This is a genomic window from Mycobacterium sp., assembly GCF_035499775.1.
In the GTDB taxonomy this organism is placed as follows: domain Bacteria; phylum Actinomycetota; class Actinomycetes; order Mycobacteriales; family Mycobacteriaceae; genus Mycobacterium.
In genome coordinates, this window is the sequence record NZ_DATJYB010000324.1 from 1 (window position 1) to 57,671 (window position 57,671).

The 57,671-nt window shown below is 66.3% G+C and carries 50 protein-coding genes and 2 pseudogenes (1 of these 52 running past the window's edge); 23 read left to right on the plus strand and 29 right to left on the minus strand.

Annotation, left to right across the window (positions count from 1 at the left end):
• Nucleotides 1-18: 18 nt before the first annotated feature.
• The 3 genes from VML93_RS20400 to VML93_RS20410 all read right to left on the minus strand — a co-directional run bounded on the left by VML93_RS20400 (nt 19) and on the right by VML93_RS20410 (nt 10,971).
• Nucleotides 19-408, minus strand: coding sequence for a holo-ACP synthase (locus VML93_RS20400; RefSeq protein ID WP_325613464.1), 390 nt, complete (start codon nt 406-408; stop codon nt 19-21).
• A 28-nt stretch (nt 409-436) separates the two neighbouring features.
• A complete protein-coding gene (locus VML93_RS20405) occupies nt 437-9,694 on the minus strand; it encodes a polyketide synthase (RefSeq protein ID WP_325613466.1) in 9,258 nt (3,085 codons plus the stop codon).
• 554 nt (nt 9,695-10,248) lie between these two features.
• On the minus strand, nt 10,249-10,971 hold the full coding sequence (locus VML93_RS20410) for a DUF1906 domain-containing protein (RefSeq protein ID WP_325613468.1): 723 nt from the start codon (nt 10,969-10,971) through the stop codon (nt 10,249-10,251).
• A gap of 451 nt (nt 10,972-11,422) precedes the next feature.
• Here VML93_RS20410 and VML93_RS20415 point away from each other — a divergent pair, with 451 nt between their 5' ends.
• A complete protein-coding gene (locus VML93_RS20415) occupies nt 11,423-12,574 on the plus strand; it encodes an aromatic ring-hydroxylating oxygenase subunit alpha (protein ID WP_325613469.1) in 1,152 nt (383 codons plus the stop codon).
• Between the two features lie 11 nt (nt 12,575-12,585).
• Here VML93_RS20415 and VML93_RS20420 read toward each other — a convergent pair whose 3' ends face one another.
• Nucleotides 12,586-13,938, minus strand: a complete 1,353-nt coding sequence (locus VML93_RS20420; protein ID WP_325613471.1) for a lipocalin-like domain-containing protein — start codon at nt 13,936-13,938, stop codon at nt 12,586-12,588.
• A gap of 74 nt (nt 13,939-14,012) precedes the next feature.
• Here VML93_RS20420 and VML93_RS20425 point away from each other — a divergent pair, with 74 nt between their 5' ends.
• A complete protein-coding gene (locus VML93_RS20425) occupies nt 14,013-15,503 on the plus strand; it encodes an aldehyde dehydrogenase (protein ID WP_325613473.1) in 1,491 nt (496 codons plus the stop codon).
• Here VML93_RS20425 and VML93_RS20430 read toward each other — a convergent pair.
• The 8 genes from VML93_RS20430 to VML93_RS20465 all read right to left on the minus strand — a co-directional run bounded on the left by VML93_RS20430 (nt 15,475) and on the right by VML93_RS20465 (nt 23,020).
• Nucleotides 15,475-15,915, minus strand: a complete 441-nt coding sequence (locus VML93_RS20430) for a MaoC family dehydratase (protein ID WP_325613474.1) — start codon at nt 15,913-15,915, stop codon at nt 15,475-15,477. The genes VML93_RS20425 and VML93_RS20430 overlap by 29 nt on opposite strands.
• Nucleotides 15,912-16,385 carry an FAS1-like dehydratase domain-containing protein gene (locus VML93_RS20435; protein ID WP_325613547.1) on the minus strand — a complete coding sequence of 158 codons (474 nt, stop codon included), beginning with the start codon at nt 16,383-16,385 and terminating at the stop codon, nt 15,912-15,914. Before VML93_RS20435 ends, VML93_RS20430 begins: the two co-directional genes overlap by 4 nt.
• An 82-nt stretch (nt 16,386-16,467) precedes the next feature.
• The gene (locus tag VML93_RS20440; protein WP_325613475.1) at nt 16,468-16,896 is read right to left on the minus strand and encodes a nuclear transport factor 2 family protein; all 429 of its coding nucleotides are present in this window, start codon (nt 16,894-16,896) and stop codon (nt 16,468-16,470) included.
• A 60-nt stretch (nt 16,897-16,956) separates the two neighbouring features.
• Nucleotides 16,957-18,552, minus strand: a complete 1,596-nt coding sequence (locus tag VML93_RS20445; protein ID WP_325613477.1) for an AMP-binding protein — start codon at nt 18,550-18,552, stop codon at nt 16,957-16,959.
• Nucleotides 18,553-18,561: 9 nt separating this feature from the next.
• Nucleotides 18,562-19,686 carry a Rieske 2Fe-2S domain-containing protein gene (locus VML93_RS20450; protein ID WP_325613478.1) on the minus strand — a complete coding sequence of 375 codons (1,125 nt, stop codon included), beginning with the start codon at nt 19,684-19,686 and terminating at the stop codon, nt 18,562-18,564.
• A gap of 208 nt (nt 19,687-19,894) precedes the next feature.
• Nucleotides 19,895-20,338 carry a nuclear transport factor 2 family protein gene (locus tag VML93_RS20455; RefSeq protein WP_325613480.1) on the minus strand — a complete coding sequence of 148 codons (444 nt, stop codon included), beginning with the start codon at nt 20,336-20,338 and terminating at the stop codon, nt 19,895-19,897.
• Between the two features lie 56 nt (nt 20,339-20,394).
• Complete coding sequence (locus VML93_RS20460; RefSeq protein ID WP_325613482.1) at nt 20,395-20,595, minus strand: ferredoxin; 201 nt, start codon at nt 20,593-20,595, stop codon at nt 20,395-20,397.
• 37 nt (nt 20,596-20,632) lie between these two features.
• A complete protein-coding gene (locus tag VML93_RS20465; RefSeq protein WP_414686404.1) occupies nt 20,633-23,020 on the minus strand; it encodes a CaiB/BaiF CoA-transferase family protein in 2,388 nt (795 codons plus the stop codon).
• 108 nt (nt 23,021-23,128) lie between these two features.
• Between VML93_RS20465 and VML93_RS20470 the strand changes: the two genes are divergently transcribed.
• Complete coding sequence (locus VML93_RS20470; protein WP_325613484.1) at nt 23,129-23,950, plus strand: FadR/GntR family transcriptional regulator; 822 nt, start codon at nt 23,129-23,131, stop codon at nt 23,948-23,950.
• Nucleotides 23,951-23,955: 5 nt separating this feature from the next.
• A complete protein-coding gene (locus VML93_RS20475; protein ID WP_325613551.1) occupies nt 23,956-24,696 on the plus strand; it encodes an SDR family oxidoreductase in 741 nt (246 codons plus the stop codon).
• Here VML93_RS20475 and VML93_RS20480 read toward each other — a convergent pair.
• Entirely contained in the window at nt 24,665-25,519 is an 855-nt protein-coding gene (locus VML93_RS20480) for an LLM class flavin-dependent oxidoreductase (protein WP_325613485.1), read from the minus strand. The genes VML93_RS20475 and VML93_RS20480 overlap by 32 nt on opposite strands.
• 82 nt (nt 25,520-25,601) lie before the next feature.
• On the opposite strand from VML93_RS20480, the gene VML93_RS20485 reads away from it, so the two are divergent.
• The 11 genes from VML93_RS20485 to VML93_RS20535 all read left to right on the plus strand — a co-directional run bounded on the left by VML93_RS20485 (nt 25,602) and on the right by VML93_RS20535 (nt 38,016).
• Entirely contained in the window at nt 25,602-26,678 is a 1,077-nt protein-coding gene (locus VML93_RS20485) for an acyl-CoA dehydrogenase family protein (RefSeq protein ID WP_325613486.1), read from the plus strand.
• On the plus strand, nt 26,675-27,781 hold the full coding sequence (locus VML93_RS20490) for an acyl-CoA dehydrogenase family protein (RefSeq protein WP_325613488.1): 1,107 nt from the start codon (nt 26,675-26,677) through the stop codon (nt 27,779-27,781). The genes VML93_RS20485 and VML93_RS20490 overlap by 4 nt, the downstream gene beginning before the upstream one ends.
• 5 nt (nt 27,782-27,786) lie before the next feature.
• Nucleotides 27,787-28,935: an acyl-CoA dehydrogenase family protein gene (locus tag VML93_RS20495; protein WP_325613489.1), complete on the plus strand. Its 1,149-nt coding sequence runs from the start codon at nt 27,787-27,789 to the stop codon at nt 28,933-28,935.
• Entirely contained in the window at nt 28,932-29,867 is a 936-nt protein-coding gene (locus VML93_RS20500) for an acyl-CoA dehydrogenase family protein (RefSeq protein WP_325613490.1), read from the plus strand. Before VML93_RS20495 ends, VML93_RS20500 begins: the two co-directional genes overlap by 4 nt.
• The gene (locus tag VML93_RS20505) at nt 29,864-31,363 is read left to right on the plus strand and encodes a class I adenylate-forming enzyme family protein (RefSeq protein WP_325613492.1); all 1,500 of its coding nucleotides are present in this window, start codon (nt 29,864-29,866) and stop codon (nt 31,361-31,363) included. Before VML93_RS20500 ends, VML93_RS20505 begins: the two co-directional genes overlap by 4 nt.
• Before the next feature lie 179 nt (nt 31,364-31,542).
• Entirely contained in the window at nt 31,543-32,061 is a 519-nt protein-coding gene (locus tag VML93_RS20510) for a hypothetical protein (RefSeq protein WP_325613493.1), read from the plus strand.
• A gap of 283 nt (nt 32,062-32,344) precedes the next feature.
• Nucleotides 32,345-32,917: a Uma2 family endonuclease gene (locus VML93_RS20515; protein ID WP_325613494.1), complete on the plus strand. Its 573-nt coding sequence runs from the start codon at nt 32,345-32,347 to the stop codon at nt 32,915-32,917.
• A gap of 148 nt (nt 32,918-33,065) precedes the next feature.
• Nucleotides 33,066-34,109 carry a hotdog fold thioesterase gene (locus VML93_RS20520; RefSeq protein ID WP_325613496.1) on the plus strand — a complete coding sequence of 348 codons (1,044 nt, stop codon included), beginning with the start codon at nt 33,066-33,068 and terminating at the stop codon, nt 34,107-34,109.
• A 78-nt stretch (nt 34,110-34,187) separates the two neighbouring features.
• A complete protein-coding gene (locus tag VML93_RS20525) occupies nt 34,188-35,381 on the plus strand; it encodes an amidohydrolase family protein (RefSeq protein WP_325613498.1) in 1,194 nt (397 codons plus the stop codon).
• Between the two features lie 112 nt (nt 35,382-35,493).
• Nucleotides 35,494-35,886 carry an anti-sigma factor antagonist gene (locus VML93_RS20530; RefSeq protein WP_414686406.1) on the plus strand — a complete coding sequence of 131 codons (393 nt, stop codon included), beginning with the start codon at nt 35,494-35,496 and terminating at the stop codon, nt 35,884-35,886.
• A gap of 165 nt (nt 35,887-36,051) precedes the next feature.
• The gene (locus VML93_RS20535) at nt 36,052-38,016 is read left to right on the plus strand and encodes a SpoIIE family protein phosphatase (protein WP_325613502.1); all 1,965 of its coding nucleotides are present in this window, start codon (nt 36,052-36,054) and stop codon (nt 38,014-38,016) included.
• A gap of 61 nt (nt 38,017-38,077) precedes the next feature.
• On the opposite strand, the gene VML93_RS20540 is transcribed toward VML93_RS20535, so the two are convergent.
• Both VML93_RS20540 and VML93_RS20545 read right to left on the minus strand, forming a co-directional pair.
• Nucleotides 38,078-39,313 (minus strand): acyl-CoA dehydrogenase family protein, encoded by a 1,236-nt coding sequence (locus VML93_RS20540; RefSeq protein ID WP_325613503.1) that lies wholly within the window; start codon nt 39,311-39,313, stop codon nt 38,078-38,080.
• Nucleotides 39,310-40,458 carry an acyl-CoA dehydrogenase family protein gene (locus VML93_RS20545; protein ID WP_325613505.1) on the minus strand — a complete coding sequence of 383 codons (1,149 nt, stop codon included), beginning with the start codon at nt 40,456-40,458 and terminating at the stop codon, nt 39,310-39,312. Before VML93_RS20545 ends, VML93_RS20540 begins: the two co-directional genes overlap by 4 nt.
• Before the next feature lie 157 nt (nt 40,459-40,615).
• Here VML93_RS20545 and VML93_RS20550 point away from each other — a divergent pair.
• A pseudogene (locus tag VML93_RS20550) lies at nt 40,616-40,761 on the plus strand (hypothetical protein); the annotation flags it as partial.
• A 36-nt stretch (nt 40,762-40,797) separates the two neighbouring features.
• Here VML93_RS20550 and VML93_RS20555 read toward each other — a convergent pair.
• The 5 genes from VML93_RS20555 to VML93_RS20575 are packed head-to-tail and all read right to left on the minus strand — an operon-like array spanning nt 40,798 to nt 44,755.
• The gene (locus VML93_RS20555; protein WP_325613507.1) at nt 40,798-41,757 is read right to left on the minus strand and encodes an alpha/beta hydrolase; all 960 of its coding nucleotides are present in this window, start codon (nt 41,755-41,757) and stop codon (nt 40,798-40,800) included.
• Nucleotides 41,754-42,200: a hypothetical protein gene (locus VML93_RS20560; protein WP_325613508.1), complete on the minus strand. Its 447-nt coding sequence runs from the start codon at nt 42,198-42,200 to the stop codon at nt 41,754-41,756. Before VML93_RS20560 ends, VML93_RS20555 begins: the two co-directional genes overlap by 4 nt.
• Nucleotides 42,184-43,353: an amidohydrolase family protein gene (locus VML93_RS20565; protein ID WP_325613510.1), complete on the minus strand. Its 1,170-nt coding sequence runs from the start codon at nt 43,351-43,353 to the stop codon at nt 42,184-42,186. Before VML93_RS20565 ends, VML93_RS20560 begins: the two co-directional genes overlap by 17 nt.
• Nucleotides 43,350-44,399 (minus strand): amidohydrolase family protein, encoded by a 1,050-nt coding sequence (locus tag VML93_RS20570; protein ID WP_325613511.1) that lies wholly within the window; start codon nt 44,397-44,399, stop codon nt 43,350-43,352. Before VML93_RS20570 ends, VML93_RS20565 begins: the two co-directional genes overlap by 4 nt.
• Nucleotides 44,396-44,755, minus strand: coding sequence for a Rieske (2Fe-2S) protein (locus VML93_RS20575; protein ID WP_325613513.1), 360 nt, complete (start codon nt 44,753-44,755; stop codon nt 44,396-44,398). Before VML93_RS20575 ends, VML93_RS20570 begins: the two co-directional genes overlap by 4 nt.
• A 152-nt stretch (nt 44,756-44,907) precedes the next feature.
• Here VML93_RS20575 and VML93_RS20580 point away from each other — a divergent pair, with 152 nt between their 5' ends.
• Complete coding sequence (locus VML93_RS20580) at nt 44,908-46,143, plus strand: cytochrome P450 (RefSeq protein ID WP_325613514.1); 1,236 nt, start codon at nt 44,908-44,910, stop codon at nt 46,141-46,143.
• On the plus strand, nt 46,140-47,297 hold the full coding sequence (locus VML93_RS20585) for a Zn-dependent alcohol dehydrogenase (RefSeq protein ID WP_325613516.1): 1,158 nt from the start codon (nt 46,140-46,142) through the stop codon (nt 47,295-47,297). The genes VML93_RS20580 and VML93_RS20585 overlap by 4 nt, the downstream gene beginning before the upstream one ends.
• On the opposite strand, the gene VML93_RS20590 is transcribed toward VML93_RS20585, so the two are convergent.
• From VML93_RS20590 to VML93_RS20600, 3 genes are all read right to left on the minus strand, one after another.
• Entirely contained in the window at nt 47,294-48,076 is a 783-nt protein-coding gene (locus VML93_RS20590; protein WP_325613518.1) for an SDR family oxidoreductase, read from the minus strand. The two genes, VML93_RS20585 and VML93_RS20590, sit on opposite strands and share 4 nt — an antisense overlap.
• Nucleotides 48,073-48,513 (minus strand): VOC family protein, encoded by a 441-nt coding sequence (locus VML93_RS20595; protein WP_325613520.1) that lies wholly within the window; start codon nt 48,511-48,513, stop codon nt 48,073-48,075. The genes VML93_RS20590 and VML93_RS20595 overlap by 4 nt, the downstream gene beginning before the upstream one ends.
• Before the next feature lie 232 nt (nt 48,514-48,745).
• On the minus strand, nt 48,746-49,294 hold the full coding sequence (locus VML93_RS20600; RefSeq protein WP_325613521.1) for a YceI family protein: 549 nt from the start codon (nt 49,292-49,294) through the stop codon (nt 48,746-48,748).
• A 165-nt stretch (nt 49,295-49,459) separates the two neighbouring features.
• On the opposite strand from VML93_RS20600, the gene VML93_RS20605 reads away from it, so the two are divergent.
• The gene (locus VML93_RS20605; protein WP_325613522.1) at nt 49,460-50,053 is read left to right on the plus strand and encodes a hypothetical protein; all 594 of its coding nucleotides are present in this window, start codon (nt 49,460-49,462) and stop codon (nt 50,051-50,053) included.
• An 83-nt stretch (nt 50,054-50,136) separates the two neighbouring features.
• On the opposite strand, the gene VML93_RS20610 is transcribed toward VML93_RS20605, so the two are convergent.
• On the minus strand, nt 50,137-50,961 hold the full coding sequence (locus VML93_RS20610) for an SDR family NAD(P)-dependent oxidoreductase (protein ID WP_325613524.1): 825 nt from the start codon (nt 50,959-50,961) through the stop codon (nt 50,137-50,139).
• A 220-nt stretch (nt 50,962-51,181) separates the two neighbouring features.
• Here VML93_RS20610 and VML93_RS20615 point away from each other — a divergent pair, with 220 nt between their 5' ends.
• Nucleotides 51,182-51,478 (plus strand): hypothetical protein, encoded by a 297-nt coding sequence (locus VML93_RS20615; RefSeq protein WP_325613525.1) that lies wholly within the window; start codon nt 51,182-51,184, stop codon nt 51,476-51,478.
• A gap of 29 nt (nt 51,479-51,507) precedes the next feature.
• Here the strand turns inward: VML93_RS20615 and VML93_RS20620 are convergent, their stop codons facing one another.
• From VML93_RS20620 to VML93_RS20635, 4 genes and pseudogenes are all read right to left on the minus strand, one after another.
• Nucleotides 51,508-52,743, minus strand: a complete 1,236-nt coding sequence (locus VML93_RS20620; RefSeq protein ID WP_325613527.1) for a cytochrome P450 — start codon at nt 52,741-52,743, stop codon at nt 51,508-51,510.
• Nucleotides 52,744-52,756: 13 nt separating this feature from the next.
• Nucleotides 52,757-53,779: an LLM class F420-dependent oxidoreductase gene (locus VML93_RS20625; protein ID WP_325613528.1), complete on the minus strand. Its 1,023-nt coding sequence runs from the start codon at nt 53,777-53,779 to the stop codon at nt 52,757-52,759.
• A 10-nt stretch (nt 53,780-53,789) separates the two neighbouring features.
• Nucleotides 53,790-53,978 (minus strand): hypothetical protein, encoded by a 189-nt coding sequence (locus VML93_RS20630; RefSeq protein ID WP_325613554.1) that lies wholly within the window; start codon nt 53,976-53,978, stop codon nt 53,790-53,792.
• A 65-nt stretch (nt 53,979-54,043) separates the two neighbouring features.
• Nucleotides 54,044-54,175: pseudogene (locus tag VML93_RS20635) on the minus strand (pyridoxamine 5'-phosphate oxidase family protein); the annotation flags it as partial.
• A 177-nt stretch (nt 54,176-54,352) separates the two neighbouring features.
• Between VML93_RS20635 and VML93_RS20640 the strand changes: the two are divergent.
• Together VML93_RS20640 and VML93_RS20645 are read left to right on the plus strand one after the other, a co-directional pair.
• Nucleotides 54,353-55,849, plus strand: coding sequence for an acyl-CoA carboxylase subunit beta (locus tag VML93_RS20640; protein WP_325613529.1), 1,497 nt, complete (start codon nt 54,353-54,355; stop codon nt 55,847-55,849).
• Nucleotides 55,850-55,865: 16 nt separating this feature from the next.
• A complete protein-coding gene (locus tag VML93_RS20645; protein WP_325613531.1) occupies nt 55,866-56,510 on the plus strand; it encodes a TetR/AcrR family transcriptional regulator in 645 nt (214 codons plus the stop codon).
• A gap of 2 nt (nt 56,511-56,512) precedes the next feature.
• Here the strand turns inward: VML93_RS20645 and VML93_RS20650 are convergent, their stop codons facing one another.
• A complete protein-coding gene (locus tag VML93_RS20650; RefSeq protein ID WP_325613533.1) occupies nt 56,513-57,115 on the minus strand; it encodes a helix-turn-helix domain-containing protein in 603 nt (200 codons plus the stop codon).
• 88 nt (nt 57,116-57,203) lie between these two features.
• Here VML93_RS20650 and VML93_RS20655 point away from each other — a divergent pair, with 88 nt between their 5' ends.
• On the plus strand, nt 57,204-57,671 hold the beginning of the coding sequence (locus VML93_RS20655; protein WP_325613535.1) for a spirocyclase AveC family protein. The gene runs 720 nt beyond the window's last position; only the first 468 of its 1,188 coding nucleotides appear in the window; its start codon is at nt 57,204-57,206; its stop codon lies off the right edge, out of view.

Sequence of the window (57,671 nt, forward strand, 5' to 3'; positions counted from 1 at the left end):
CTTTTACGTCTTCTCGGCCTACGTCTCGAGGATGGCGACCGCGGCCGCGGTGTCCCCTTCGTGGGTCAGCGACACATGGATCGTCACGTCGGCCAGATGCTTGGCGATCTCGCCGGTCAGCCGGACCCGCGGCCGGCCCCACATGTCGGTGACCACCTCGATGTCGCGGTGGATGTCCTCCGGCAACACCGGACGCTGGGCGAACCGCGAACCGGACCAGGCTTTGATCACCGCCTCCTTGGCAGCCCAGCGCGCCGCCAGGTGACGCGCCGCCGACGAACTCTTGTCGGAGGCGTCGCGGCGCTCACCCGGGGTGAACGTCTCCGAGAACATGGTTCCCGGCTGGTCGACCTGCTCGGCGAAATCAGGAATGGAGACGAGGTCGATCCCCACTCCGACAATGCCCATGGATCGCCAGGTTAATGGATGACCGAAATCATCCGGCAGGGACCTCGTACGCGTCGCCTTCACCCAACCGAGCGGCCGAATTCAGCAGCATCGACGCCTCCTGCCGCTTCTCCGGCGCGCTGTGGTCGAAGCGACGGTCCGGTGGCCGCTGGTACATCGGCTCACCACCGGCAATGGCCGAGGCCAACCGGCGCTGACCGGCCAACAGCCGGGCGTCGGCGCGGCGCTGGTAGTCCGCGCGCTGATCGGCGTCCAGCGCGGCGATGAACGCCTGCGGGTGCACCAGCGCGACCAGGCCGGACACATGGCCGAACCCGAGGCTGGTCAGCATTCCGGCCTTCAGCGGGAACTTCTCGCCGAGGCGCAGCGTGTCACGCACCCAGACGAAGTGCGCAGAACCGGCCAGTTCGTCGTCGACGCAGTCCAGGCTGCGGTTGGGCGGGATCACCCCGTCGCGCAGCATTTGGCACAGCCCCATGGTCTGGAAGACCGCCGCGCCGCCCTTGGCGTGACCGGTCAGGCTCTTCTGCGACACCACGAACAGCGGCGCGCCCGCGGAGCGGCCCAGCGAGTCGGCCAGCCGCTCGTGCAACTCGGTCTCGTTGGGGTCGTTGGCCAGCGTCGACGTGTCGTGCTTGGAGATCACCGCGATGTCGTCGGCGCCGACGCCCAGCTTGGCCAGCGACCGGGCCAGCGGCGAGTCCTTGCCGCCGCGCCCGGCGCCCAGCGCACCCAGCCCCGGGGCCGGGATCGAGGTGTGCACACCGTCACCGAACGACTGCGCGAAGGCCACCACCGCAAGTACCGGCAGTCCCATCTTCAGCGCCAGGTCACCGCGCGCCAGCACGATGGTGCCGCCGCCCTGAGCTTCGACGAAGCCCAGCCGCCGCCGGTCGTTGGGCCGGGAGAACTTCGAGTCGTCGATGCCGCGGCCGCGCATGATGCTGGTGTCGGCGGTGGCCGCCATGTCACCGAAGCCGATGATGCCTTCCAGCGTCAGGTCGTCGATGCCGCCGGTCACCACCAGCTCGGCCTTGCCCAGCCGGATCTTGTCGAGACCCTCCTCCATCGATACCGCGGCCGTCGCGCACGCGGCGACCGGGTGGATCATCGCGCCGTAGCTGCCGATGTAGGACTGAACCACATGCGCGGCAACGATATTCGGCAGCACTTCCTGGAAGATGTCGTTCGGCTTGTTACGGCCCAACAGGTTTCCGTGGTACATCGTCTGCATCGAGGTACCACCACCCATGCCGGTGCCCATCGTGTTGGCCACCAAACTCGGGTGCACGTAGCGCATCACCTCGGCCGGGCTGAAACCGGCAGTCAGGAACGCGTCGACGGTCGCCACGATGTTCCACACCGCCAGCCGGTCAATGGAACTCGCCATATCCGGCCCGATACCCCACACCGTGGGGTCGAACCCGGTCGGGACCTGGCCACCGACGAGCCGCGACAGCTTGTTCTTCCGCGGCACCCGAATCTCTGTGCCTGCCTTGCGGATGACCTGCCAGTCGGTCGAGTCGGGCATCGGACGGATGACGGTGTGCTCCGGATCGAACTCGGCGAAGGCGCGGGCGTCAGCCTCCGACGAGACGACGAATGCAAAGTCCTTGTCCAGGAATACCGATACCAGCAGCGGCGACCCCTCGTTGGGGTTGATCGAGCCGTCGTCAACGAATTCGCGAACGCCCACTCGTTCCACCACGGCATCGTGGTAACGCTCGACCAGCTCGGCCTCGTCGACGAGATCGCCGGATTCCACGTCGTACCAACCCGGTTGCGGATCGTCCTCCCAGCGGATCAGCCCGGTGGTCCAGGCCAGCTCCAGTACGCCGGCCGCCGACAGTTCGTTATCGACCTCCATCTCGAACCGGGTGCGCGACGAACCGTACGGGCCGATTTCGGCGCCACCGACGATCACCACCAGATCCGCTGGGTCGACGTCGAGGTCGTCCCAATGCGGAGGTGGTGCCGGCGTGAATCCCCGCGGCGGGGAGGGCAGGGCCGCGATGGTTCCTTCGGCCGCGGTGTCCTCTGGGTTTTCTGAGGCCTTCGCCGCCTGATCCTCGCGCGCTTTGGCGGCCAGTTCGGCCATGTCGAGGTCGGCCTCACCCAGCCCGCCGGTCAGGTCGGCCTTGATCGGTTTGTTGGCAGCGGCGACCTTGGACTCCACGTCGCACAGGCCCAGCAGCATGGCGGCCATCTCGTCGGTCGAGTAGGTGGTGACACCAGCCTCTTCCACGGCAGTGACGATGGCGTCGTTGTGGCCCATCAATCCGGTGCCGCGGGTCCAGCCGATCAGTGCGTGCGCCAGGCTGACCCGGGCCGCCCAGGAGGACTCGGCGTGCCAACGGCTCACCACAGCGTCCAGGGCCGACTTGGCCTCGCCGTACGCGCCGTCACCGCCGAACATCCCGCGGTTGGGCGAGCCCGGCAGCACCACGTGCAGCCGCGATGCGATGTCGCGCTCGGCGCCGATCTTGGACAGACCGCCGATCAGCCGCTGCGCGGCCCACAGCAGAACCTTCATCTCCATCTCGGAGCGCGACCCGGCCTCGGAGAGATCGCCGACGACCCGCGGCGCGGCGAACGGGAACAGCAGCGTCGGTGTCTGCGCGTCCTTGATGTGAATCGACTGCGGCCCAAGGCTTTCAGACTGTTCGTTGCCGACCCAGTCGACAAGGGCGTCGATGTCGGAGTAGGACGCCATGTTGGCCGCCACCACCCACAGCGCCGCGCCGTAACGAGCGTGGTCCCGGTACAGGGTGCGGTAGAAGGCCAGCCGTTCGCCGTCCAGCTTCGACGTCGTCGCGATGACGGTGGCACCGCCGTCGAGCAGTCGTGCGGCCACCGAGGCGGCGATCGAACCCTTCGAGGCACCGGTCACCACAGCGACTTCCTTGCTATAGGGACCGGGGTCCGGGTTCTCGGCGCCGGCGGCGATCCGCCCGTACAGCGAACCATGAATCTGGCGGCCCGCGGCCAGCGACTTGCCCTGCCACCAGGTGGCTTGCGTGGCAACGACGTGACCGGCGCCCTCGAACCGTTCGGACAGTCGCATCCAGTCGGCGTCGATGTCACCCTCGTCGGTGAGCCACAGCTTGACCAGGTCCTCCCGGGCGCTGGCCCAGCGGTCGTCGAAGACGACGGCCTTCTTGCCGTCGAACACCGGTGCCACCAAACGTGGCCAGTCCGCGCCCAATTCGGTGGTGACCAGGTCGATGAGCTCGGCATCGGTGGCCGCCGGCAACGCACTGACCGGGTCGTCCAGGCCCAGCTGACCCAGAACCAGGCGGGCCGCCGAGGCGAGCACCCCGTCGGGGCCGGTGATCTGATCGGTGAACTCGCTCAACGCGGCCGCGTCCACGGTCGCTCCGCCGCCACCACCCGCCGACGGCAACGCCACCGGGATACCGTGGCGTGCGCCCACCGACGTGACCGCGGCATCAATGACCTTGTCGACGGAGGCGGCGTCGGCCAGCGCACCCTCGTGCAGGTGCCCCAGCGCACCCCCACGGACGCTGGTGCCCTCGCGGGTACCCAGCGCGACCTCAACCGTGACGTGCTTGGCCCAACCGTCGCCGAGCTCCCAGGTCTTGGTGACCCGCTCGGCGATGGCGCCGGGCCGCTTGCCCGACGGCCCGAGAATGGTCCGCAGCTGGTCGTTGATCGCGTCGGAAAGCACTGGGCCATAGGGCTTGTAGGTGCGCGCCAGCTTAGTCACCTGCGACCGCAGCCCGGCCAGGTCGGCCTCTGCGGCACCGTCGATGGCACCCAGGTTCAACTCGGAGCCCAGGTCCACCAGCAGCTGGTTGCGCCGCGACGACGCGCCGTCGGTGATGGACTCGATCGAGTCGAGCACCTCGATCTGGTCGATGCGCATCTTGGCCGAAAGCGCGATCAGCGCCAATGTGGCATCAGCGGCATCGAATCCGATGTCGTCAGGACGCGGAGCACCGGACGGAGCTGCGGCGGGAGCCGCAGCGACGGCTGGTGCGACATCGGGGTTGGGCGCGCCGTCCGACGCGACAGCGTCGGACCCCCCAGCCGCCTCAACCTCGTCCTCCGGCTCGGGGTCGGTGTCGGTGGCGAACAGCACCGCGGCGTCACGCTCGGCGTTGAGCACTTCCACTGTGCTGTGGGCGTATTCAGGAAGCTTGAGCGTGTTCGTGGCCAGTCCCGCCACCGTCGGCGCCGACTTCACGCCGATCTCGACGAACCGCTCCACACCCAGGCCGCCGGCGGCCTCCTCGATGAACAGCAGATCCTGCGTCTCGATCCAGCGCACCGGGCTGGCGAACTGCCAAGCCAACAGCTCGATCAAGACGGTGCGCGCCATCTCGCTCTCGCGCTCGCGGCGCCAGGTGTCGTAGTCGGCGAGAATCTCGTCGAGCGGCTCGGCGGGCACCAAATCCCGGATTTCCTGGATGAAGTCGCGATCCAGCGTGAACGGCCGCGGCACCAGGTTGGGGATGTAGCGCCCGATGATCAATTCGTGGTGTTGATCGCGTGGCATGACCCGGTCCAGTGAACGCCGGAATTCGGCCACGCCGACCCGCAACACCCGGGAGTGGAACGGGACGTCGATACCGGGCACCAGAATGAACGAACGCTTGCCACCGGTGATCTCGCGGCGGCGCTCCACCTCTTCCTCCAGCGCCTCCAGCCCGCGCACCGTACCGGCGATCGCGTACTGGGAACCGCGCAGGTTGAAGTTCACGATCTCTAGAAATTCCCCGGTGCGCTCGGCGATTTCGGCGACGAAAGCGGTGACGTCGGCGTCGTCCAGGTCGATCTGCGACGGCCTGATCGCCGCCAACCGGAAGTTGGAGCGGCCCAACTCGTCGCGTGGCACGATGTCGTGCATCTTCGACCCGCGGTGAAACACCGTTTCCAGCAAGGCTTCCAGCTCGTAGATGCCCGTCACGCAGGCCAGCGCCGTGTACTCGCCGACGGAGTGGCCGCAGGCGATGGCACCTTCGACGAAGGCGCCCTGCTCGCGCATCTCGGCGACCTGAGCAGCCGCCACCGTCGCCATCGCCACCTGGGTGAACTGCGTCAGGTACAACACCCCGTCGGGGTGGTGGTAATGCACACCGCTGGCGATGATGCTGGTCGGGTTGTCGCGGACCACGTGCAGCACTGAGAAGCCCAGCGTGTCGCGGGTGAACCTGTCCGCGGTGTCCCATACCTTGCGGGCCGCCTTGGAGCGGGCCCGGACATCCATGCCCATGCCCTTGTGCTGGATGCCCTGGCCGGGGAAGGCGTAGACCGTCTTGGGCGCGGCAAGCCGCGCCGTCGCCGACATCACCAGGTCAGATCCGATGCGCGCGGCTACTTCCAAAACCTCTGCACCCCGGTCGATTCCGACACGCTCGACGCGGAAGTCGACCTCGTCGCCGGGCCGCACCATGCCCAGGAATCGCGCCGTCCAACCGACCAGTCGCGCCGGCGGGCGTGCTTGGCCGTCGGTGGCGGTCACCGCGTGCTGCGCCGCGGCCGACAGCCACATGCCGTGCACGATCGGCGATTCCAGGCCGGCCAGCAGCGCGGCCGCCCGGTCGGTGTGAATCGGGTTGTGGTCGCCGGACACCACCGCGAACGGACGCATGTCGACCGGTGCGGTGAGCCTGACGTCGCGGCGACGGCGACGCGGTGTGTCGGTCGCGTTCTCCGATACCGCGCCACCGGCGCGGACCGGGTCGGTGAGTTCGGCAGGGCCGGTGCGACCCAGGATCGCGAACCGCTCGTCCAGCGAGGCGATCACTTGGCCGTCTGCGCCGTCGGCAACCGTCACCGACACCGGCACAACGCGGCCCATGTCGGTGTCGATTGCCTTGGAAGCCGTTGCGGTGATGGTTAATTGAGCCTTGACGGTCGGCAACTTGCCGACGACACGGGCGGCGTGGTCCAAGTGCACCAGGCTCAGCAGGCCCTCGACCACGGGGACGCCCGCCTCGGTGACGGCCGAGCCGATCGTCGCGAAAACCGCCGGCCAGCAGAGGCCGACGAGTGCGTCGGGCACGGTGGTGAGACTGGGCGCCAGCGGATCCCCGAAGGTGGCCGTGACGCCGGTGTGGTCGGCGACTCGCTCGGGATCCCAGTCGACCGTGACAGTGGCCGTCCCATCGGTGACCGCGGGCAGGGATTCGGGGCCGTCGACGCCGGCGGCGATCGCCAGCACCGAGCGCATGGCGGTACTGGCGTCTTCGAGGGAAACCACCGGCATCCCGCCGTCAACGGTGTTGGGGGGCAACGTGAACGGAATGTCGATCCAGGTGCCCGACACGGGAACACTGAGGATCACTTGGTCATCCCTGCTCACCTGCAGCCGCGCGCCGGTGGAAGAGTGTGTGGCGCGGAGGTTTCCGGCCTCGTCATGAACCTGCCACTCGCCCGGGTCGGCGATGCGGTGCACCGGGTTGGTGGCGGTGCGGCCGGCCCACAACACATCTGGCGCGTCCAGCACGACGGCCAGTGGGCCGGTCACGTCCGCTCGGCCCAGCCGGCGCGACGTCACCTCTTTCGGCTGCCCGTCCTGTGCGAGCACCTCGTCGATGGCGGCCTGCTCGAAACGGTCCAGCAACTCGCCAACGGGTTCGTCCATCAGGGTGATACCGGCCACCGCTGCGGTGCCGGGGATGATGCACACCTGGTCGGCGTCGTAGCGGGCGTCGTGCGCCTGCCACAGCGAGTCACTGCGCCACCAGCGCCGGACGTCCTTGTCGACGACCGGGACGAAATTCACCGGCTTGCCCAGCGTCTTGCACAGCGTGACGAAGAACGGCACGTCAGCCGGATGCAGTTGCACCGTGTCGGCGTCCGGGTAATGCGCCAGCAGGGTGGCGATGGCCTGCTCGGGATTCTCGAGTAGTGCCGAGTCGTTGAACAGGCTCTCGATCAGGCCGGAATCCTTTGCGTGCAAACGGGCTTCGGCGCGCTGCAGCATCTGCTCGAACCGGTCGCGCCAGGTGTCGGCCAGCCACGGGCTGTCCGGCCCCAAGAGCCCAGCGGTGTCGGCGGTCGAATTGCCCTCGCCGATGGTCAGTTCGACGTAACGCTGCAGCCACTGCAGGTAGGTCATCTCCGCGACGTCGCCGAAATAGGGCTTGGCGGTGTTGGCCATCGCCGCGATGATCTCGTCGCGCCGCTCCGCGACGGCCTCCGCGTCGCCGGCGACCTCGTCGAGCAGGCGACCGCAACGCGAGGCGGTGTTGTCGATCTCGTGGATGTCGGCCCCGAGCTGGCTACGGCTGGAAGCCATGCCGCCCTGGGCTTTTCCGGCGCTGATCCAGTGCTCGGTGCCCTGGGTGTCGACCAGCATCCGCTTGACCGACGGCGATGTGGTGGACTCCAGCGTCGCCATCGCGGCGGTACCGACCAAGATGCCGTCGATGGGCATCAACGGGAAGCCGTAGGACTGCGCCCAGCGTCCCGACAGGTATTCGGCCGCGCGTTCGGGGGTGCCGATGCCGCCGCCGACGCAGACCGTGATGTTGGGCCGCGACCGCAGCTCCGAGTACGTCGCCAGCAGTAGGTCGTCGAGGTCTTCCCAGGAATGGTGACCACCCGCACGCCCGCCCTCGACGTGCATGATCACCGGCTTGGTGGGCACCTCGGTGGCGATGCGGATGACCGAGCGGATCTGCTCGATGGTGCCGGGCTTGAACACGACATGGCTGATGCCGATGTCGTTGAGTTCGTCGATCAGTTCGACGGCTTCCTCGAGTTCCGGGATACCGGCGCTGACCACCACACCGTCGATCGCCGCGCCCGACTGGCGCGCTTTCTGCACCAGCCGCTTGCCACCGACCTGCAGCTTCCACAGATAAGGGTCGAGGAACAGCGCGTTGAACTCGTAGGTGCGGCCGGGCTCGAGCAGTCCGGCCATCTCCCCGATGCGGGCGGCGAAGACTTCTTCGGTGACCTGCCCGCCGCCAGCCAGCTCGGCCCAGTGCCCGGCATTGGCCGCGGCAGCGACGATCTTGGCGTCAACGGTGGTCGGGGTCATGCCCGCCAGCAGGATCGGCGAGCGGCCGGTCAGGCGGGTGAATTTCGTCGAGAGCTTGACGCGGCCGTCTGGCAGGCGCACGACGGTCGGGGCGTAACTCGACCAGGCGCGGGCGACCTCGGGCGTGGCCCCGACGGTGAACAGGTTGCGCTGGCCGCCGCGCGTGGCCGCGGGCACAATGCCCACCCCAAGGCCGCGGACCACTGGCGCGGTCAGCCGCGTCAGGATGTCGCCGGGGCCCAGGTCGAGAATCCAGCGGGCACCGGCCTGATGCACTCGGGTGATCTCGTTCACCCAGTCGACCTTGCTGACCAGGATCGAGTCCGCCAGCTTTCGAGCGAACCCGACGTCGATGCCGACCTTTTCCGCCCAGCCGCCGACGATGTCGATGCCGTCGCCCAGCCGCGGGGTGTGGAAGCCCACCTCCACCTGCACCGGGTCGAAGACGGGCGCGAAGACGTCGCCGCCGCGGATCTTGTTCTTGCGGTCGGCCTCTTCCTTCTCCGAGATCTGCCTGCAATAGAGCTCGAAGCGCGAGAGCTGCTCGGGGGTGCCGGTGATGACGACCGAACGCCGGCCGTTGCGGATGGACAGCACCGGGGGCAGCACGGTGCGAACGTCCTGGGCGAACTCGTCGAGCAGCCGCCCGATGCGCTCCGGGTCGGCGTTGGTCACCGAGACCATCGGCGGGCGGTCGCCGAGGATCGAGATTCCGCGGCGGCGCGCCACCAGCGTTCCGGCGGCGCCGAGCAGCTGGGCCAGGGCCAACAGCTCCACGTCGCGTGCGCCCGCGGCCTTCAGCGCCTCCACGGCCAACACGCCCTGCGAGTGACCCGCGACGGCTACCGGCGGGGTGGCGATCAGGTCCATGCCCTGGCGGGCCAGGGCGCGGATGGCCGCGATCTGGGTGAGCAGCACGCCGGGCAGCGACACCGCGGCCGAGGTCAGGTGCTTGTCGGACGGGACGGATTCTTCGGCGGCGAGTGCGCGTACCCACTGCAGCGGCTCGAAGCCGACCGGCCGCACCACGACCAGCTCTTTGGCGACCGGCTCCAGCAGCAACTCCGCCTCGCCGACCAGCGTGGCCAGGTCGGATTCGATCCCGGCCGAGGACACCAGTTCTTCGAGGGTCTCCAGCCAGGCGCTGCCCTGTCCGCCGAACGCGACGGCATACGGCTCGCCGGCCGCCAGACGATCGACCAGAGCATGGGCGCTGTGGGGGCCGGTCCCGTCGCGGTCAGCGGACACCCGGTCGTGCTCGTAGATCGTCACCTTTATATCTCCCTGTCGCGTCTTTACGTTTCGTTCCGTTCGCCGGTCAACATCGGCGGGCTGGCGTCGTCGACTCCACGGTGAATCGGCGCCAAGAAGATCCGCTGACCCGTGTGTTGTCAGCGGGCCGGCCCGCGGAACGAGCGGCCCGGCAGACAGCACTGGCTCACATAAGGGTGTCATAAGGGTTTTCGGATATCGGGCATGGTGGTTGGTTACTGGTGAGTTCTACGCGCGGGTAACCGTGTCGTGGGTAACACCTGGTTCAAGTCCGCGCGCGGGTGTCCCGGACAAACGTCCTGCATGTAGGTGGTTACGGTCGAGTAGCTATAACTGCGCTGATCAAGGCAGTATTGTTATGGAATCGTTATGTTAAAAATTTGAGCAGACTCGAGCGCTCCAAACCCGTTCTGTCGGGCTCTCACGAATGCGCCGACGGCTGTGACGCCGGGAATTGAGCGAACGAGTGTTTGCTGGAGTCTGCGCCGGACGGTCCGGTGCGGCCGGCCAGACCACGAACAGACCGCGGGCTCACACCTTTTGGGCCCAGCCGGCTAGGTCCACTGCCCGAATTGGGGCTTGAGGATTTCGTTGATGTCGACACCGACCCCACCCACCGAGCGTTTGTCGATCTCTACCTGATGCAGATGCGCGGCCGGATGCGCGTACCCCTTGGGCGAGCCCCAGTTGTGCTGCCAGAAGTAGGAGCCCAGGCCGTCATGCAGCGCCCAGTCGATCGTTTTCGAATTCGCGTACACCCCGGTGCGCTGGTGCCCGACGACCGACTCCCAGGCCCGCAGATACGGCGCCACCTGCTGTTTGTACTGGTCATACGACGGGTTGTCGTCGATCGAGGCGTAGATGGGGGCGCTGGACGGACCACCGGCCGCGGCGTGCAACTGCATTCCGCGCTGGGCGTGCTGGGTACCGGCGCCGGCGCCGCCCAGCCAATCCGAGCTGCTTCCCTTGCCGTACTGATAGCACGAGACGATCTTCAGTCCGCTACTGCTCAAATCGTGCGCCTCGGCCACTTGCATCGGCTTGCCGAGCATCCAGTTGCCGCCCGGACGTCGGTCGGACACGTAACGGATCGCCCCCACCGCACCGGCGGCCCTGATCTCGTGGGCCGGGATGACGCCGGCTGCGTAGTCCAACAAGGTACCGAGTGAAGCCGCCGACGCCGGCGCAGCGCCCAACGACGCGCCCGCGACCCCCAGAGCTAGTAGACCCGGCGTCGCGGCCGCGAATTTGAGCACGTCACGCCGCGACACCGACACATGCCACAGGGTACGACAGGAACACCAGTAGACACACTGGTCATAACCATCACATGTGCATCACATTGCCGCATCGTCGATTTCCTGGCGGGGTGGGGCCGCGTCCCGTGTCGCGGTGGCAAGCGTGCGGGCGCCGCAACTGCGGTGCGGGCGCCGCAACTGCGTGCGGCCGCCGAAACTGAACTGAGGGCATCGAATCGTCGAAAATTGCGATCTGTGTGCAGTTTCGATGCCGCTACTTCAGTCTCGCCGCGACTGCAGTCTCGACGCCGCTACTTCAGTCTCGCCGCGAGTGCGACGCTTCTTCGCCACCTTTTCCGCCGCTCTTCGCCGCGTTTGCACCGAGGGCTAGTACGTCGGACCCGGGGGCAGCGCATAAGCCGCCCGTCGTATTAGTATTATCACTACTAAGTTTATAAAGTTAACGTCAAGGATGTGACAGGTCCCGCCCATGGATCACGACCAACTCATCGACCTGACCCGACGCGCCCTCAAGCTGGCCCGCGACAAGACGACCGACCTGGCGCCCCGGCAACACGCCGTCGACGCGCGGGAGTACACCTCGCTCGAGCGCCACGACCGCGACCGCGCCATGGTCCTGGCCAGCCCGCAATTGGTCGGCTACGTCTCCGAGTTGCCCGGCCCCGGCAGCTACTGCACCAAGACGGTGATGGGCCGATCGATCCTGCTGACCAGGACATCGGAGGGAGCGGTCAAAGCATTCGACAATGTGTGCCTGCACCGCCAGTCGCAGGTGGTGACCGGGTGCGGCACCGCGAAGCGGTTCAGCTGTCCGTATCACGCATGGACCTACGACAACACCGGACGGTTGATCGGCCTGCCGGGCCGCGAGGGCTTCCCCGACGTGGCCCTGAAATCCGACGGTCTGACCGAACTTCCCGCCGCCGAGTTCGCCGGGTTCCTCTGGGTGGCGCTGGATCCCGGCACCACCCTGGACGTCGCCGCGCACCTGGGCCCGCTGGCCGACGAACTCGACTCGTGGGGCATCGGACGGTGGTCACCGCTCGGCGAGAAGGTGCTCGACTGCCCGATCAACTGGAAACTGGCCGTCGACACCTTCGCGGAGAACTACCACTTCGCCACCGTGCACCGGCAGACGTTTGCCACCATCGCCCGCAGCAACTGCACGGTGTTCGACGCATTCGGGCCGCACCACCGGCTGATCTTCCCGCTCAACGGCATCCTCGACCTGGACGACGTCCCCGAAGACAAGTGGGAGCCGTTCCGCAGCATGGTGGTGATCTACGCGCTGTTCCCCAACATCGTGCTGTCGGTGACGATCGCCAACGGCGAGCTGTTCCGGGTCTACCCCGGCGACCGCCCGGGTCGGTCGATCACGGTGCACCAGAACTCCACGCCGCTGGATCTGTCCGACGAATCGGTTGCCGCCGGAGCCCAGGCCGTCTTCGATTATGCGCACGCCACGGTGCGCGACGAGGACTACGCGCTAGTCCAAGCGCTGCAAGCCAACCTCGAGTCGGGCGCCCGCGAGAAACTGGTGTTCGGGCGCAACGAACCGGGACTGCAGCATCGCCACATCACTTGGGAGCAGGCGCTTACCGAGGCCTCGCGACTAAGGTGAGGTGACTGCCTCTAGCCGTGATGCGCTGGTGCGGTTCGGGCATCGTCGTCGGCCAGCACGGCGATCAGGTCGTCGAAAAGCGTTGCCAGCTCACCTTCTTGATCCGATCTCGCCTTTTGCAGCACCTCGCGGGCCTCGCCGCGACGGCCCGAGGCCACCAGCCGTCTGACGTCGTCGACGACGGCCTCCAGATCCGGAGCCATGTTGGCCAGCACGTCGAGCAGCTCCCAATCCCGGTACAGCGCAAGGGACCGCTCGTTGAACGCGAAGCCGGTCACCGGCTCGCCCCACATGGTGCCGTGATACCGGTAGGGCCCTTCCATGTATTCGATCGGCAAACCGTGCGCCGGCGCGGCCACCAGCGGCTCGCCGACGATATCCAATTGCATTGTGGGACAGGTGATCCGGTGGCGATCCGGCATCCACCTCGCTAGCACCGGCGGGCGCACCAGCGGACGCACCGAATCCGGCCATTTCACATAGCTACTGACCGCGACGTCGAAATCCTCGGCGCACTGGGGTGCCACCGCGGGATCGGGCGAGCTTGTCGTGATACCGGTAAACGGTTGCAGCGCATTACCATTCAGGCGGTCGAACTGACGCCAGATGCTCAGGTCGACGCCGTTGTCGAAATTGATCGTTCGCCATTCGTGCGACCTGGTCCGCGGTGCTCCCCCGTCGCCGCCGCCACCGGCGTACTTCGGAAACCATTGCCGGTCGACGTGACCGGCGCTGCCGGAGACCTGTTCGGTCAGCTCGCCCCAGCTCAGCATCCCGGTCATCGTCATTCCCGTCTGGAAGTACGAGTACGTGCCGGCCTGGCCGAAACAGACGATCTTGCCGTTGTACGCCGATGAGCCCACCGGTGTCGGCGCCCGCGTCGGCGTCGCGGCCAGGTCCAGGCGCATCGGCTTTCCGGCCTGGTCTTCGCCGACCAGGCTGATCCGGTAGGTGTAGGGCAACAATTCGCCGTCACCGTCCCGGCGGGTGGTCCACGACGCGGTGCCGGCGGCGCTTCGGTATTCGAGGTCGAGATGCCCAGCGGCCATGGACAACTTGGGCACTGCTCCCGGCTTCATGTTGGCCGGCGGCATGTCGTAGTCGGTATAGGTGCCGTACTCGCCGGTGTCGAGGTCGAACAGCGCCAGCGTGTAGAAATCCGCGACGATCGTTCCGCCGGGCCGGTTCTTGTTGAAGATGGTCAGGAAGGCAAACGAGCGGCCCGCCTCGGGCGCTGCGAGTTCGCCGGCGATGAACCAGGTATCGGATTCCTGGTCGGGGTGTTCGCCTTCGGCAGCGGGAAAGTCCAACTGGTTGTCGCCGGGCACCAACTCAAACGGGTAGCTGCGCCAATCGTCATTCATCTCCGGCCTTCGCTTTTTTCGCTATGTTAGCATCAATAGCGAAATTACCGTGGCTGCCCCGAGGTGGACTCCCGATGACGGCAAATCCCGGCCACCGCTGCTATGACGAACTGTTCATCGGCGGACATTGGCGCAAACCCGCCAACCCCCAGCAACTCGCGGTTATTTCGCCACACTCCGAAGAGCCCATCGGCTACGTTCAGATGGCCGGCCCCGTGGACGTCGACGACGCCGTCACCGCCGCCCGCCACGCCTTCGACCACGGGCCCTGGCCGCGACTCGACGTCGCAGAGCGGATCGCGAAGGTGGCCGAGCTCGCCTCGATCTACGGCGGCCACATCGACGAGATGGCCGACCTGATCACCGCGGAGATGGGGTCCCCGCGCAGTTTCAGCAGGCTGGGCCAGGCGGCCGGCGCGGCGTCGATGATCCATCTCGCGCTGGCGGTCGCTCGCGACTTCCCGTGGGTGGAACGCCGGCGCGGCGTACTGGGCGAGGCCCACCTGCGCCGCATGCCGGTGGGCGTGGTCGGCGCGATCGTGCCGTGGAATGTGCCGCAATGCCTGATCATGCCCAAGCTGATCCCCGCTTTGATCGCCGGCTGCCCGGTGATCCTCAAGCCGGCACCCGAAACACCTTTGGACGCTTTGTGGTTGGCCGAGATGATCGAACAGGTCGGCCTGCCCGAAGGGGTGGTTTCGGTGCTGCCCGGCGGGACCGATGTCGGCGAGGCGCTGGTGCGCCACCCCGGGGTGGACAAGATCGCGTTCACCGGTTCCAGCGCCACCGGGCGCCGCATCGCCGCCCTGTGCGGAGAACAGCTGAAACGGGTGAGCCTGGAACTGGGCGGCAAGTCGGCGGCGATCATCCTCGACGACGCCGACATCGACAAGACCATGACCGGTCTGAAGACCGCGGCGCTGATGAACAACGGTCAGGCCTGCGTCGCCCAGACCCGCATCCTGGTCAGCGAACGACGTCACGACGAGGTCGTCGACGCGCTCGCCGAACTGATGTCGGGCCTGCGCGTCGGAGATCCCACCGACGAGGCGACCGACATCGGACCCCTTGTCGCCCAACGCCAACAGCGCCGCGTCCAGGACTTCATCCGCTCCGGGCAGGAGCAGGGCGCCCGCATCGTCGTCGGCGGTTCGAACGATCCCGCCGAGCGCGGCTGGTATGTGCGGCCCACGCTGTTCGCCGACGCCGGCAACGACATGCGCATCGCCCGGGAGGAGATCTTCGGCCCGGTGTTGACCGTCCTCCGCTACCGCGACGAGGAAGACGCGGTCCGCATCGCCAACGACAGCGACTACGGCCTGGCCGGTTCGGTCTGGACTGCCAACACCGCCCGCGGCCTCGAGATCGCCGCCGGCGTACGCACCGGGACCTACGGGATCAACATGTACATGCTCGACATCAGCAGCCCGTTCGGCGGTTTCAAGCAGTCCGGCATCGGGCGCGAGTTCGGCCCGGAGGGTCTGCACGAGTACGTCGAGCTGCAGTCGGTGGTGTGCAGCGGAAAGATGCCGGCTCTCAGGGAGATTGGGGCAGCTGCAGGGTGAGCTCGACCGGGCAGCACAGGACGCCGTGCTGATTGGTGATTTCGATCTGGAGGTCGACGAGGTAGCGGGGCGGGTCGACCGAGGCGTCTTCTCGCTTGGCCACCGCCCGGCCCCGGCCGACCATGGTGTCGCCGGCATAGACCGAAGCGGCCAACCGCATGGAGCGGCGCACCACGCGGCTGCCGGGGCCGGCCCAGTCGGTCGCGATGCGGTCGGCGAATCCGGCCAGGTGCATGGTGTTGACGTAAATCGTGGGGTTGCCCTGACTTTGGGCATAGCCGGGATCGAAATGGCCGGGGAAGTAATCCCAAGTCGCTCCGGCGTTCTCCACCACCCGCTGGTAGCTGATCTGGTCGACCACCTCGGGGAGCTCGACGGGAACCTCGATCGCCTTCCAGTCCAGATCCGTCACGAGGGCGCTCCCGGCGTGAACCGGAACAAGGTATTCCGGCACTTGGCCACCACGACGCCGTCCCGGCGACGATAGGTCTCCAGCGTCTCGACGAAATGCCCGATGCCCAACCGGGTCCGCTTTTCCGGCGACACCGATACCAACTCTTCGACGACGGTCAGCACATCACCCTCGACGATGGGCTCCAAGAACTCAACGTCGTTGGCCGCGTTGATGAAAGTGGTGCCCGGCAACGGCACCCGCAGCACAACCGAGGCCGCCGGTGCCCGTCCCCCGGGCTCCCATGGCGGAGGGATAAGCCAGCCCATCAATAGGCCCGGCGGAGCCAGCAGGCCTCCCCATTTCTCCCGGGCGTACTCGGCGTCCCAATATGAACGATTGCCGTCGTGCACCATCGCGGCGAACAGTTGAATTCGCGCACCGCTGACCGCGGTCCGCGCGGTGCGCGGTTCGCTCGCCGCGCCGACCATCCGCAGGGCATCCTCGTAGGTACCGAAGGTCAGTTGATAGCCGACCTGGTTGCGGGGATCCTGTTCCACGTATCGGTGCCGCTCACATGACGAGCGGATGCCGGCTCGGCACCTGATCCCACGCGAGTACGCGCGAGGTGAAGTACCAGCCGCCCCGCTCGTAGACCAGCTCATCCCGGAAAGTCCCGGTGGCCCGCAGCGTAGTGTCGCCGTATGCCGCGGCGAAAAGCACTGCGACACAGCGCTGGCTGGCATTCACCCCGTCGACACGGATCTCGTGATCGAGGGTGACCAAGCGCTGGCCGTCTCCACCGTCGAAGGCCGCGCGCAGATCTTCGAACAACTCACCGTCGCGGGTGTAGCTGGCGCCGGAGTGGCGGAACGTGGCGATCCAACGAGGCAGATCACCGTTGGAGTAGGCCCGGTTCTGCCGGGCGTTCAGATCCAGGATGGCAGCGCGGCCGGTCGCGGCCTGCAGCATCTGCTGTTCCTGATGGCTCATGGTGGTCATCTATGGCTCTCCAGACCCTAGGAGGGAAACAGAAAACGAGGTACGTAACATCAACTTAACCTACCGACTGACAATATAGCCCTTTTTTTCGCGATCCCAGGCACCCGGATTCAGACCTCGATTCCGCAATAAATCTTTACGTATTCTTCCGATGCCGTTCTTCGGAAGTTCATTCACGGTCTCGACGTATCGCGGCACGCAGAAGTACGGCATCCGGGCAGCGCAGAAGTCAAGCAGCTCTGCGCAATCCAGCTCGGCTCCGGGGCGGAGCGTCAGCACCAGCAGAATGTCGTCCTCACCTAACTCACTGGGCACTCCGACCGCTGCCGCCTCGGCCACCGACGCATGACGCATGACGACGGTTTCCACTTCGACCGAGGAGATATTCTCGCCGCGCCTGCGCAGTGAATCTTTGACGCGGTCGACATACGTCAGGTTCTGCTCAGCATCCAGCTTCCCCAGGTCGCCGGTGCGGAACCAGTCCGGGTGCGCCTCCACCCGCAGCCCCGGCGTCTCACCCGGACTCACGTAACCTGCGCTCATCACCTGTGGGTAACGGGCCCGGCAGGCGATCTCCCCCACCGCGCCGGCGGGCAGCGGGTCGCCGGCATCGTCGACGATCCGCACCTCGAAATTCGGGTTTGCCCGACCCGACGTCCCCGGAACCCCTTCGTCCCCAACGCTTTTGACGGCGAGAGGAAAAGCCTCGGTCATGCCATACATCGTGACGATGCGACAGCCGTATCGCTTTTCGATGTCGCGGTAGGAGTGCGCGTCGATGGGGGCCGCCGAGATGAACCGCAGCGGCAGCTGCGCGTCACGGGGATCGGCGGGCAGGTTCTGCAGCATCGAGACCATCGCACCGGCACCCGCGAAGCCGATGGCACCGTGGGCCCGCACGTCGTCCCAGACGGCGCCGGGATGAAAAGCGCCCGCCAGCACGGTTGTCCCGCAAACCAGCATCGGCGCCAGCACACTGGGCGCCGCGCTGAGATGAAACAGGGGCATCGCGGTCCACAGCACCTCGCCGGCGGCGAACTCCCAGGCCGACGCGGCGGTCGCGGCGACCGTGAACAGGTAGTGCCAGCTCGTGGCGACCGCTTTAGACGGACCGGTCGTGCCCGACGTGAAGAACAGCGCGCCCACCTCACCCCGGTTGCCGACGTGGTCCAGCGGGTGATCAACCAGGCCGTTCAGAGTCTGAGCGAGCGAATCATCTTGTACCACAACGCTGGTCAGTGTGTCCAACCGATCGGCAACCTCGTCGATGCGGGGGCGCCGCTCGGCGTCGGTGAGGATCACCTTGGCCTTCGACAACCGCAGGGTGTGCAGCAGGAAGTCGCCCTTGTTGGCGGCATTCACCGCCGCGCTCACCGCGCCGATGCGAGCCGCGCCCAGCCAGAAGTAAACCCATTCGGGACAGGTGGTGGTGAACAGCGCGACGCAGTCGCCCCGACCGACACCCAGCCCCCTCAGCAGGTTGGCCGCCGCGCCGGACCGCTGCCGCATCTGCTCGAAGGTCACGTCGGTCCCGGCGATCGACATCATCACCCGGTCGGGATGCTGCTCGGCGCGCCGATCCAGCACTGCCGGCACGGTGAAACGATCGACGCCGAAATCGGAGGGCCCCAGGGGCTTGCTCCGCACCGAGGGCATCACGCTTCCTCAGGCTTGAGCCGCCGCCGGGTCGGGCTCGCCCTCGGCGGTGTAGCCGAAGTCGGTGGCCGAAGGCTGCGTGCCCGGGTAGAAGCGGTGCGCCCAACGGCGCAGGGCGGCATAGTCATGTGCCTCTTCGGGAGCCAGGTTCGGCTTCTCCAGGTACTTCATGTTCTCCCAGGTGAAGAAGTCCTGCTTGATGACCTCTTGCTGCAGCGCCAGGAATTTGGCGGCGCGCCCGGTGGGTGCGTCGCCGGTGTCGCCGGGCTCGCGAATCGAAGCCTGGGTGTAGAAGTAGTCGGTGTAGTCCTCGTCGACCGGTGTCTGTCCGGTGACTTGGCAGGTGGCCACCAGCTCACTCGGGAAGCGGACGACGCCCAGCCCCAGCGAGTAGTTGTCGTAGATGATCTTGGCGTCCACTGGCCCGTTGGGCGTCAACCAGGTCTGCGCCCGGCCGCCGCCGAAATGCGCGTCGACGGTGGCGTGCAGGTGGTAGCCCGAGACCTCGAACGACGCGGTGTTGGCGGGGTTGGCGGCCTTGTGCACGTACTGGACGTGGTACGGGTCGGCCGCGTTCTCGATGATCATCTGCGCGTGCACCTTGACCCGGTTGAGCATCCGGGTGTGCGGGTGCAACGGGTAATACTCGTCGGTCTCCAGTTCGGGCAGCACCGGCGGTCGCCAGTACGGCGCCCGGCCATGACGCTCGTGCCAGACCAGGATGAAGCCGTACCACTCCACGGTCGGGTAGGTGCGGATGCGGACGTTGTTCTTGCAGCCGATCTTGCTGTACGGGATCAGCGCGTTGGTGCCGTCACCGCGCCATTGCCAGCCGTGCCACGGGCAGGCGATGTTTTCGCCTTCCACGGTGCCGCCGACGGCCAGGTTGGCGCCGAGGTGCTGGCAGTAGGCGTCGAGCACATGCACCTTGCCCGAGGCGGTGCGGAACAGCACCAACTCCTCGTCGAAGTAGTGCGCGCGCTTGACCGCACCGGGGGCCAGGTCGGAGGCGAAGGCGACGATGAACCAGCCCGTCGGGAATCGGTACTTCGACAGCGCTATGCCGGAACCGAACTCCCGTTCCGAGGGGTCTTCTGCCGACTCTGAGGTCGGGTCCGAAATCGTATGCGTCACGAGAACTCCGTTTCCCGCGCGGCCGAGCGCGACTTGGCCGCTCTTAACTCACCGCGGTTCGACGACTAGGTCTATTTTTACTATTTTAAGCATTGCACGTCAACGCGAGTGGCGGCGGTGTCCGGAGGAAGCCGGCTGCGCATGACGGCAATGACGGTAGCTCTGTCTGATTTCCGTTGTGGCGCAATCGCTTTTGCGAGCAGACCGCTCAGCCGGTTCCGGGCGCGGCCGTGCCGAATGCGGCTTGGACGGCCAGCGGGTCCAGGTAGTCGCGCCAGTGCACGATCTTGCGGTCCTTGATCGTGATCACCGAGATGAACCGGTTGAGGTACGGCGCGCCGGTACTCACCACGGTGCCGTGCATGGTGTATTCGAGAATCACCACGGACTTTTCCGGATCGTAGTAACGGTGGACGTCGCTGCTGCCGCTCTGAACGATCGATTCCCCGTAATCGGAGTACAGCTCGGCCAGCGCTTCGCGCCCGACGATTCTGCGCGGGTAGCCCGGCACGGTGATGATGTACTCGACCACCACATCCGGCGCATGCATGTCGAAAAAATCGGACCCGCCGACCAGGCCATTCAGGCCCTCCGCGACAACCTCGAAGTAGGGCCGCATCGCGGCGTATCTGGTCATGTCTCGCAATGTCACGGCGTCGACTCTAAAGCGTGGTGCCGACATCGACCGGCCCGCCGCGGGGCGCCGGGTCAGTCGATGAGCTTCAGCGCGGCCTTGGGGCACTGCTCCACCGCCGCGCGCACGTCGATCTCCCGGCCCGGCGGCACTTGTTCTTTCGAGCCCTCCGCGATCTGCACGAAGTCGGCGTCGCCCAGCTCGAAAATGTCCGCGGCGATCGATTCGCAGAAGCCGTTGGCCTCACACTGGTCCGCGTCGACAATCACGCGCATGACCTGCTCCTTCCTCCACTTTTGAGGCGCCTACTTTTCACAGGCCCGCCGGCCTGGTGCCTATCACGCCGTTGGTTGCCAGGCGTGCCAAATCTTCGCCGGTGAGCCCGCACCGATCGCGCAGCACCTCTTCATTGTGCTCGCCGAGCCGCGGCGGCGGCCGGTTCAGCCACCTGCGCTGGCCGGACAGCCGGGCGAACGGCGGACACGGATACAAGCCGGCTCCTGTGCTCGGGTGCTCGAGCCGCTCGAAGAATCCCCTATCACGCAGTTGGGGATTCTCGATCGCCAGCGACGGCGATACCACCGGGGCGGCGGGAATGCCCGCGCCGGCCAGCCGCTCCACCGTTGCCTCCAGCGGCTGCCCGGCGAACCAGTCCCGCAGCCGCCCGTCGATTTCGTCGGCCCGCTCGTGCCGTCCGGCGACACTGAGCAGACCATCATCGCACCAGGACGGTCGGCCCATCAGGTCGACCAGAGCGCGCCACTGTGGGTCGTCGGCGACCGTGACCGCGATCCAGTCATCCTCCGGACCGGCACACCGGTAGATGTTCTGAATCGCCCGGCCCTGACCGCGATTGCCCCGTCGGCTCAACGTCACTCCGGAAACCTCGTGCTCGATCGGCTGTATCGCGGTGATGTTCAGCACCGTTTCGATCATCGGCAGCTCGACCTGCTGGCCGGTGCCGGTGCGGTCGGCGAAGTGCAGGGCGGCCACCACCGCGAAGGCGGCGTGCACCCCGGCGAGCGGATCGCAGGCCCCACGCGGCGTCACCGGCGGGTCCTCCGGTAATCCGGTCACCCAGGCCAGGCCGGCGATCTGCTCCATGGTGGGCGCGAAACCGACCCGCTCGCGCCACGGACCGCCGAGTCCGAACGCCGGCATGCGGGCGACGACGAGCTTGGGGTTGACCTCGAGCAACACGTCAGCGGTCAGCCCGAAATGGTCCATCACCCGCGGCGAGAAGTTCTCGATCACCACGTCGGCGCCGGCGACCAGCGTCTTGAACAGGCCACGGCCATCTTCGGAGCCCAAATCCAATGTGACGGAACGTTTGTTGGTGTTCATCGCGTGGAACACCCAGCCGTACTCCCACCAGTCGTCGACGTCTTTGCGCATCCCGCCCGAGTAGCGGATGCCGTCCGGCCGCTGTATGGACTCCACCTTGACGACGTCGGCACCGAACGCGGCCAGCAGGTGGGTGGCGGCCGGCCCGGCCCAGAAAGCCGTCAGATCGACGACGCGAACACCCTGCAGGGGCAGCTCCGGTGGTGCCAGTGCTGCTTCGGGTTCGTTTTTCCGCCAAGGCGATTCGTCATTGTCCGCGCCCGGGGCCGCCGTGTCGCGCAGCGGCGCGGGCGCACACCTGGACATCAGCCACGGTGCCCGCGGCTGGTGGAAGCCGGCCGGGTTGCGGACGAACACCCCACGCTCGGTCGTGTAGTCCATGTCGCGGATCGTGGAGCCGTTGCCCAGTGCCGCGATCGGCAACCGGAACAGCTGACCGAGCTCGACGATCTCCTCGACGGTCCGATCGGCCATCCACGGGCCGATCTGTTCGCGAATGAAATCGCGGTAGGCCCAGCGGCCTATCTGAAACCGCAGCTGTTCGATCTCCTCGAACTGCCGGCAGTCGACCATCGCGGCGAAGTCGAGCCACTGCTGACCGGTGACCATGGTGATCCCGACGTAGCCGTCCTTAGCCGGCTCGATCGAGGGCACTTCGAGAGTGCGGCGGATCGGCGGTACCTGTAAGAGCTGCGAGTGCAGCCACTCGCTGCTCTGCATCAGGGTGATCGCCTCGAGCATGGACAGGTCGAGGTGCTCACCCGGGCCGCCGCGCTCGACGCGGCGGCGCACCGCCAGCGTGCCGAACGCGGCGAACACGCCGCCCATGTACTCCCCCAGATCACCGCCGATCGCGATGGGCGGGCCGGCGGGGTCGCCGCGAAAACCGGGCGAGCCGGCCCAGGCTTGCAGGGTGAACTCGCTGGCGGCGCGGTCGACATACGGACCCGTCCAGCCGAAGTCGGAGATGGTGACGACGACCGCGTTCGGAGAATCGGCCAGCAGCCGCTGCGGATCGATGCCCAGCGACGCCGCTCGGGACGGGCCGGCGGTGACCACGACGACGTCGGCGGCGGCGAGTTCGGCGCGGAACCGATCGGAATCCGCGCGACACGTCAGGCTGCGTTTGCCCGCGTTGAGGTAGCTGAACAACGGCGCGTTGCCCGGCGCTGGCACCAGTGCTCCGGTAGCGGAGTACCGGCGCAGCGAATCTCCTTGCGGTGGTTCGATTTTATGCACGTCCGCACCGGCGTCGATCAACAGCTTCCCGCAGTAACTGCCGGCGATCCGGTCGCTGATCTCGACCACGCGCAAATCGTCGAGCGGCGTCGGCCGGCTGTCGGAACCGCGATTCACCCGGCTATTTATACCATTACTGCTAAGATAGCTAAGCCAGTCGAGTACCTGGTGGCGATCGCAAGTGCGGCGGGTCGCCACGCATCGAGTCAAGCCTGCGAGGATCGGATGACCGCTCTGGGAATCGGCCCTGACGCCCGTCGCCGGTTGTCGGCGCCAAGGATCGCCGAGATCGTAGCCGACGAACTGCGTCGCCAGATCATCGACGGCGAACTCGCCGACGGCGATCTGCTGCCTCGCCAGGAAGTGCTGGTCGAGCAGTTCAACGTCAGCCTGGTCTCGCTGCGCGAAGCGCTGCGGATCTTGGAGACCGAGGGACTGGTGTCGGTGCGGCGGGGCAACCGGGGCGGCGCCGTCGTGCATGCACCCGCGAAGACCAGCGCGGCCTACATGCTTGGGTTGCTGCTGCAGAGCGAGTCGGTTGCGGTCGCCGATCTGGGCATGGCGCTGCAGGAGCTCGAGCCCGCCTGTGCCGCGCTGGCAGCTCAGCGGCCGGACCGCGCGGACACCCTGGTGCCAGAACTCAAGCGGGTCAACGACACGATGGCCGAGAACCTTGACGACGGTCGGCTGTTCACCGAAATCGGCCGGGAATTCCATAATCTCATCGTTCAGGGCTGCGGAAACCACACCATCATCGCTGTGGTCGGCAGCTTGGAGACGCTGTGGACCAGCCACGAACGGCAGTGGGCCGACGAGAGCGCGGCGCGTGGCACCTACCCGTCGCTGACCAAGCGACGCGCCGCACTCAACACGCACGTCAAGCTCACCGAGACGATCGCCGAGGGTGACGTCGACCGGGCCCGTCGCATCGCCGGGCGCCACCTCGCCGACACCCAGACCTACGTGTTGTCCGGCCGGCCCGAACAACGGATCACGGCGCTGTCGCCGCAGGCGTTGTCACGCCCGCGCGATATCCGGCGCCCTTGACGCTCTTGAGAACCGCACTGGTCACCGGCGGCAGCGGTGGGATCGGAAAAGCGTGCGGTCGCAAGCTATCTGAGCTCGGCTACGACGTGGTTCTGACGGCGCGGCGGGAGGGTCCGCTGCGCGCCACGGCCGAGGAGATCGGCGCGCGCTATATCGTCGCTGACGCGTCCGATCCGGCCGGATTCGCCGCTGTGCCAAGCACATTGGAGGCAATCGATCTCGTCGTTCACGCGGCCGGGGTGTTGGGCGGTACCTATGCCCGCAAGCAGACATTCGAGCAGTGGCGAACGATCATGTCGGCCAACCTGGACTCCTGCTTCGTGGTGACCTCCGCCGTGTTGCCGCGGATGCGCCCGGGTTCGCGGCTGGTGTTCATCTCGTCGTCCGCGGCGCACGAGCCGATGATGGCCCGCACCGCCTACTCCGCGACCAAGGCGGGCATGAACGCGTTCGCGCGCGCACTGGCACTCGAGGTCGACCGGGACGGCATCGCGGTGCACATCGTGACGCCCGGACCGGTGGAAACCGAGATGCTGCAGGACGTTCCTTTCGAGATGTACGCGATCCAGGTGTCCGACGTCGCCGAGGCGGTGGCCTGGCTGGACACCGTCGACCCGTCGGTCGACCTCCCGGAGATCAGGCTGAGCGCCGTGCGGCGCGGGCCTTTCGCGCGCCCGCCGATCGTGCCCACCGAGGCGCGCCGGCGCGCATCGCTCAATTCCCCGCAGAGCTCGAAAATTCCTTGATCACCGACTCCCCGAATTCGGCCAGCGAATCCGGGGCCGCGAAGTCGGCGAACCACACGTAGAACCGCTCGACCCGCTGCGCGGCCAGGCCGTTGAAGTGCGCGATCAACTCGGCGGCAGTACCGCAGACCAGCCCCGGGCCCAGGTGACCGAAGCGCCGGGTGCTCACCTCGCGCACGGTGTCCGGATCGCTGCCTGCGCGGGCGAAGCCCACCATCTGCTGAATCGATATCCGGGCGGTTCCCGCCGCCGCGGCCAGTTTGGGCAACCGATCGAGGTGGTTGGCCTGTAGGTTCCACCAATCCGCATATCTGCGAACGAGTTCCATCATCCGGCGTCCGCTGCCGCCGAGCACCAGGGGTATCGGATGCGTGGGCCGCGGGGCCTGGCTCTTGTCGCTGTCCCCCCAATACTGCGTGATCAGCTCCAGGTGGCGTTCGAGTTGTTCGACGCGGGCCACCGGATCCTGTTGACCGACATCGAATCTGGTGAACTCGGCGGGCCAGGATCCCGCGCCGAGGCCGAGCTCGAACCTGCCGCCCGACGCCTCGGACAGCGTGACAGCCTGCTTGGCGAGCACGGCGGGATGCCGGAACGCGTCGCAGAGGACCAGGTGCCCGATCTTCAACCGCTCGGTCTTGGCCGCCACCCAGGTCGCAATGCTCATTGCCTCCCAGATGTTTTCGCCGGGCTGCCCCGGCGCTTCGAGGTGGTCGATGAATGCCAACCCGTCAAAACCGCTGGCTTCGGCTTGGCGCGCGCGCACCACTAAGTCGGCCACCGGCAACCGCACCTGCGGCAGGAACAGATACCACTCCACCATGTGCCCGCCTACGTCTCCTCAGATCGTGGGTGCGATTGCGTCCGGGTCGCTAGTTTACTATTTTTATTATGTTAGGGGTCTTATGGATGTCGGACTGACTTCGGAGCAGCTGGCGCTGCGCGACACCGTGCGCGGCATCCTGCGCGCCGAGTGTCCGCCAGACGTCGCGCGCCAGGCGATCACCGACCCGGAACACTGGCGCACGCTGTGGAAGACGGTCGTCGACCTCGGCTGGACCGAACTCGCGACGGCCGATTCGGAGGGCGATTTCGGGCCCGTCGAGCTGGCGGTGGTGCTCGAGGAATGCGGCGCCGCCATCGCTCCCGTCCCGTTCCTGAGCAGCGTGGGCATGGCTGCGGGGGTCTTGCGCGCCTGCGGCCCGGCCTTCGATGAGGCGCTCGCCGAGATCGCCGGGGGTGTGGTGGCAACCCTGGCGGTCCATGCCCCGGGTGCGCGGCTGCCCGGGCCGGCCATGACGCTGCAGCGCGGACGGCTGTGCGGGCGTGCGCTCGCGGTCCCCAACCTGCCGCGCGCCGAGCTGATCGTCACGCTGGCCACATCGGACGACGGCCCGGTGGCCGTGATCGCACGCTGCGGGCAGGGCGCCCAGGGCGTGACCATCCAGGCGGGTGAGTCCACTGATCCCGCACAACCGTTGGCCGACGTCGAAATCGACACCGAGCCGCTGGCCGTCGCGTCCATCGACAGCGTCGAATCCGCGCTGGCCGCACCGCTGGTCGCCGCGGCCGCGGACTTGGTCGGGGTGGCAAGCGCCGCGCTGCTCCGCTCCGTCGAGCACGCGAAAGCGCGGCATCAGTTCGGCAAGCCGATCGGCGCCTTCCAGGGGATCAAACACGCGCTGGCCGACAACTACGTCGGCGTGGAGCGCGCGCGCAGCCTTGTCTACGCGGCCGCAGCCAGTCTCGACACCGAACCCGCCGCAGCGTGGACCGCGGCCGCGCTGGCCAAGGCGGCGGCCGGAGATGCCGCGGCCAACTGTGCGCGCACCGCGGTCCAGGTGCACGGCGCGCTGGGACAGACCTGGGAACACGACATCCACCTCTACGTCCGGCACGCGTGGCAGGGCGCCGCGATGCTGGGAGACAGTCGCTCGCTCTACCACGCGGTGGGCCGCCGCTTCGCCGGAGGCGCGGCATGACTGAGATCGTCACGGAGTTCGCCACCTGGTTGTCCGAGTTTCTGCCGAAGGACTACTACCGCCAATATCGGGAATACCGTTGGGATCTCGCGCTGCGGCGGGACTATCAGCGGGCCGCCTTCGAAGCCGGTTGGCTACAACCCACCTGGCCGCGCGAGCACGGCGGCCGGTCGCTGGGCTTGCGCGACGCCATGGAAATCCGGGTCGAAGGCGCGCTGCGGTCCGCGCCGAAGCTGCCCAACATTCAGGGTCCCGGCGTCGCCGCCCCCGGCATCCGGCAGTTCGGCACACCCGAGCAGATCGACCGCCTGTTGGTTCCGCTGCTCCGCGGCGACGAATGGTGGGCGCTGGGCATGTCCGAGCCGGAAGCCGGATCGGACTTCGCCGGACTGCGCACCCGCGCCGAGCGAGACGGTGACGTGTTCCGGGTCAACGGCCACAAGATCTGGACCACCCAGGCCCACCTGTCGCGGTGGTGCACCCTGTACGTCCGCACCGACCCGGACGCGCCGAAACACCGGGGCATCTCCTGTCTGATCCTCGACCTGCAGTCACCCGGGGTGCGCATCGAGCCCATCCGGATGGCGTCGATCTCCGACGAGACGTTCTGCGAGGTCTTCCTCGACGACGTCGAGGTACCGGTGGCCAATCTCTTGGGCCGATGCAACGACGGCTGGAACGTCGCGCTGTCGTCGTTGCATCATGAGCGCCAGATGATCTGGATCATGAACTGGGTCGAGATCAAACGTGGTCTGGCCGCGGTCCGCGGCGCGGTTACGGCCGAGCACAGCGACGACATCTACACCGAACTGGGCACACTGCTCGCCGATGCCGAGGCGCTGCGCGCCACCGGATACCGCTCGTTGGGAAACGAGCTGGCCGGACGGCCCAGCCCGGAGGCAGACATCATGAAGCTCCTCGGATCGGTTACCTTGCAACGGGTTTGGGAGTTGAGCGCAGCCGCCCAGGGGCCGCGTTCGGCTGGTGACCCGGACTTGTTGTTCGAACGCCAGGACGCGCTCGCCGCGACCATCTACGGCGGCACCTCCGAAGTCCAACGCAACATCATCGCCGAGCGGCTGCTCGGGCTGCCGAAGGGTTGACGACGATGGATTACGAGCTCGGCGACGACGCCGCGGGCCTGCGAAAGCACCTGCGGGAACTCATTTCCAACAACATTCCCGCCGACTTCCTGGGCGCCTGCACCGACGACCCGGACGATCTGGCCACCACCGAATCCTTCTGCAAGCTGCTCGCGGCCGAGGGGTTGCTGGCCCTGGCGTGGCCCAAAGAGCATGGCGGCGGCGGCGGTTCGATCTGGCAGCAGACCGTGCTGCGCGAGGAGATGTGGGCCAACTACGAGCCCCGCGGTCCGCAGTACATGGGCATCAACTGGGTGGGCCCGGCGATCATGCGTTACGGGACCGCCGAGCAGAAGGCCAAGCATCTGTCGGGCATCGCGTCCGGCGAAGTGATTTGGTGCCAGGGATTCTCCGAACCGGAGGCTGGAACCGACCTGGCTTCGTTGCGTACCCGCGCGGTCCCGGACGGTGATGGTTGGCGCATCAGCGGCCAGAAGGTGTGGACGTCGTATGCCCGGATGGCGTCGTGGTGCGTGCTGGCCGCGTGCACCCATCCGGACGCTCCGAAATCCAAGCGGCTCAGCCTGTTTCTGATTCCGATGGACCGGCCCGGCTTCACCGTCCGGGGCATCCCGTCGATGCTGGGACCGCACCACCTCAACGAGATGTTCCTGGACGACCTGCCGGCATCCCCCGGCGATGTGCTGGGTGAGCCCGGCGACGGCTGGCGGGTGATGCGCGAGGCGCTGGCATTCGAACGTGTCGGTATCGCGCGTTACGCGCGGTGCGAGTCGCTGCTGGACCGGACGCAGGCCCTGCTCGGCGAGGACTGGGACCTACTGCCGGAATCGATTCGCGCCCGCTGGGTTCGGGCGCTCGTCGACCTGCGGGTGGCCCGGCTGATGGCCTATCGGGCGGTGTCGCTGCAGGACGACCAGTCGGCGGGCGCGGCGGCCAGCGCCGCCCGTATCGCCACCACCATCTGTGATCAGCAGGTCGCCGAGCTGCTTTTCGACGTGCTGGGCCCGTCGGCGCTGGACAGCGGCGCCGCCGCGGCGCTGCACGGGGCGATCGACGACCACTGGCGCTACGCGCAGGCGGCCACCGTGGCGTCGGGCACCATCGAAGTCCAGCGCATGATGGTGGCCCGCGACGTATTGGGAGAACACCGGTGAAAACCGAACTGCCACAAGACATTGCCGACTTCGCCGCCGTCGCCGCCAAACGACTGGACCGGTTGGGCGGCCCGCAGGCCGCACGTCGCGCCGAGACCGATGACGGCGTTCGGGACTCGGCACGCGCCGCGCTGAGCGAGCTGGGCGCCTTCGAGCTCGACGTCCGATCCGGGTCCGACGACCTGCTGGCCGCAGCGGTGCTGTGCCAGGCCGCGGGCGCCACGGTGCTGCCTTATCCGCTCGTCGAGGAGTTGCTGGCGATCGACGGCGCCCGCCTGACCCTCGTTAACCCCGCGGCAGCGCGCATCGATCACGGCGACCTGCCCGGTGACTGGATCGCCGCGGACCTGGACGGCAACCGGTATCGCCCGCAGCCGGGATCCCGAACCAGCGCCAAGCTGGGACCGTTCCTGGTGCCGGCCACTTTGAGCGCACCCGACGGGGCCGTGCCGGCCGCGGACGTTAACCTTCATCTCGTGCTGGGGTCGTGGCGCATTCTGGGCGCATTGCAGCAGGCGCTTCGGATCGTCACCGAACACGTCGGCGCCCGCATCCAGTTCGGCAAGCCGCTGGCGGATTTCCAGGCCGTCCGCTTCGCGGTCGCCGATGCCTCCGTCGCGGTACGCGGACTGCATGAACTGGCCAAATACACCCTCTGCCGACCGGAATCCACAGCGGTGCAAATTCGTTCCGCCGATGCCCTGGTACTTCGGCTCAAGGCCGCCGAGACGGCGCGCCAGGTACTGCGCACCTCGCACCAGCTGCTCGGCGCCCTGGGCTTCTGCGACGAGTCCGACGTCAGCGTGCTCGACCGGCACACCCAGCCGCTGATCCGGTTGCCGCTGAGCGCCGAAGCACTCAGCCTGCGCCTGATCCCCGACGTCCGCGACGGCTACCTGGAGACGCTGTTCAGCGGGCCGGTGCCAGCGTGAGTACCGAACCCGTCGCCGCCGGGGTGGCCCCCAAACCGCTGGAGGACGGCATCCCGTTCGGGACCAAACTGCAGGAGCTGGCCCAGCAGCTGCGCGACGCGACGGCGGTGACCATCGTCGCGCTCGACGGCAGCACGCAATCGCTGACCTTCGGGGAACTCGACGCCCGCGCCAACCAGTGGGGCCGGGCGCTGGCCGCCAACGGCGCCGGGACGGGTTCCCTTGTTGCCCTGCCGATTCCGAACTCAGCACACCTGGTGCTGGCGACGCTGGGCTCGTGGAAGATCGGCGCGGTCCCGATTCCGATGCACTGGGATCTGCCCGAATGGGAACGCAACCGGGTGCTGGCGGTCATCGAACCCGCGGTCGTCGTCGACGAACAGCACCGGTGGACGCTGGCCGACTGCGCTGCGAACGAGTCCGAAAGCCCACTGCCCGAAGCCATTTCCCCCACCGCCAACGGAATCTGCAGCAGCGGGTCCACCGGCGTGCCCAAGGTGATCCTGAACCTGGCGCCGTCGCTGTGGACGGAACAGCATGGAGAGCCGTTCTTGGCGAACTGGACGCCGGTGGCCAAGCCGCAGACCATCCTGGTGCCCGCGCCGATGTACCACACCAACGGCTTCGCCACCTTCCTCATGCTGCTGAGCGGCGACCATCTGGTGATCCTCGAAAAGTTCGACGCCGCACGGTTTGTGGACACCATCGAGAAGTACCGCATCACCAACTTCACCGCCACGCCAACGATGCTGGCGCGCATCGCGGCCCTGCCCGGCATCCGCGAGCGCGACCTGTCCAGCGTGGTGTTCATCCTGCAGGGCGCCGCGGTGATGCCACCCTCGTTGCTGCACACCTGGTTTGAGTTGCTCAGCCCCGAGCAGATCGTCACGGCCTACGGCATGACCGAGAATCTCGGGCTGACCGCGTTGCGCGGCGACGAGTGGCTGACTCACCCGGGCAGCGTCGGCCGCGGCTTCCGGGACACCGAGATCCGGATTCTGGACGCCGAGAAGAACCCGGTGGGCCCCGGCGACGACGGCGACGTCTACCTGCGCGCGCCGATGAGCGCCGGTTACCGCTATCTGGGTGGGGCGCCGCCGCTGCCGTCGACCGAGGACGGGTTCCGGTCCGCCGGCGACATCGGCCACTTGGACGAGGACGGCTTTCTCTACATCATCGACCGCCGGGCCGACATGATCATCACCGGTGGCGCGAATGTCTTTCCGGCAGAGGTTGAGTCGGCACTGGCAGGGCACCCCGGCATCGCCGACGTGGTGGTCATCGGAATCGCCGACGAGCAGTGGGGCCGCCGGGTGCACGCCGTGGTGCAGCCCGCCGCCGACGCGCTGCTCAGCGAGCAGCAGGTGATCGAGTACGCCAAGAGCCGGCTGGCCCCGTACAAGGCCCCCAAGACCGTCGAGTTCGTCGACGCGATTCCCCGGACCGCGGCTACCAAGGTGAACCGCTCGGCGATGATCGCGGCCCGCGGCGGATAGCCTCAAGTCCTCTCGCCCCAAGGATTTCTTGAGGATCCGGCGAGTGGGTGCCGCGACGCTTTCGGCAGCCCATCCCGGAAAGGAAGACTATGTGGACTCGGTTCTTGATCAAGTCCTTTTGGACGCGTGTAGCGATTGTGGCGGGCATTCACGCCATAATCGACAGCGTCAGGTTGCTCGTGAGCCGGCTTGGCGGTTACCCGCTGGCAGACGCCCCGCGCATCGACGATCACCACGTGTTGCCCACGATCGTGGGCCTCGCCATCGGTTACGGGCTTGGTGGCCTGATCGTGGCAGCGTTCACCAGTAACTCCAGCGAGTTCTACAACTACGCCCTGCGTGGGCTCGATCCCCAGCGGCGCTCGGCGGCTGTCGCCGCCGCCTTCCGCGGGCCAGTGCCGGCTGATTGGTCTGTCCGCGATGTGGCGATTCGGGTCGCCACGCGCCGACTCCAATGCGTCGGGTTCTGGAGAGTCTGGTGGCTGGTCCTGTCGTGCTTGGACATCTTGGCGTTGGCCGTGCGGGCAGTAGGAGGTGATTGGCAAAGACTCGACCTTGAAGATTGGGCGACCACCGTGCTGATCCCGTGCCTTGCGGCGGCGGCATGGTACGTGTCGGTCAGGGCCGAGCGGCGCCTCCAGACGCTCCGGTGGACAAGCAGTTTCGGACCGGGCGTTGATTCTGCGCTGACGGCGTAACCCAGGACGGAATCTGCCGAATCCTTTTCGCGCGCTCAATCTGGTCGCTAGGCTCGCCGCCTTAGCACGCAGGGATAATGTTTGGCCACGACTCCGCAATCTTCATCGCGTCAACTGCCGCAGCTTTCTGCGCAACGGCCATCAGGGGAAGACCTGTTGGCCGCAGGTCACACCACGCAGCGGTCATGCGCAATCGAGTGTCGGTGGGGTCCGCCAGACTTCGATTGATCGCCGTTGCGCGTACTCTGCGTTTATTCGAGTTCCATGGCGAAAGGAGCGTGCGGTGTCCGACCTGGCGCACCTGCCGCGCGGTTTGCTGAGCCTGGAGCAGTGGGATGCGCTCGAACTCGACCCGACGCGACGGTGGGAACTCAGCGAGGGAACACTGATCATGTCGCCGCGTCCGCAGCTATGGCACCAGCGCATCTCCAGAAGGCTTACCCGCCTGCTCGAAGATCACCTACCCGACGGGCTCGAAGCGGTTCCCGAAATCGAGGTGATAACGAACGCATCGTTCCCGCCGAGCGTCCGCGACCCCGACATCGTGGTGATTCCGGATCGCATGTTCGAGCGACGTCTTGCCCGCGTCCCGGCAGCGGATGTCGTACTGGTCGTCGAAATCGTATCGCCGGGTTCGCGCGGAACCGACCATGTCATGAAGTTGCACGAGTACGCGAAGGCGGGCATCGCGAATTACTGGATCATCGATCCGGACGCGACGATCGATGACCGCTTTCTCGCTTACCATCTCGACGGCGAAATCTATCGACGGGCCGCGGCTTTCGACGGAGAGCACATCCGGGTGAACGACCCGGCCGCAATGGAATTCACGCTGCAGGCGTTGATTGGTCGCTGAGGCGACGCAAAGCACCTCGCCGGGCGTTGACTCCGCGCTGGCGCGCGGCCTGCTCGCACTTTCACGCCACAGACGCAGAGTCAACGCGAACGGGCCGCGGCGCGGTAACCTCATTCTCGTAAGGCAATGAGCGGACGGGAGAACATTCATGATCGGGCCCGGCGATGAAGCTGAAGTAACCCGCGGCGACCGCTTCATCAAGACGGCCGTCGCGATACTCGGCGAAACCGGGCGAACCGACTTCACCGTGCAAGAGGTCGTCGCCCGCTCCAAGACCTCGCTGCGCGCCTTCTACCAGCACTTCAGCAGCAAAGACGAACTGCTGCTAGCGCTGTTCGACAGGACCATCGCGCAATCGGTGCAGATCTGGCGCGACGAGACCACCGGCCTGGACAGCACGTCGGCGCTCAAGCTGGTGATCGACCGCGTCAGCCAGCAGCCGGAGTCAAGCACCCAGGACAGCCTCAACCGGGCGCTGGGCCTCTACAACCAGCACCTGGCCGAGACCCGTCCCCGCGAGTACGCCCGCGTGCTCTCCCCCATGCATCAGCTCATCCGCGACATCGTCGGACAGGGCATCACCGAGGGTGTGTTCAACCCGGGACTCGATGTCGGTGCGGCGGCGGCGATCGTCATGCAGACGATCGTGGGCGCGCAGCGATTGCATTGGCTGGGAACGGAATTGAACGGCGCACCGATAGACGCCGGCCAGCTCTACGACTTCTGCAGCCGCGCCCTCGGCATCCGGGATATCGAAGACGAAGTGCCGGCGCCGTCGCTGGCCGAGCTGTTCGCGCAAATCGGCATGCGCCCGGGCATCCACGAGGGCGAGTTCGCCATGACGATGCCCGTCAGCCCGAAGGTGACCAACACCTCCGGCGCCCTTCAGGGTGGCTTGATCGCCACCCTCGTCGACGTGGCGGGCGGCCAGTTCGGTCTGGACCATCTGCAGCCGGACACCACCATGACCACCGCCGACCTGTTCATCCGATACCTGCGGCCGATCCGGCAGGGGTCGGCACGCGCGGTGCCCCGGATGCTGCGGGCCGGCCGGCGCACGATGGTCATGCAGGTGGACATATACGGCGACAGCAGTGCCGACGACGGGGTCAATGGGGACGCACTGGCAGCTACGGCAACCGTGAACTTCGCCATCATCAACGGGCCGACGCCGACGATCGGGCTTCAGTAGCCCCCGTACACGTTATTGCGCAGAAGTGGTAACGTCATTACCGCAATCTGAGAATCCAGACTTTCCGAGGAGATCGCCATGCCGTCTCGCGAGCTTTCCTTCCCCGTGTTCGACGCCGACAACCACATGTACGAACCCCAGGAAGCGCTCACCAAGTTCCTGCCCGACAAGCGCAAGAACGTCATCGACTACGTCCAGGTCCGCGGCCGCACCAAGATCGTGGTGCGCGGCCACATCAGCGAGTACATCCCCAACCCGACGTTCGAGGTGGTAGCCCGCCCCGGCGCCCAGGAGGACTACTTCCGTAACGGCGCGCAGGGCAAGACCTACCGCGAAATCCTCGGCGAGCCGATGAAGGCGATTCCCGCCTTCCGTGAACCGGGCGCGCGCCTCGAGGTCATGGACGAGCTCGGTATCGACTACGCCCTGATGTTCCCCACGCTGGCCAGCCTGGTCGAAGAGCGGATGAAAGACGACCCGGAGATGACCCATGACGTCATCCACGCGCTCAACCAGTGGATGCACGAGCAGTGGACGTTCAACTACGAGGAACGCATCTTCGCCACCCCGGTGATCACGCTGCCCATCGTCGACCGCGCGCTGGAGGAACTCGAATGGTGCCTGGAGCGCGGTGCGCGCACCGTGCTGGTCCGGCCGGCCCCGGTGCCTGGCTACCGCGGCAGCCGGTCATTCGGCCTCGAGGAGTTCGACCCGTTCTGGCAGGCCTGCATCAGCGCCGAGATTCCGGTCTCGATGCACGCGTCCGACAGCGGCTACTCCGAGTTCGCGAACGTGTGGGAGCCCGGGGACGAATTCCTGCCGTTCAAGCCGACCGCATTCCGGAGCTTTGCAATGGGGCATCGGCCGATCCTGGACGCGATGGGTGCGCTGGTGTGCCATGGCGCGCTGTCCCGCAACCCCGAGTTGCGGATCCTGTCGATCGAAAACGGCGCCGACTGGGTGCCGGATCTGTTCAAGGGCCTCAAGGGCGTCTACAAGAAGATGCCGCAGTCGTTCAGCGAGGACCCGATCGAGGCGTTCAAGCGGTGCGTCTACATCACCCCGTTCTGGGAGGATCGGTTCGCCGAGATCGTCAACATGGTGGGCACCGACCGGGTGATGTTCGGGTCCGACTGGCCGCACCCCGAAGGCCTGAAGGACCCCATCACGTTCGTCGACGAGCTTTCCGACTTCGACGAAGAGGACCAGGCGAAGATCATGGGCGGCAACCTGATGAAGCTGATGAAGGTCTCGAAGCCGGTCTCAGCCTGATCCGGTAGGACTTCGAGGCCGGGCCTATGGACGGACCCCGCCGCACTTGCTATACAAGAGCACCATGAACCTGGTTCCGGGAGAGAACTCCCAACCAGGTACCGCTCAAGTGATGTTGAGCACACGCTTAATTGCCGAACTCGGCGATCCGCACAGCACACTGCGGGCAGTCACGCAGCGAAGCGGACCGGTGGTGATCGTGCGGGCGGGCGGCGAGATCGACGCCGCCAACGAGCACACCTGGCACCAGCTGGTCAGCGAAGCGGCGGCGGTCGCGAGCCCACCGGGTCCGTTCGTCGTCGACGTGAATGGCGTTGATTTCATGGGCTGTTGCGCGTTTGCGGTGCTGGCCGACGAAGCCGAGCGATGCCGGCGCCGTGGCATCGCGCTGCGGCTGGTCAGCTGCAATCCGGGCGTCGCCCGGATCGTCGCGGCATGTGCGCTCGACGACGTGCTGCCCGTCTATCCGACCACCGACTCCGCCCTGTCGGCGGCGGTGGCCTGAAGTCGGGACGCGGCACTGGCAAAAGACACGCCGTCACGGCGCGAAAATTGGTGCGACGAGCACCGGATCCCCATTGATAATCTGGATAAGGCGTGTGGCAAATAGCTGCTGCGTCGGAACATACGCCTGCTGCAAGGCCTGTTGGCGGCTTCGTAGGAGGGACAAATGGCGGGCGAGAAGGACTGGGACAGGGCGGTCGGCGCGGCCGAGGACGTGCGGCGCGTATTCGAAAGCATCCCCGCGATGGTGGTCGGGCTGGAAGGGCCAGACCACCGTTTCGTCGCGGCCAACGCGCTTTACCGCGCGCTGAGCCCGAAGTTCAGCCCGGTGGGGCTGCCCGCCAAAGACGTCTACCCGGAGCTGGAGAGCCAGCAGATTTTCGACATGTTCGACCGGGTGTACCAAACCGGTGAGCCGCAATCCGGGGCCGAGTGGCGGCTGCAGGTCGATTTCTACGGCACGGGCTATGAGGAGCGCTTCTTCGACTTTCTGGTCACCCCGAGGCGCAGCGAAGACGGATCGATCGAGGGTGTGCAGCTCGTCTTCGACGACGTGACGAAGCGGGTAGAGGAACGGCTTGCCGCCGAGGCGCGGATGGAGGAGCTGTCCGAGCAGTACCGCAGCGTCCGCGATTCCGCCATCGTTATGCAGCAGGCACTGCTGGCGCCCTCGGTGCCCGTCGTCCCCGGTGCCGACATAGCCGCCGAGTACCTGGTCGCCGCGGAGGACACCGCCGCAGGTGGGGACTGGTTCGATGCGATGCCCCTCGGGGATCGGCTGGTGCTCATCGTCGGCGACGTCGTCGGTCACGGCGTCGAAGCCGCCGCGGTGATGTCGCAATTACGCACTGCCATCCGGATGCAGATCGCAGCCGGCCACACCATCGTGGAGGCCCTCGAGGCCGTCGACCGCTTCCATGAACAAGTGCCGGGATCGAAGTCGGCCACCTTGTGTATCGGCTCACTCGATTTCGCCACCGGTGCATTCCAGTACTGCACGGCCGGGCACCCGCCGCCGTTGCTGGTGTCCGCCGACGGAAACTCACGGTATGTGGAACCGTCCGGCGCCGGCCCGCTCGGCAGCGGCGCCGGCTTCCCGATGCGCGCCGAAGTGATCGACATAGGTGAGTCGATCCTGCTGTACACCGACGGCCTGATCGAACGCCCGGGCCGGCCACTGCAGGCGAGCACCGCGGAATTCGCCGAATTGGCCGCGAACATCGTCAGTGGCGGCAAGGGCTTCGTCATGGATGCCCCGATGCGGCCCATCGACCGTCTCTGCTCGGAGACACTCGAATTGCTGCTCCGGTCGACCGGCTACAGCGACGACGTCACCATGCTTGCGGCGCAACGACGTACGCCGATCGCGCCGCTGCACATGACGCTCGATGCCACGATCCATACCGCGCGCGCGGTTCGCGCCCGGCTCCGGGAATGGCTGACCGATATCGGTGCCGATTACTCCGACATCTCCGATGTTGTGCACGCTATCTCCGAGTTCGTCGAGAACGCGGTCGAACACGGTTACGCCACAGAGGTTTCCGACGGCGTCGTGGTCGAGGCCACGCTGGGGGGTGACGGCAACCTGCGCGCATCGGTGATCGACCGCGGCCACTGGAAGGATCACCGCGCGGGTGAACAGGGTCGCGGGCGCGGACTCGCGATGGCCGAAGCCCTGGTGTCGCACGCCCACGTCACGCACGGTGACGACGGCACTACCGCCACCGTGACGCACCGTCTGTCGCGGCCGGCGAACTTCATCACCGACCCCGTGGTCAGCCGGGCAACCTACCAACGCGCCATCAACAGGGAATTCGTTTCCCTGGTCGGGGATGCCGGGCACATCGTCGTCAGCGGCGATGTCGATTCGACCACCGCGTCTACCCTGGACCGCCAGATAGCCGTCGAAAGCCGCTCCGGCATAGCGCCTTTGACCATCGACCTGAGCGCAGTCACGTACCTCGGTTCGGCGGGCGTCAGCGCGCTGGCCGCCGCCCGCGACCGGGCGCGCCGGCAGGGCGGCGACTGTGTCCTGGTTGCGCCGCCCGGCAGCACCGCCCACCACGTCTTGACGCTGGTACAGATACCGGTCGTCAGCGGTGAAACCGAGGGCGTTTTCGCCGAGGAGTAGTGGCGATCGCCAGCGCGGCGTAGCCGGGCGCAGCGGGTCGCCACCATCAGGAGTAGCCGGCTCAGCGGGCCTGACCGTGCCGCACCTGATTGAACGGCACCCCACGGTCGGCGACGTATTCCCGCGGGAAGTTCAGCACCCGCTCCCCGATGACGTTACGGGCCATCTCCGTGGTGCCGCCACCGATGGCGACCGACTGCCGGGACAGGTATCGGAACCCGGCCTGCAGGCCCTCACCCACTTCCCCGACGACGCCGGCCGCTCCCGCGATCGACAGCGCGGTGTCCATGTCCAGGCTCACGGTCTCGGCGTGGAAGAGCCTGATCAGCGTTCCGCCGGCCGGCGGCAGCAGGCCGTCCCGGACACTGTGATAGACGTGCCCGATCAGCTGCTCTTCGACCGCCCGGTGCACCAACGCCCGGCCGGCCCGCTCCTGCACCCGATCGCTGTCGGCCTGCCCGGTCTGGTGCGCGAGGTCGGCGTAGTCGACCGGCGTCGTGTGGCCGCCTTCGCTGCCGCTGCCGCTGGCGAACTCAGAGCCCTGGCCGACCGCGCGGCGTTCGTGATACAGCTGCCGGGACGCCACCGCCCATCCCTGGTTCACCACACCGACCACGGCGTCCTCGCCGACGTCGACGCCGTCGAGGAACTCCTCGCAGAACTCGCTCGACCCGTTGACCTGCCTGATGCGCCGCAATGTGATCCCCGGATGCCCGATGGGCACCAGGAACATGGTCAGGCCGTCGTGTTTGGGCACATCCCAGTTGGTGCGGGCCAGGCACAGCCCATAGTCGGCGGCGAACGCGCTGGTGCTCCACGTCTTGGCGCCGTTGATCACCCATCCGTCGCCCTGCCGTTCGGCGCGGGTGATGACGCCGGCCAGATCTGATCCGCCGGAGGGTTCGGACAGCAGCTGCACCAGTATCTCGTCGCCACGCAGCGCGGCCGCGATGTGCTGCTTCTTCTGCTCCTCACTGCCGGTGTCAAGCAGCGTCGCGCAGCAGATCGTGAACGTCGGCGTGTTCAGGATCAGCGGCATCTCATAGCACAGCGATTCCTCGTCGAAGGCCCGCTGATACGCGTAGTCCAGCCCGAGACCGCCGTACTCGCGGGGAAAGCAGATACCGGCGAATCCGCCTTCGTAGAGCCACTTTTGCAATTCCCTGGCTCGCTGCCAGCTGCGCTCGTCGTCGCGGGGGGCGGCCGGCGGGGACTTCGGGTCGACGCGCGGCATGTTGTCGGCCAGCCAGGCTCGCGCCCGGGCCGCGAACTCGGCTACGGATTCGGTGGATGTCATTCCACCACTTGCGCTTTCGCTGCGGCATGCCAGGCGTACACCCGGCGGTTGTGCTCCTCCGGCGTGCCGAACATGGCGCGGTACAACGTAACTCGCCTCAGGTACAGATGCAGGTTGTGCTCCCAGGTGACGCCGATGCCACCGTGCATCTGCACACAGCCCTGGACGATCTGCCCCGCCATCTCTCCGACGTACGACTTGGCGATGCTGGCCGACAATCGAGCGTCGAACGAGCGGGCGGCCACGTCGGCAACCGCTGCTGCCGTGGTCGCCCGGCACGCCTCCAGCCACATCTTCATGTCGGCGAACCCGTGTTTGAGCGCCTGATACGACGCCAGCGGGCGGCCGAAGGTATAGCGGTCCAGCGCCCATTGGACGGTCAGGTCGAAAACCGTTTGCAGGATGCCGACCACCTCGGCGCACTGCAGCACCTGGGCGATCTGGCTCTGACGGTCGATCAGCGCGGCCGTCTCGGCGGCACCGCCGACGGTCGCGGACGGCTCCACCAGCACACCGTCGAAGTCCACTCGCGCGTAATGCTTGACCAGGTCGATCGACTGCTGAGGCGTGATCCGCACGCCCGGCGCGTCGGTCGGGACGAGGAACTGTCGCACGTCCTCACCACAGCGCGCCACCACCAGCAGCACGCCACTCTGGGCGGCTGCCTCGACGCGGTCTTTGGTGCCCTGAATACGGTAGCCGGAGTCGGTCGGGGTGGCCGTCACCGACGGCTGCTGCGGCGCCCAGCCCCGCCCCGGTTCACAAACCGCCCACGATCCCACCATTTCACCGGACATCAGCGCTTCGATGGTGGCAGCGTGGGCCAGCCGATCGGCGCAGTCGACCAGTCCGGTAAGCACAGTGCTTACCGGGTATAGCGGCCCGGGCGCCACGGTCCTGCCGAGCTGTTCGGCGACCATGGCCAAGTCGGTGACACCGCTGCCCGAGACGCTGCCGCCACCGAGCTCCTCGGGAACGAGCAGACCCGTCCACCCGAGCTCGGCGGCCCGCCGCCACCATGCCGGGTCGAACGAGGTGCCCGCGGCATGCAGCTCCCGGACGTAGCGAAGCGGCGCCTCTTTTTGCAGAAATGCTTGGGTGGTGGAGGTGAAGAGTATCTTTTCAGGAGAGTCGACTGCGGTCATGATGCAGGTACGCGGGGGGCAAAGTTTGGGTGGAGGATCATCCGCCTGATCGGTCCTGGTCGGAGTTCGTTGGCGATTTGATGGTAGCAATGACCAATACCGTAAGAGATACCGGAGTCCAGTCGATAATGACGTGCGCGGCGCGCGAGCTGTAAAGCCCGATTCAGCGGTCGTTCTGGTTTTTGTCGACCAGACACCGCAAGCAAGGAAACCCCCGATCCGGCGATGCAGGCCAGCAGCGTGCTGATGAGCGTGGCCCGGGTGAACGGCATTTGGATGATCACCAAGTTCAGCCCGGTTTAAGCACTTTGGTTATCCGCGCCATGGCCAAGCGGACCGTTACATAGCGAACGCGCGGCGCAGACTCTGCGCGTGCAAAGCCCGGTTCTCTTGGGAGACAACCCAATCCGGTACGGCCGAGTCGAAGCCGTTGAATGTGGCTGCGACAACGTGTAACTCGGTGTGGACGTAGGCATGCAGCAACCGATTCGCATAGTCGATAGCTTCGTCGCGGCACGGGTCGATCTCCGAACAGCTGACGAGGGTGGGCGGCAGCCCCTCCAGGTTCGCCCGATGCGCGGGCACGTGGTGACCGCTTGCCGTGGCGTGGCCGAGGTAATGGCCCCACGCCCGGCTCACCGCCGGGCCGTTAAGGCCCGGGGTGCGCTGGAATTCCCGCCGCGACGGCGTCGCGTCGGAGTCGAGCATCGGCTGGTGCAGGATCTGCATCAGGATCGTGGGACCTTCGCTGTCGAACATGCGCTGAGCCAGACACGCGACCAGCGCGGCACCCGCGTCGCGACCCATTACCGCGACGTGGCCGGCGTCCGCGTCCAGTTCCGCGCTGTGCTCGACGACGTACCGCAGAGCCGTTTCGACGTCGTCCAGGGCCGCGGGACACGGATCTTCCGGCGCGAGCCGGTAGTCGACCGAGACCACCAGACAGCCGGCCTGACGGGCCAACTCGACGCAGTCGGCGTGGTCGGTGTCCAGGTTCCCGGTCACGAACCCTCCGCCGTGCGCATAAACCACCAGCGGTGCCGCTGACTCGGTGGGGCCCCGATAGATTCGCAGGTTCAGCTGCCCCCCGTCTGGCCCGAGAACCGCGCGCGATTCGACGTCGACGCCGGCGGTGTCCACCGCTGCGGCGCGCTCGGCGGCCGCCCGGTTGGCGGCCTCGCGCTCGGCGGGCAGGGTTTCGGCCAGGAACTCGACCACGCCCGACCCGGCGGCAGCATCTCGCAGCGCCGGGTCGAGACGGCTAATGCCTTGCGGCCGTGTGAGATTCGTTTGCGTCATGCCCTCTTATCTCCCAGGTCAGCAGAAAAGCCATCTTCAAGGTAGACCTGTGACTCTATGTGGTGGAAGATGCGGTACTCCTCGTTTCCGCCCAGACCGCGGGCCACCAGCAGCCAGGATATCCAACTGGTCCCGGTGTGCGCGGTCTCGGATTCGCGTCCGGTGAAGCTCCATCTGCTCAACAGGACGCAGCGGGCCAAGCCGTCGGTGAGCGCATCGGCCGACCAGAGCCGCGACGACACCGTCGCCCGCTTGAGGCGGCCGGCCACCCGGGCCCAGTGGCGGTCGAGTTCGTCGACGCCGATCAGCGGTGTCGCATACTCGTCGCCGAGGTAGATCGGCTGCGGTGTCTCCCGCTCCCAGAGGTCGGCGACGCCGGCGATATCCAGCGCCGACCATCTTTCGTCGTATTCGCTGATCAGGGAGTTAATCGAGGGCGTCACCGACGGCCGGCCGTTCTCCGGGCAGGGCCTTGACGGTCGACGGAAGCCCGTAGAGCGCGGTCGCATTGCCGCGCATGATCCGCTCGCGCTGGTCGGGCGGGAACCGGTTGATCGCGTACGTGGGCGAGTCGTAGCTCCAGTGCGGATAGTCGGTCGAGAACATCAGATTGTCGCCGAGGTCCATCATCTCCAGGCATTCGCGGAACCGCACGGTATCGGCGTCCTCGAGCGGCTGGGTGGTGAACCGGACGTGTTCGCGCACATACTCCGACGGGCGGCGGCGCACCTGCGGCAAGTCGCCGCGACGGGCTTCCCAGATCCGGTCCATCCGCGACATCACCGGCATCGCCCACGTGAAGCCGCCCTCGATGAATACCACCCGCAGGTCGGGATGCCGGTCGAATGCGCCGTCGAAGACCAGGCTCATCAGATGAGACACGTACAGCAGCGGCCAGGACGCAAAGAAGTCGTGCCAGTGCGCCGGGTTGCCGACCGGGTACAACGGGATCAACTCGAACGGCGTCTGGCCCATCAGATGGGTGGCGATAGGCAGACCGTTGCGTGCTGCGGCCTCATAGAGCGGGTCGAAATGTGGCTTGCCGAACGGGATTCCGCGTGTCTGCGGCGTCATCAGCACCTGGGCCATATAGGGATGTCCGGCCCACCGTTCGATTTCCCGGGCGGCCTGCTCGGGTGTCTGCGCGCTGACGCTGACGGACCCGCGCCAGCGCCCGTGCGCGTTGTGCTTGTCGAGCCATACGTCGGCGAGCCAGTCGTTGTAGGTCGACTTCAGCACGTGCTCGGCCTGCGGCAGCTGCGCGTCACACATCGGCTCCAGCGACGCGATGCTGACACCGGCATCGACAAGCAACTGCTTGGCGGCGAAATCGGGGTCGCTGCCCGCCACCCCGCCGCCGGGCGGCGCGGCGTCCAGACGCAGCGACATCGTCTTGTACGAGTCCGGCGTGTCGTAGAAATGCGGCACCGGGGCGACCGCATTGCCGGTCGGCCAGATCTTGTCCACCCATTCGGCGGGCGCGTAGGACTTGAGCACCTCGGCCGAGACGGGCAGCGGGTGCACATCGGTGTCCACGATGGCGACCGCTATGTCTTGTTGTGCGGTCGCTGACTCCGACCGCTCGATCGTGGTCATAACACACTCTCCTTCAGCCCGTAGAGCTCGCCGGCGTTTCGCCACAACACCTTGTCCCGTTGCAAGTCGTCAAGGCCCGCGACCATTGTCTGCGGCGACGTGGTGGACCAGTGCGGGTAGCCCGACCCGTACATCAGCAGGTCGGACTTGCCGGTGAACTCCATCCAGCGCTGCATGTCGCCGGCGTCCACCGGTCCGTCAAGAGCCGAGGAACAGAACCGGACATGGTCGGGCAGGTATTCGCTGGGATAGCGGTCGACCCAGGGCGTCTGGTCCCGCATCGACAGCCAGAACGTGTCCAGCCGCCACATCAGCGGGGTGAGGATGTCATAGCCGCCGTCGGCGAAGACGAACCTGAGGCCGGGGTGCCGGCCGAAGACGCCCTCGACGATCAGTGTTGCCAGGTGGACGAAGTAGTTGAGCGGCATGAACGCCGCATATCCCGGGTAGGTGTGCGCGTGCCCGGCGAACGTGGGCGCATGGTCGACGCCGTTGCCGCCGTTGATGTGCACCGCGACCGGCAGCCCGTGCGCGGCGGCGGCCTCCCAGATCGGTTCGAACATCGGCTTGCCGTACGGCTCGCGCGACTGCATTGGAACGCCGACCTGCACCAGCTTCGGGTGATCGGCGAGGCGCTCGATCTCGCCGACCGCGCCCTTGGGGTCTTCGGGGTTGACCCGGATGGTGCCGCGAAACCGGTTGGTGCTGTCGGGCTCCAGCCACCGGTCGAGCAGCCAGTCGTTCACCGCCGCACAGATTCTGCTGTTGAGCAGGTAGTCGGCGATGTTGCCGCGGGTCAGCGGATTCAGGATCGCGTAGCTCACGCCGCCGTCGTCGAACAGATGTCGGCTCACGGTCTGCGGATCCGACCCCGGATAGTGCTCGCCGTAGAGGTCTTCCCGGTAGTCGCCGCCGGGTGCCTGGTACCACTGCTGCTCGACGTCGGGGATCGACCGCAGCTGGTGGGCGGCGGGGAGATAGCGCCGGATCTCGGCGTTGTAGCGGAAGTGCGGTTGCACATTGGTGTCGATGATCGGGCCGGTCATGCGGATAAATACACCTCCCCGTCGGTGACATCGACCTGATAGGTGCGGACGCGGCGCCGCGGATCGGCAACATTACAGCCCGTCGTCACGTCGAATTCCCAGTTATGCCAAGGGCATCGAACGATCTGCCCGTCACGCACCCGCCTGAGCCGGTCTGGCTCCTCCGGGGCGGATTCGTTGGTGCCGCCGATCAGGCCCTGACACAGCGGGGCGCCCTCGTGCGAGCAGTAATTCACGATCGCATGCAGCGAACCGCGCACGTTGTACACGCCGACACCGAACTTCCCCACATCGACCAGTTTCATCCGGCCGGGCGGCAGCTCGTCGAGGGTGCACACGAATCGCCGTTGCAGCACCGGAGCATCACCGCCTTCACGATTAGATACAGTGCCCGTTACGGTAACCACCACAAGTCGTTGGGCTTGGTTGCTATTTATATTATGATAGCGATATTCCGTCTTCCGGCCCGCGTGCACGGGCTTTCTCGGTTGCTCAGAGAGGAGCGCTGATGACGCTCAGCACCGACCATTCCAACACCGGGGGCGCGCCCGTCACCCTCGACTTCACCGGCGAGACCAGCCCATACCCGTTCTTCGAGCACATGCGGCGAACCGACCCGGTCTGGCATGGCGGTCTGGCCGACCACGACCAGATGCCTGAGGAACTCAGGCCAAGCGACGAATGGACCCTGTTCGGCTATGACGAGCTGTTTCAGGCGTTCCGCGACGACAAGACGTTCACGTCGGCCAAGTACGACAACACCATCGGCTTGGTGATGGGTCACACCATCCTGGCGATGGGCGGCAAAGAGCACCACGACCACCGCAACCTGGTGGCCAAGGCATTCCGGGCCACCGCGCTGGAACGTTGGGAACCGTCGGTCATCGGGCCGGTCTGCGATCAGCTCGTCGACGAGATCAAAGACCACGGCGAGGCGGATCTGGTGAAGGCGGTGACGTTCGAGTTTCCGACCCGGATCATCTCCACGCTGCTCGGGCTCCCCCCGGAGGATCTCGATCTGTTCCGGCGGCTCTCCCTCGACCTCATCTCCATCCCGACCGACATCATGGCGGGGCTGACCGCGGCCAACGAATTGCACGGGTACTTCCTCAACCAGGTCGAACAGCGGCGCCGCAAGCTCACCGACGACATCATCGGGGACCTGGTCGCCGCCGAGATCGACGGCGAGAAACTGACCGACGAGGCCATCATCGCGTTCCTGCGCCTGCTGCTGCCGGCCGGACTGGAGACCACCTACCGCTCGTCGGGCAACCTGCTGTACTTGCTGCTGACCCACCCCGAGCAACTCGCGATGGTCTACCAGGACCGGTCGTTGATACCGATGGCGATCGAAGAGGGGCTGCGGTTCGAAACCCCACTGACCATGGTCATGCGGACCACAACGCGAGAAGTCGAAATCGGTGGCAAGACAGTCCCATCCGACGCGCAGATCGACATGTGCATGGGTTCGGCCAACCGCGACGAAAGCCGCTGGACCGACGCGAACACGTTCGACGTCCGCCGCACCCGGCAAGCCCACATCGCCTTCGCCGGCGGCATCCACATGTGCCTCGGTATGCACCTGGCCCGGCTGGAGACGCGGGTGATGCTGAGCAGCCTGTTCGACCGCGTCAAGGATCTGAGTTTCGTTGCCGACGACGGAACCGGTGTGGAGTCCAAGATCGTCGGGCTCACCTTCCGATCCCCCAACAAGCTTCCTGTCACATTCAGCCCGGCCGCATGAAAAGCCGCGCGGCGATCCTGCACGACGTCGGCGGGCCGTGGTCGGTCGAGGACTTCGAGCTCGACCCGCCCCGCGCCGGCGAGGCCCTCGTCGAAATGGCGGCCGCCGGGTTGTGCCACTCCGACGATCACATCCTCAAAGGCGACATGTCGGCACCCAACGAGGTCATGAAGGCGATGGGGCTGCCGACCATGTTCCCGATGATCGGCGGCCACGAGGGCTCGGGCATCGTGCGTGAAGTCGGCCCTGGCGTCACCGACTTCGCTCCCGGCGACCATGTGGTGATGTCGTTCGTCGCCGTGTGCGGCCAGTGCCGCTGGTGCGCCACCGGCATGGAGTACCTCTGCGACACCGGAATGGGCACCATGATCCCGGGCATGCCCACCGACGGAACGTTCCGTCACCACACCGCCGACGGCCGGTCGTTGGGTCATCTGGCGAAGGTTGGCGCATTCGCCAAACACACTGTGGTATCGGTGAATTCACTGATCAAGATCGATCGTGACCTGCCACTGGTGCCCAGCGCCCTGCTGTCCTGCGCGATACCGACCGGCTATGGCTCGGCCGCCAACCGGGCCGGCGTGCGCGGCGGCGACACCGTCGTCGTCATCGGAGCCGGGGGCATCGGGACAGGCGCCATCCAGGGCGCCCGGATCAACGGCGCCGCGCAGATCGTCGCCGTCGACCCGGTGGAGTTCAAGCAGAAGTCGGCCCTGCAGTTCGGCGCTACCCACAGCGTCGCATCGGTCGACGAGGCAATGGACCTGGTACGCGGACTCACCTACGGGGTGATGGCCGACTCGGTGGTGGTCTCGCCGTCCCTGATCACCGCCGACGACGTCCGTGACGCCGTGGCGCTCACCCGTAAGGGCGGGACTTGTGTGCTCACCGGCATGACCTCACAGTTGACAGCTTCGGTGAACATCAACCTGCAGGACTTCATCCTGATGAACAAAACCCTGGCGGGCACCATCTTCGGCTCGTGCAACGGCAAGGCCGACATCGCCCGGCTGGCCCGGCTCTACCAGACCGGCCAGCTCCTGCTCGACGAGATGATCACCAGACGCTATCGACTCGACGACATCAACGATGCCTACGCCGACCTGCTCAACGGTGAAATCGTCAGGGGCGTCATCGATTACGGCATCGACTAAGACTCTTTGGCCTTCTGCCTTTGTTCGTGCAATTCCTTCAGTTTCTTCAGCCTCATCAACTTCTCGACCTGCCCGTAGGCATCGATCGGGCTGTGCAGGGACAGCCCACCGTCGGCATGCACCACTTGTCCGGTCACCCAGGACATTTCGAGGACACCGACAATGGCCTCGGCCATGTCACGGGGCTCCCCCAGCCGACGCAACGCGGTGCGCTTCGACATACCCTCGACCCAGGCGGGCCACTTCTCGGCATCGGGCAGCATCGGGGTTCGGGTAACGCCGGGTCCGACGGCGTTGATACGGATGCCGTAAATGCCCCACTCCACGGCCGCGACCTTCACCAGCATGTCCAGGCCGGCCTTCGACACGCAGTAGGCACCCATATCCCGATCTGCGACGGTGCCGCTGATGCTCGAGACCACCACGATCGAGCCCTCCAGTTCGGCGTCGATCATGGCCTGGGCGGCCGCGCGGATCGTGAACCAGGTGCCGGTGAGATTGACCGACAACACCCGCTCCCACTCGGCGGGCGGCAGTTTCAGCAGCAGACCGGACGACCCGACGCCGGCGCTCGTCACGACTCGCGTGGGCACTCCGTGCTCGCGGATGGTCTGTTCCATCGCGGCGGCCACGGCGTCGGGATCGCTGATGTCGCAATCGATATCGCCGCCCGACAGGTCCCAGGTGACGACGTCGTGGCCAGCCTCGCGCAGCCACGCCGCCGTTTCACGCCCGATCCCGGAACCGCCGCCGGTCACCAAGGCAGTCGATGCACTCATGCCGCAGGTCCGATCAACTCGACGAGTACGCCGTCGGGCGCGTCTATCACGGCCATCGGGACGGTCCTGCCGCCGGGGGCGGGCATCGTGATGCGGCGAACGCCGTGGGTGAAGCCCAGTGCGGCCAGCCCGGACAGTGTCTCTTCGACGTCACGTTGCAGCGACAGCAGGAAGAATCCGTGCCGGGGCGCCTCCGGCGAGGGCAGCGCCTGGTCGGCACCCGCTAACTCGACTAGTTCGACTATGCCCGTATCCGGCGTTTGCGGATCGCCTAAAAAGATGGATCGCAGTCGATCGGTCTTGGCGCCAAACAGTTCTGGCCAATCCCCGGTGAAGGTGTAGTCGAACAGTTCAGTGAATCCCATGCCGTCGCGCCAGAACTCCATCGAGCGTTCGACGTCGGCGGTGCAGATCGCGGCGTGATGGATACCTGGCACAGGCTTCCTCTTCCCTGGTTCGTCACAGTCTTTCCCTGGTTCGTCACAGTCTTTGGCCGGCCGGGACCCGCCGTAACGACGCAATTTTAGGCGTTGACGCTAACTGGTCGGGCAGCGCCTTGTGCACTGACCGTCCGGAACGGCGAGGGTGATCAAGTCGTGCCTACGACCAGTCGTTCACCCGCGCCGACCAGGTTGCCCTTCGAGAGACCGCGTCTATTGCACCGCGGCGTCAGGCCTGCTTGACCGCCTCGATCTCGAGGGTGAGTGTTACCTTGTCGCCGACAACCGCGCCGCCGGTTTCCAGCGGCATGTCGAGATCAATTCCGAAGTCCTTGCGGTTCAACACGACTGACGCTTCGAAGCCGGCGACCTCACCGTGGCCCATGCCGGGGTTGACACCGTAGAAATCCAGGTCGAGGATGACAGGCTTGGTGACGCCCTTGAGCGACAATTCGCCGTGCAACAGATAGCCTTCGCCCTCGGGCTCCACCGCACCGGACGTGAAGGTCGCCGTGGGGTACGTCTCGACCTCGAAGAAATCGGCCGACTTCAGGTGGGCGTCGCGCTGGGGGTTGCCCGTGTTGACCGAACCCATCGCGATCTCGGCATTCACCGACGGCGTGCCGTCCTCAGCGACCCCGATCGCGCCGCTGAAGTTCTCGAACTTGCCGCGGACCTTGCTGACCATCAAATGACGTACCGAGAAGTTGATCGACGAGTGCACCGGGTCGATTGCCCACGTGCCGGCGCCGAGTCGGGTGGTTGCGGTTGCAGTCATGTGTCCGTCTTTCTTGTTGGGGCGACGGCCTCCCCGCCACCTTCATCGCACTAAACGGACCATGGTCCGGTTTCATTCCCTCGGCGGGCGGGTCAACTGCCGCAGGGGTGAGCGCCGCGGACACAGCCCGCATATTCAGATGCGTACCAGACCTAGGATTCGAGTGTGCTAAAGCTCTGGCAGGCCGGCGTCGCGACGATGGCAGTGGCGGTCCTATCGGTGGCGCTCGTAATTCTCGACCTCAGCGACGGCGCGTTTCGACGCTGGTGGTCGGCTCGGGCCTTCACCACGGATGCTCTCGCGGGGATTCTGGTCGTGCTGATCAGCGTGTTGATCATCAACCAGGCGCTGGGGATCCGTCAAAACCGCCAACGATTCCGCGCGACGGCGGCGCATGTCGCCATCTTGTTGAGTCAGGCCATCCGGGCTACCCGTGCGGTCTTGGCTTCCAACACATCTGACGATCGCAACGCCGCCTCTGAGGAACTTCGGACGTACATGGTCATGCTGATGATCGCCGCGCCGATCCTGATCGAGTCGAAAGCCCCCCGAGCCTTCCTGGAAGACGCTCAAATACTGGGCGGCATGCTGGTGGCTGTCCAACATTCGGATTCGCCAAAGCTTTTCAAGACCGTTCCGTCTAATACTCAGCTCGAAGAAGCGCTGCAGCGGCTCAAAAGCAAGGCGGCGCCGTTGCTTGCGCCGTTGTCCGCCGACGAGCTAACCGCCGCCGGAACCGAGGAACCTCCCATGTCGTAATCGGCGTCCATACACGTCGAACATGTTGGTTATGAACACATTTCGTCCATATCACCCACGCTCGGCGAGTCGAACCGAGAACCCTAACCAATCCTGGCGAGCGTGCTCTCCCACAACTCAGCGGCGAGCCGAGGATTCCTGGCCAACCGGTTGGCCCGCGCGATCTTGTGCCGCGAATAGTATTCGCCGGGGGTCCAATCCGTACCGGGCGTGCTTGACGCCAGCCAGACCAGCTGCTCTGCACCTTCATCCGAGGTGGCGGTAAACCGTTCTGTCGGCGTGTATTTCTTCATGAACGCCAAAAACCGCGATCCCGACGCCGGGCCGAAATTGGAGTTGACATAGCCGGGGTGGACCGTCGCAACCGCGAGCCCGTCGGCGTGGTATCGCCGATGTAATTCCTTGGTGAACAAGACGATCGCCAGCTTCGACAGAGCGTAGGCGGTGCTGGCCCGGCGGCTCGCCGTGTTCTCCAGGTCGGCGACGGTCGCCCGCAGGACCATCAGGTGCGACGAGCTGGTCGTGTTGACGACGGTGGCTTTGGACTCGACGAGCAGATCCATCAACTGCGTGGTGAGCAGAAACGGCGACAGGTAGTTGACCTGATAGGTCTGTTCGTAGCCGTCGGGTGTCAGTTGGATCTCGGTACTCATGCCCCCGGCGTTGTTGAGCAGCACGTCGATGCGGGGATAGTCTGCGCGAAGTTTCTGCGCCAGGGCTCGCACCTGCGACAGGTCGGCGAAATCGACCACGAAATGGTCCGCGTCCAGTTCCGCGGCCACCGCGGCCGTCTTGCTTTGTGACCGCCCGATCACGACGATCTTGTCGCCGCTCTGATGTAACCGGCGGGCCGCCGAGGCGCCGATGCCGTCGCTGGCACCGGTGATGACAATCGTCCTTGACGTCACGCGAAGAGTGTATCGATTGGCGCGGAACGTCAGTTGCCTACCGGCACCTGTTGGCAGCTCTCGAGTCAGCCCACCAACCGACCGAATGCCGGATCGACGACGGGCACATGCAGGTTCCAGGTCGGAAATGCGCGACGCAGCAGCTGCGGGCCGGTGACGGTGACATCGCCGGTTCGAAGCACATCTCGCCAACTTCGAGCGCCGCGGTGCCAGTCGACGAATGCTTGCGATCTGGCGTCAACGGTCAGATCCGGCCGCCCACCCGGATCCGGCGGACTCGGAGGCGACGGCGACAATGGCGCCCCCGTCGCCACCGCCAACGCCGCAGCCGCTGATCGTCTGGAAGGACGGTTTGACCGGCTGGTCGTCGTGGATCGGCTTCACTCCGCCCGGACCCAACCAGGAGCCGCTGGGTATTGCCATTCTGGTCAACGGCTTCTGGAACAAAGACAAACCCGAAGTCGTGGCCGACGGTCACGGCCATGCGATGCTCAAACAGATCTCCCCCGCAATTTAGCCTCGGCTCGCCGAGCGCCCATAATCGCGTCACGCCAACGTGTAGCGCACCGGCAGGTGCTTCAGGCCGCCGACGAACGTCGTCGCGGTGAGTTGCGGATCACCGCTGCACTCAATGGATTTCAGCCTGGGCAGCAATTCGGAGAAGAAGCTGTTCACCTCCATGCGGGCCAGCGCGGCGCCCATGCAGAAGTGCACGCCGTAGCCGAAGGCCACATGTTTGTTGGGGTCGCGCCCGACGTCGAAGCGGAACGGGTCATCGAAGACGTCCTCGTCACGATTGGCCGACGCGTACGACAGCAGCACGGATTCGCCTGCCGCGATAGGTACTCCGCGCACGGAGGTGTCTTGGGCGGCGGTGCGCATGAAATGCTTGACCGGAGTGACCCAGCGGATCATCTCCTCGGTGGCCCGCGGCATCAGCGTCAAGTCGTCGCGCAGTCGCGTCAACTGGTCCGGGTTGTCGATGAGTGCATGCATGCCGCCCGAAATAGTGGCACTGGTGGTGTCATGGCCGGCGGTGGCCACGATCAGGTAATAGGACACGGTCTCGAGATCGGACAACGGCTCGCCGTCGATACGGGCATTCGCGATCGCCGACGCGAGATCCTCGGTCGGATGCTCACGGCGCGACGCGGTCACCCCGTTGAAGTACTGGAACATGTCCAGCAGCGCCGGTAACTGGTCCTCGTCGGAGGTGCCGCGCTTGAACTCGCTGTCAGCGCTGCCGAACAGTTCCTGGGTCAGCTTGAGCATGCGCGGGAAGTCGGCCTCCGGCAGGCCCAGCAGCGACATGATCACGTAGAGCGGGTAATTGACCGCGACCTGCTGCACGAAGTCGCACTCGGGACCGACGGCCATCATCTTGTCGACATAGATCTTGGCCAGCTCGTCGACCCGCATCTTCAGCGCCCGCATCGCCTTGGGCCGGAACCAATCCGCACCGATCGCACGCACTAGCCGGTGCTGCGGATCGTCCAAATGGATCAGTGTGCGCACGCCCGCGGCGGCCTGCAGCTCGTCGCCCTCGATGGTCGCCAGCACCGGGCGCGGCCAGTTGGTGAACAGCATGTTCTCGCGTTCGATGTCCATGATGTCGGCGTGTTTGGTGATCGCCCAGAACGGCCGGTAGCGCGGCACGTCGACCCAGGACACCGGTGCGCTGGCGCGCAAATGAGTCAGCGCGGCGTGCAACCGCGGCTCGTCGGTGTAGGCCAATGGATCTGCCAATAACCTGGCGGCTTCGTCCACCGTCGGAGCGCTCATGGTCGTATGTCATTCATAACCGAAACTCCTTGAGTGCGGCGGTAATACAGTCCTGGGAAGCGGCGTAGCAGATCGGTTGCACGCGGTCGACCACGCCCTGGCAACGACTTCGGATGCCGGCGGCGATCGTGTCGACCGGGCCGACGACGGCGAAGGCATCCAGAATCTCGTCATCGATGAGCGAGCCCATGGTGTCCCACTCACCTTCCTTGGAGAGACGGTTCAGTTCGGTGTGCAGGTCGCCCCAGCCGTGCAAGTCAAGAACCTTGCGGTAGGCCGGCGTCGATCCGTAGAACGCAATCTGCTTGCGCGCGGCGGCAATCGCGGTGGCCAGTTCGTCGTCGTTCGTACCGGTTGCGACCATCACTTCGGCCGACACCTCGAAGTCGCCGCGATCGCGACCGGAGCATTGCAGACCGCGCAGCAGCACCGGCATCGTCACCTCGGTGAGGTAACGCTTCGAGATCATCGGGTGACCGAGGTGGCCGTCGGCGATCTCGCCGCACATCTCCGTCATCGCCTCACCGACAGCGGCCAGGAAGACCTTGGGAGCCCGGTGAGGTTGCGGCTCGGGGGTGAACATCGGGGTCATGATCTTGTGGGTGTAGAACTCGCCCTCGAACCGGAGCTTGGTGCCGTCCTGCCACGCGGACCAGATCGCGTGCAGCGCAGCGACGAATTCACGCATCCGACGTGCCGGGTGGCTCCACGGCATGCTGAATCGTTTTTCGATATGCGGCTGGATCTGCGTGCCCAGGCCGAGGATGAACCGGCCCTGTGAGTACGTCTGCAGGTCCCAGCCGATGTTGGCGACGATCATCGGATTGCGCGCGAACGCCACCGCGATGTTGGTACCTAGCTCCAGTCGTGACGTGTGTTCGGCAGCCAGCAGCAGCGGCAGGAACGGGTCGTGGCTGGTTTCGGCGGTCCAGCCCCCGTCGTACCCGTCTCGTTCCAGGGCCGCGGCCCCGTCAGCCGCGCGTTCGAGCCGACGGGGGATCCCGCCATCGATCTTCAAGCTGGACACCGGCGTCATGGATGGGAAGCTACCACTCATGCCGCCCCGCGATTTGGGCCGCGATACGGGAATTGTCCCACGTCAGGATCCTGCCCTCGGGCACGAACCGCAAATAGACCGAGGTGACGTAGCGCTGCCGCGTCGCCTCGGGCAGGCCGCCGGCCGGCGGGCGAAACGCTGCGTACTTCGCATCGATGCCTTCCTCGATACGGCCCATCGAGGCTCGTCGGTGACGAATTCGACGCTGCCGGTGAGATGGACGGCCCGCAGGTCGACCCAGCGTTCCCCCGATTCGACCAGAAACGAGGCCCTGGGGTCATGCCGGACCCGCGCGGTCTTCTTGGTGCCGGCTGGCGTCCTCATCGCGACCGTGCGATCCTCGGCCACGAACCATACCGGCAATGCGATCGGCATTCCGTCGGCGGCGCAGCGTGGTCAGAATTCCGGTGTGCGCGGCCGCGATTTCTGCCCACGCTTCGTCTTCGGTCAACCGGACCATCGGCTCGCCCCAATCGTGCTTGGTTTGTCGCAGAGGCTACAGTAAGCACTTCAGTATGTACCGACCGCCCTTCGGCGAGGTAGGACGGAACCATGACTAAAGGCCAGGACTGGGCGGAGACGCTCGATGATCTGGACCGTCGCCGTCGCCATGCGTTGGCCATGGGCGGCCCGGAGCGGCTCGACAAGCATCGCGGCAAGGGAAAACTCGACGCTCGTGCGCGCATAGCGCGACTCCTCGATCCGGGCACCTTCCGTGAAATCGGAACCATGGTCGGCGGCGATATCGCCGCCGACGCGATCGTCACCGGCTCCGGTCTTATCAACGGGGTGCCGGTGCTGGTGGGCGCCGAGGACTTCACGACATTGGCCGGCAGCATCGGGCCGGGGGGCAACTCCAAGCGCTACCGGATCGCCGAGCTGGCGGTGCGCGACAAGGTTCCGTTGGTGATGCTGCTCGACGGCGCCGGTTTTCGTCCGACCGGCGGGCACTACGGGCGCAGCCCGACCGATCTGCTCGCCCAGACCCAGTGCTCGGGCCGGGTTCCGACGGTCGCGGCGGTGCTCGGCCCCTCGGCCGGGCACGGCGCCCTCGTCGCCCCGGTCTGCGATTTCCGGATCATGAGCAAGCAGGGTGCGATCTTCACCGCCGGGCCGCCGGTCGTCAAAGAGTCCACCGGTGAGGAGATCTCGAAGGAGGATCTCGGCGGAGCGGGCGTCGCACCGCTCAGCGGGGTGGTGCACAACGTCGCTGACGACGACGAAACCGCGCTCGACGATATTCGCCGCTATCTGTCGTATTTTCCGCCCAGCGCGTGGTCCTACCCACCGTCGCAACCGGCCGGCACACTGACCGAACCGCGTCCGACGCCGGAGTTGTTGGAGATCGTCTCCCGCGACAACCGCCGTGTCTATGACATGCGTTCGGTGCTCGACGTGGTCTTCGACCGTCCGGACTGGTTCGAAGTACAGCCGCAGTTCGGCAGAGCGATCATCTGCGCCTTAGCGCATCTCGGCGGGCATCCCGTCGCGATCGTGGCCAACCAGCCACAGGTGCTAGCCGGGTCGATCGACGCCGCCGCCGCCGACAAGGCGGCGCATTTCATCTTGGTCGCCGACTCCTTTCACTTGCCGATCGTCTTTTTGGCCGACAACCCCGGGATGCTGCCCGGCAGCCGCTCCGAACGCGAAGGCGTACTTCGCAGTGGCGCACGGATGTTCGCGGCCCAGACCGCCGCCACGACGATCAAGTTGCACGTCACGCTACGCAAGGCCTACGGTTTCGGCTCCATGGTCATGTCACTGCTCGGGTTCGATCACCAGTCGGCCACCTTCGCCTACCCCGGCGCAACGATGGGGGCGATGAGCGCCGCGGCGCTCACTCGCGCGACGCACGCCGGCGAGGACATGTCCGCCAAGCTACGCGACGCGGAGTTGCAGGCATCCTTCCGGTCGGCCGAGGGCATGGGGTTCGACGAGCTCATCGATCCCCGCGAGACGCGCGACGCGCTGCTGGCCTCTTTACAACGCGCTCTTCGAAGCCGGCAGGCCGCCGCCGAACCGGTGAGCCGCACGGTGATCTTGCCGTAGCTGGGAAGATAAGCCCGTGGCGGAACGATGGACACGGCAACGGCGCCTGGAGCACACCCGCGAGGTGCTGATGGACGCCGCCGAGGAAGTGTTTGCCAAGCGCGGGTTCGGCGGCGCGGCACTGGAAGACATCGCTGCGGCGGCCGGATACACGCGCGGGGCGATCCACTCGCATTTCGGAACAAAAGAAGAACTATTCCTGGCCGCGTTCGAGCGTCACCTGCTTCGGTTTCTCAACGGTTTCGAAGACATCATCGGCGGCTTCGAAAGCCTCGAGGATCTCAACGTTGCTCAATTCGCCGAGCGGTGGCGTGCACTGAACATCGCCGGGCCGGACAGCGCGGCGCTGGGATACGAGTTCTCACTCTTTTTGCTCCGCAACCCCGGCGCGCGGGAACGGCTGGCGGCCAAGCGTGAAGAAACAATCCGGTCGCTGGCCGACTACATCGCCAGCAACATCGCGCGCCTCGGCGGCGCACTGACGATCCCGGCCGACGCCTTGGCGCGGGTTCTGATCGCCAGCCATGAGGGTGTCACCATCAGCGCGCATCTGGACGGTCACGATCTCTACGAGCCGTTCCTACAGATGGTGATATCCAACGTGGCACCCAAGACCGCCCTCAGGCCTGGCCCAGCCAAGCGCCCCCGGCGAACCGGTTGAGTTCAGGGCAGCTTGATCACCGACACGTACATTTCCAGAATCGGCCGGTAGAGATCGACGTCGTCCAGGTGGCTGCCCAGCATGACGGAATCGCTTGTGGCAATGAGGATGTGCGCGAACGTCAACGGAGGGATCAGCAGGGTTCCGCCGAGCCGGTCGACGCCCTCGGCGATAAATTTCCCCAGCGCCTCGACCACCTCTGATCTCTTGGCCGCCACCCGTTCCCGCGCCTCGGGATTGCGCCGCAGATACAAGGTGAACTCGAGGCCCAGCGCAGCGTGCGCGGCCCCGCGGTCAGAACTGAGTTGGCGCCACCGCTGGGCAATGTCGTCGAGTTCGCGCGCTCCCAGCTCGTTGGCCCCCGACATCACCTCGGCGAAATTGTCGAAGTAGCGACGCCAGTACCGATCGCTCACCGCCAGGAACAAGTCTTCCTTCGTGGCGAAGTGCTTGTAGATCGCGCCTTTCGTGTAGCCCGCCGTGTCTGCGATGTCATCGAGAGTTGCTGGCGTGAAGCCCTTTTCGGCGAATACGTGCTCCGCCGCATCCAGGAGAAGCGCACGCGTGCGTTCGACGCGGCGCTCCCGGGTCCACCGCTCAGCCATGCAAACGATTCTGCCACGAGAATGAGAAACACTCTTGTTATTCAGATACCAGTTGGTATATTCACGCATGCCGGAAGGAGTTCGATCGATGAGCAGCGGACTGTCGGACAACAAGAGTTCCCCCTTTAAGACCGAATCTGTAACCGAATCGCTCAGTAGAGTCGCCGCCCTCGGTGGTCGGCCGGAGTCGGCGAGCAAGCCCGTGCGGGCCTGGGCCATCGCCGGCGGTGCCATCCTGGCTTTCCAGCTCTACGTCTGGATCCGATGGATGACCGGCCCCTACTTCAAACGGGTGCCCGCGGGGCCCAGCGATCCGCCGACGCTGATGAAGGTGGTCCTGCTTACCTGGACGGCCGTCATCGTGCTCGGTCTGCCGGTCGGCATCTATTACTTCATCGTCCGGCCGTGGCGGCGGGAGCGGCGAATCACGCTGGACGGCATGCTGCTGGTGGCGTGCGGCTTGTTGTTCTTTCAGGACCCGCTGCTGAACTACTTCAGCACGTGGAGCACGTACAACAGCTGGATGTTCAACCGGGGCTCATGGGTGCAGCACATT

Coding starts and splice junctions, on each gene's coding strand:
- VML93_RS20400 (WP_325613464.1), bottom strand. CDS start 408: ATGGGCATTGTCGGAGTGGGGATCGACCTCGTCTCCATTCCTGATTTC.
- VML93_RS20415 (WP_325613469.1), top strand. CDS start 11,423: ATGGATCACGACCAACTCATCGACCTGACCCGACGCGCCCTCAAGCTG.
- VML93_RS20420 (WP_325613471.1), bottom strand. CDS start 13,938: ATGAATGACGATTGGCGCAGCTACCCGTTTGAGTTGGTGCCCGGCGAC.
- VML93_RS20425 (WP_325613473.1), top strand. CDS start 14,013: ATGACGGCAAATCCCGGCCACCGCTGCTATGACGAACTGTTCATCGGC.
- VML93_RS20435 (WP_325613547.1), bottom strand. CDS start 16,385: ATGGTCGGCGCGGCGAGCGAACCGCGCACCGCGCGGACCGCGGTCAGC.
- VML93_RS20440 (WP_325613475.1), bottom strand. CDS start 16,896: ATGACCACCATGAGCCATCAGGAACAGCAGATGCTGCAGGCCGCGACC.
- VML93_RS20445 (WP_325613477.1), bottom strand. CDS start 18,552: ATGCCCTCGGTGCGGAGCAAGCCCCTGGGGCCCTCCGATTTCGGCGTC.
- VML93_RS20460 (WP_325613482.1), bottom strand. CDS start 20,595: ATGCGCGTGATTGTCGACGCGGACCAGTGTGAGGCCAACGGCTTCTGC.
- VML93_RS20470 (WP_325613484.1), top strand. CDS start 23,129: ATGACCGCTCTGGGAATCGGCCCTGACGCCCGTCGCCGGTTGTCGGCG.
- VML93_RS20480 (WP_325613485.1), bottom strand. CDS start 25,519: ATGGTGGAGTGGTATCTGTTCCTGCCGCAGGTGCGGTTGCCGGTGGCC.
- VML93_RS20485 (WP_325613486.1), top strand. CDS start 25,602: ATGGATGTCGGACTGACTTCGGAGCAGCTGGCGCTGCGCGACACCGTG.
- VML93_RS20490 (WP_325613488.1), top strand. CDS start 26,675: ATGACTGAGATCGTCACGGAGTTCGCCACCTGGTTGTCCGAGTTTCTG.
- VML93_RS20495 (WP_325613489.1), top strand. CDS start 27,787: ATGGATTACGAGCTCGGCGACGACGCCGCGGGCCTGCGAAAGCACCTG.
- VML93_RS20520 (WP_325613496.1), top strand. CDS start 33,066: ATGATCGGGCCCGGCGATGAAGCTGAAGTAACCCGCGGCGACCGCTTC.
- VML93_RS20525 (WP_325613498.1), top strand. CDS start 34,188: ATGCCGTCTCGCGAGCTTTCCTTCCCCGTGTTCGACGCCGACAACCAC.
- VML93_RS20530 (WP_414686406.1), top strand. CDS start 35,494: ATGTTGAGCACACGCTTAATTGCCGAACTCGGCGATCCGCACAGCACA.
- VML93_RS20535 (WP_325613502.1), top strand. CDS start 36,052: ATGGCGGGCGAGAAGGACTGGGACAGGGCGGTCGGCGCGGCCGAGGAC.
- VML93_RS20540 (WP_325613503.1), bottom strand. CDS start 39,313: ATGACATCCACCGAATCCGTAGCCGAGTTCGCGGCCCGGGCGCGAGCC.
- VML93_RS20545 (WP_325613505.1), bottom strand. CDS start 40,458: ATGACCGCAGTCGACTCTCCTGAAAAGATACTCTTCACCTCCACCACC.
- VML93_RS20555 (WP_325613507.1), bottom strand. CDS start 41,757: ATGACGCAAACGAATCTCACACGGCCGCAAGGCATTAGCCGTCTCGAC.
- VML93_RS20565 (WP_325613510.1), bottom strand. CDS start 43,353: ATGACCACGATCGAGCGGTCGGAGTCAGCGACCGCACAACAAGACATA.
- VML93_RS20570 (WP_325613511.1), bottom strand. CDS start 44,399: ATGACCGGCCCGATCATCGACACCAATGTGCAACCGCACTTCCGCTAC.
- VML93_RS20580 (WP_325613514.1), top strand. CDS start 44,908: ATGACGCTCAGCACCGACCATTCCAACACCGGGGGCGCGCCCGTCACC.
- VML93_RS20585 (WP_325613516.1), top strand. CDS start 46,140: ATGAAAAGCCGCGCGGCGATCCTGCACGACGTCGGCGGGCCGTGGTCG.
- VML93_RS20590 (WP_325613518.1), bottom strand. CDS start 48,076: ATGAGTGCATCGACTGCCTTGGTGACCGGCGGCGGTTCCGGGATCGGG.
- VML93_RS20600 (WP_325613521.1), bottom strand. CDS start 49,294: ATGACTGCAACCGCAACCACCCGACTCGGCGCCGGCACGTGGGCAATC.
- VML93_RS20615 (WP_325613525.1), top strand. CDS start 51,182: ATGCTTGCGATCTGGCGTCAACGGTCAGATCCGGCCGCCCACCCGGAT.
- VML93_RS20620 (WP_325613527.1), bottom strand. CDS start 52,743: ATGAGCGCTCCGACGGTGGACGAAGCCGCCAGGTTATTGGCAGATCCA.
- VML93_RS20625 (WP_325613528.1), bottom strand. CDS start 53,779: ATGACGCCGGTGTCCAGCTTGAAGATCGATGGCGGGATCCCCCGTCGG.
- VML93_RS20630 (WP_325613554.1), bottom strand. CDS start 53,978: ATGGGCCGTATCGAGGAAGGCATCGATGCGAAGTACGCAGCGTTTCGC.
- VML93_RS20640 (WP_325613529.1), top strand. CDS start 54,353: ATGACTAAAGGCCAGGACTGGGCGGAGACGCTCGATGATCTGGACCGT.
- VML93_RS20650 (WP_325613533.1), bottom strand. CDS start 57,115: ATGGCTGAGCGGTGGACCCGGGAGCGCCGCGTCGAACGCACGCGTGCG.